This is a genomic window from Paraburkholderia jirisanensis (assembly GCF_054782355.1).
This window is the reverse complement of record NZ_BAAGSQ010000030.1, coordinates 113,859-171,529: the sequence shown is the minus strand read 5'-3', so window position 1 is coordinate 171,529 and position 57,671 is coordinate 113,859. Positions and strand designations below refer to the sequence as shown.

50 protein-coding genes and 1 pseudogene (2 of these 51 cut by a window edge) are annotated in these 57,671 nt (G+C 56.6%); 26 read left to right on the top strand and 25 right to left on the bottom strand.

The annotated features are described in order from the left end of the window. Window positions 1–972: the 5' portion of a hypothetical protein gene (locus ACYVNQ_RS30635; RefSeq protein WP_460908057.1), read on the bottom strand. Its footprint begins 498 nt before the window's first position; 972 of the gene's 1,470 nt are visible here — the first part of the coding sequence; it begins with the start codon at window positions 970–972; its stop codon lies beyond the left edge, outside the window. Window positions 973–1,607: 635 nt separating this feature from the next. Here ACYVNQ_RS30635 and ACYVNQ_RS30630 point away from each other — a divergent pair. Continuing rightward, window positions 1,608–2,258 carry a LysE family translocator gene (locus tag ACYVNQ_RS30630; protein ID WP_460908503.1) on the top strand — a complete coding sequence of 217 codons (651 nt, stop codon included), beginning with the start codon at window positions 1,608–1,610 and terminating at the stop codon, window positions 2,256–2,258. 973 nt (window positions 2,259–3,231) lie between these two features. On the opposite strand, the gene ACYVNQ_RS30625 is transcribed toward ACYVNQ_RS30630, so the two are convergent. Both ACYVNQ_RS30625 and ACYVNQ_RS30620 read right to left on the bottom strand, forming a co-directional pair. Next, window positions 3,232–4,173, bottom strand: coding sequence for a hypothetical protein (locus ACYVNQ_RS30625; protein WP_460908055.1), 942 nt, complete (start codon window positions 4,171–4,173; stop codon window positions 3,232–3,234). A gap of 246 nt (window positions 4,174–4,419) precedes the next feature. Beyond that, a complete protein-coding gene (locus ACYVNQ_RS30620; protein WP_460908053.1) occupies window positions 4,420–5,382 on the bottom strand; it encodes a GlxA family transcriptional regulator in 963 nt (320 codons plus the stop codon). A gap of 110 nt (window positions 5,383–5,492) precedes the next feature. Here ACYVNQ_RS30620 and ACYVNQ_RS30615 point away from each other — a divergent pair, with 110 nt between their 5' ends. Next, complete coding sequence (locus ACYVNQ_RS30615; protein ID WP_042309826.1) at window positions 5,493–5,795, top strand: putative quinol monooxygenase; 303 nt, start codon at window positions 5,493–5,495, stop codon at window positions 5,793–5,795. 163 nt (window positions 5,796–5,958) lie between these two features. Continuing rightward, window positions 5,959–6,258, top strand: coding sequence for a DUF1330 domain-containing protein (locus ACYVNQ_RS30610; protein ID WP_007589537.1), 300 nt, complete (start codon window positions 5,959–5,961; stop codon window positions 6,256–6,258). Window positions 6,259–6,818: 560 nt separating this feature from the next. Here ACYVNQ_RS30610 and ACYVNQ_RS30605 read toward each other — a convergent pair. From ACYVNQ_RS30605 to ACYVNQ_RS30575, 7 genes are all read right to left on the bottom strand, one after another. Next, a complete protein-coding gene (locus ACYVNQ_RS30605) occupies window positions 6,819–7,019 on the bottom strand; it encodes a hypothetical protein (protein ID WP_460908051.1) in 201 nt (66 codons plus the stop codon). 77 nt (window positions 7,020–7,096) lie between these two features. Further along, window positions 7,097–7,840, bottom strand: a complete 744-nt coding sequence (locus tag ACYVNQ_RS30600) for an SGNH/GDSL hydrolase family protein (protein WP_460908049.1) — start codon at window positions 7,838–7,840, stop codon at window positions 7,097–7,099. Between the two features lie 58 nt (window positions 7,841–7,898). Next, window positions 7,899–8,813 (bottom strand): alpha/beta fold hydrolase, encoded by a 915-nt coding sequence (locus tag ACYVNQ_RS30595; protein ID WP_460908047.1) that lies wholly within the window; start codon window positions 8,811–8,813, stop codon window positions 7,899–7,901. A gap of 12 nt (window positions 8,814–8,825) precedes the next feature. After that, window positions 8,826–9,089: an acyl carrier protein gene (acpP, locus tag ACYVNQ_RS30590; RefSeq protein WP_460908045.1), complete on the bottom strand. Its 264-nt coding sequence runs from the start codon at window positions 9,087–9,089 to the stop codon at window positions 8,826–8,828. 20 nt (window positions 9,090–9,109) lie between these two features. Then, window positions 9,110–9,514, bottom strand: coding sequence for an acyl-CoA thioesterase (locus tag ACYVNQ_RS30585; RefSeq protein WP_460908043.1), 405 nt, complete (start codon window positions 9,512–9,514; stop codon window positions 9,110–9,112). A gap of 35 nt (window positions 9,515–9,549) precedes the next feature. After that, on the bottom strand, window positions 9,550–10,422 hold the full coding sequence (locus ACYVNQ_RS30580) for a class I SAM-dependent methyltransferase (RefSeq protein WP_460908041.1): 873 nt from the start codon (window positions 10,420–10,422) through the stop codon (window positions 9,550–9,552). A 12-nt stretch (window positions 10,423–10,434) separates the two neighbouring features. Next, window positions 10,435–11,268 carry a ferritin family protein gene (locus ACYVNQ_RS30575; protein WP_460908039.1) on the bottom strand — a complete coding sequence of 278 codons (834 nt, stop codon included), beginning with the start codon at window positions 11,266–11,268 and terminating at the stop codon, window positions 10,435–10,437. Window positions 11,269–11,973: 705 nt separating this feature from the next. On the opposite strand from ACYVNQ_RS30575, the gene ACYVNQ_RS30570 reads away from it, so the two are divergent. Continuing rightward, window positions 11,974–12,279, top strand: a complete 306-nt coding sequence (locus ACYVNQ_RS30570) for a hypothetical protein (protein WP_460908037.1) — start codon at window positions 11,974–11,976, stop codon at window positions 12,277–12,279. A gap of 371 nt (window positions 12,280–12,650) precedes the next feature. Here ACYVNQ_RS30570 and ACYVNQ_RS30565 read toward each other — a convergent pair whose 3' ends face one another. Further along, a complete protein-coding gene (locus ACYVNQ_RS30565) occupies window positions 12,651–13,910 on the bottom strand; it encodes a helix-turn-helix transcriptional regulator (RefSeq protein WP_460908034.1) in 1,260 nt (419 codons plus the stop codon). 2 nt (window positions 13,911–13,912) lie between these two features. Here ACYVNQ_RS30565 and ACYVNQ_RS30560 point away from each other — a divergent pair, with 2 nt between their 5' ends. Further along, window positions 13,913–15,328 (top strand): hypothetical protein, encoded by a 1,416-nt coding sequence (locus ACYVNQ_RS30560; RefSeq protein ID WP_460908032.1) that lies wholly within the window; start codon window positions 13,913–13,915, stop codon window positions 15,326–15,328. Between the two features lie 147 nt (window positions 15,329–15,475). On the opposite strand, the gene ACYVNQ_RS30555 is transcribed toward ACYVNQ_RS30560, so the two are convergent. Continuing rightward, window positions 15,476–15,778: a hypothetical protein gene (locus tag ACYVNQ_RS30555; RefSeq protein ID WP_460908030.1), complete on the bottom strand. Its 303-nt coding sequence runs from the start codon at window positions 15,776–15,778 to the stop codon at window positions 15,476–15,478. On the opposite strand from ACYVNQ_RS30555, the gene ACYVNQ_RS30550 reads away from it, so the two are divergent. Together ACYVNQ_RS30550 and ACYVNQ_RS30545 are read left to right on the top strand one after the other, a co-directional pair. Beyond that, window positions 15,713–18,604, top strand: a complete 2,892-nt coding sequence (locus ACYVNQ_RS30550) for a hypothetical protein (RefSeq protein WP_460908028.1) — start codon at window positions 15,713–15,715, stop codon at window positions 18,602–18,604. The two genes, ACYVNQ_RS30555 and ACYVNQ_RS30550, sit on opposite strands and share 66 nt — an antisense overlap. A gap of 175 nt (window positions 18,605–18,779) precedes the next feature. Next, window positions 18,780–18,923, top strand: a complete 144-nt coding sequence (locus ACYVNQ_RS30545) for a hypothetical protein (RefSeq protein WP_460908025.1) — start codon at window positions 18,780–18,782, stop codon at window positions 18,921–18,923. A gap of 471 nt (window positions 18,924–19,394) precedes the next feature. On the opposite strand, the gene ACYVNQ_RS30540 is transcribed toward ACYVNQ_RS30545, so the two are convergent. Continuing rightward, entirely contained in the window at window positions 19,395–20,216 is an 822-nt protein-coding gene (locus ACYVNQ_RS30540; protein ID WP_460908022.1) for a MerR family transcriptional regulator, read from the bottom strand. Between the two features lie 129 nt (window positions 20,217–20,345). On the opposite strand from ACYVNQ_RS30540, the gene ACYVNQ_RS30535 reads away from it, so the two are divergent. From ACYVNQ_RS30535 to ACYVNQ_RS30475, 13 genes and pseudogenes are all read left to right on the top strand, one after another. After that, window positions 20,346–20,708: a nuclear transport factor 2 family protein gene (locus ACYVNQ_RS30535; protein ID WP_460908019.1), complete on the top strand. Its 363-nt coding sequence runs from the start codon at window positions 20,346–20,348 to the stop codon at window positions 20,706–20,708. Between the two features lie 86 nt (window positions 20,709–20,794). Next, window positions 20,795–21,331 (top strand): hypothetical protein, encoded by a 537-nt coding sequence (locus ACYVNQ_RS30530; RefSeq protein WP_460908017.1) that lies wholly within the window; start codon window positions 20,795–20,797, stop codon window positions 21,329–21,331. Between the two features lie 81 nt (window positions 21,332–21,412). Continuing rightward, window positions 21,413–22,186: pseudogene (hutG, locus tag ACYVNQ_RS30525) on the top strand (N-formylglutamate deformylase). 358 nt (window positions 22,187–22,544) lie between these two features. Continuing rightward, window positions 22,545–23,291 (top strand): restriction endonuclease, encoded by a 747-nt coding sequence (locus ACYVNQ_RS30520; RefSeq protein WP_460908015.1) that lies wholly within the window; start codon window positions 22,545–22,547, stop codon window positions 23,289–23,291. 256 nt (window positions 23,292–23,547) lie between these two features. Then, window positions 23,548–23,943: a hypothetical protein gene (locus tag ACYVNQ_RS30515; protein WP_460908012.1), complete on the top strand. Its 396-nt coding sequence runs from the start codon at window positions 23,548–23,550 to the stop codon at window positions 23,941–23,943. A 43-nt stretch (window positions 23,944–23,986) separates the two neighbouring features. Continuing rightward, window positions 23,987–24,355 carry a hypothetical protein gene (locus tag ACYVNQ_RS30510; RefSeq protein ID WP_460908010.1) on the top strand — a complete coding sequence of 123 codons (369 nt, stop codon included), beginning with the start codon at window positions 23,987–23,989 and terminating at the stop codon, window positions 24,353–24,355. A gap of 158 nt (window positions 24,356–24,513) precedes the next feature. Further along, complete coding sequence (locus ACYVNQ_RS30505) at window positions 24,514–25,515, top strand: protein NO VEIN domain-containing protein (RefSeq protein WP_460908008.1); 1,002 nt, start codon at window positions 24,514–24,516, stop codon at window positions 25,513–25,515. A 578-nt stretch (window positions 25,516–26,093) separates the two neighbouring features. Continuing rightward, on the top strand, window positions 26,094–26,609 hold the full coding sequence (locus tag ACYVNQ_RS30500) for an SRPBCC domain-containing protein (protein ID WP_460908006.1): 516 nt from the start codon (window positions 26,094–26,096) through the stop codon (window positions 26,607–26,609). A 373-nt stretch (window positions 26,610–26,982) separates the two neighbouring features. Further along, entirely contained in the window at window positions 26,983–28,149 is a 1,167-nt protein-coding gene (locus tag ACYVNQ_RS30495) for an FRG domain-containing protein (RefSeq protein WP_460908004.1), read from the top strand. A gap of 752 nt (window positions 28,150–28,901) precedes the next feature. Continuing rightward, window positions 28,902–29,216, top strand: coding sequence for a helix-turn-helix domain-containing protein (locus ACYVNQ_RS30490; protein ID WP_460908002.1), 315 nt, complete (start codon window positions 28,902–28,904; stop codon window positions 29,214–29,216). A 122-nt stretch (window positions 29,217–29,338) separates the two neighbouring features. Further along, window positions 29,339–30,346 (top strand): AAA family ATPase, encoded by a 1,008-nt coding sequence (locus ACYVNQ_RS30485; protein WP_460908000.1) that lies wholly within the window; start codon window positions 29,339–29,341, stop codon window positions 30,344–30,346. Between the two features lie 3 nt (window positions 30,347–30,349). Next, a complete protein-coding gene (locus tag ACYVNQ_RS30480; RefSeq protein WP_460907997.1) occupies window positions 30,350–33,049 on the top strand; it encodes a S8 family peptidase in 2,700 nt (899 codons plus the stop codon). 33 nt (window positions 33,050–33,082) lie between these two features. Further along, window positions 33,083–35,602, top strand: coding sequence for a DEAD/DEAH box helicase family protein (locus ACYVNQ_RS30475; protein WP_460907995.1), 2,520 nt, complete (start codon window positions 33,083–33,085; stop codon window positions 35,600–35,602). Between the two features lie 345 nt (window positions 35,603–35,947). On the opposite strand, the gene istB is transcribed toward ACYVNQ_RS30475, so the two are convergent. After that, a complete protein-coding gene (gene istB / locus ACYVNQ_RS30470; protein WP_460907993.1) occupies window positions 35,948–36,733 on the bottom strand; it encodes an IS21-like element helper ATPase IstB in 786 nt (261 codons plus the stop codon). Window positions 36,734–36,748: 15 nt separating this feature from the next. Further along, complete coding sequence (gene istA, locus ACYVNQ_RS30465) at window positions 36,749–38,281, bottom strand: IS21 family transposase (RefSeq protein ID WP_460907991.1); 1,533 nt, start codon at window positions 38,279–38,281, stop codon at window positions 36,749–36,751. Window positions 38,282–38,347: 66 nt separating this feature from the next. Here istA and ACYVNQ_RS30460 point away from each other — a divergent pair, with 66 nt between their 5' ends. Continuing rightward, the gene (locus tag ACYVNQ_RS30460; protein WP_460907989.1) at window positions 38,348–38,938 is read left to right on the top strand and encodes an SRPBCC domain-containing protein; all 591 of its coding nucleotides are present in this window, start codon (window positions 38,348–38,350) and stop codon (window positions 38,936–38,938) included. Between the two features lie 314 nt (window positions 38,939–39,252). Here the strand turns inward: ACYVNQ_RS30460 and ACYVNQ_RS30455 are convergent, their stop codons facing one another. From ACYVNQ_RS30455 to ACYVNQ_RS30435, 5 genes are all read right to left on the bottom strand, one after another. Then, a complete protein-coding gene (locus tag ACYVNQ_RS30455; RefSeq protein ID WP_460907987.1) occupies window positions 39,253–40,692 on the bottom strand; it encodes a hypothetical protein in 1,440 nt (479 codons plus the stop codon). A gap of 318 nt (window positions 40,693–41,010) precedes the next feature. Then, window positions 41,011–41,724: a hypothetical protein gene (locus tag ACYVNQ_RS30450; protein ID WP_460907985.1), complete on the bottom strand. Its 714-nt coding sequence runs from the start codon at window positions 41,722–41,724 to the stop codon at window positions 41,011–41,013. 2 nt (window positions 41,725–41,726) lie between these two features. Next, window positions 41,727–42,797 carry a ParA family protein gene (locus tag ACYVNQ_RS30445; RefSeq protein WP_460907983.1) on the bottom strand — a complete coding sequence of 357 codons (1,071 nt, stop codon included), beginning with the start codon at window positions 42,795–42,797 and terminating at the stop codon, window positions 41,727–41,729. A gap of 424 nt (window positions 42,798–43,221) precedes the next feature. Beyond that, window positions 43,222–45,147, bottom strand: a complete 1,926-nt coding sequence (locus ACYVNQ_RS30440; protein WP_460907981.1) for an ATP-dependent nuclease — start codon at window positions 45,145–45,147, stop codon at window positions 43,222–43,224. Window positions 45,148–45,254: 107 nt separating this feature from the next. Beyond that, a complete protein-coding gene (locus ACYVNQ_RS30435) occupies window positions 45,255–46,664 on the bottom strand; it encodes a DUF2130 domain-containing protein (protein ID WP_460907979.1) in 1,410 nt (469 codons plus the stop codon). Between the two features lie 771 nt (window positions 46,665–47,435). On the opposite strand from ACYVNQ_RS30435, the gene ACYVNQ_RS30430 reads away from it, so the two are divergent. Both ACYVNQ_RS30430 and ACYVNQ_RS30425 read left to right on the top strand, forming a co-directional pair. Then, entirely contained in the window at window positions 47,436–48,203 is a 768-nt protein-coding gene (locus ACYVNQ_RS30430) for a Smr/MutS family protein (RefSeq protein WP_460907977.1), read from the top strand. 17 nt (window positions 48,204–48,220) lie between these two features. Further along, on the top strand, window positions 48,221–48,841 hold the full coding sequence (locus tag ACYVNQ_RS30425; RefSeq protein WP_460907975.1) for a trimeric intracellular cation channel family protein: 621 nt from the start codon (window positions 48,221–48,223) through the stop codon (window positions 48,839–48,841). Window positions 48,842–48,889: 48 nt separating this feature from the next. Here ACYVNQ_RS30425 and ACYVNQ_RS30420 read toward each other — a convergent pair whose 3' ends face one another. From ACYVNQ_RS30420 to ACYVNQ_RS30400, 5 genes are all read right to left on the bottom strand, one after another. Next, a complete protein-coding gene (locus ACYVNQ_RS30420; protein ID WP_460907973.1) occupies window positions 48,890–49,237 on the bottom strand; it encodes a hypothetical protein in 348 nt (115 codons plus the stop codon). Window positions 49,238–49,601: 364 nt separating this feature from the next. Further along, window positions 49,602–50,717, bottom strand: a complete 1,116-nt coding sequence (locus tag ACYVNQ_RS30415; RefSeq protein WP_460907971.1) for an ABC transporter ATP-binding protein — start codon at window positions 50,715–50,717, stop codon at window positions 49,602–49,604. A gap of 33 nt (window positions 50,718–50,750) precedes the next feature. Further along, a complete protein-coding gene (locus tag ACYVNQ_RS30410) occupies window positions 50,751–51,608 on the bottom strand; it encodes a carbohydrate ABC transporter permease (RefSeq protein ID WP_460907969.1) in 858 nt (285 codons plus the stop codon). Beyond that, a complete protein-coding gene (locus ACYVNQ_RS30405; protein ID WP_460907967.1) occupies window positions 51,598–52,539 on the bottom strand; it encodes a carbohydrate ABC transporter permease in 942 nt (313 codons plus the stop codon). Before ACYVNQ_RS30405 ends, ACYVNQ_RS30410 begins: the two co-directional genes overlap by 11 nt. Window positions 52,540–52,758: 219 nt before the next feature. Beyond that, window positions 52,759–54,006, bottom strand: coding sequence for an ABC transporter substrate-binding protein (locus ACYVNQ_RS30400; protein ID WP_460907965.1), 1,248 nt, complete (start codon window positions 54,004–54,006; stop codon window positions 52,759–52,761). 528 nt (window positions 54,007–54,534) lie between these two features. Here ACYVNQ_RS30400 and zwf point away from each other — a divergent pair. The 3 genes from zwf to ACYVNQ_RS30385 all read left to right on the top strand — a co-directional run. Then, window positions 54,535–55,995, top strand: a complete 1,461-nt coding sequence (gene zwf / locus ACYVNQ_RS30395; RefSeq protein WP_460908501.1) for a glucose-6-phosphate dehydrogenase — start codon at window positions 54,535–54,537, stop codon at window positions 55,993–55,995. A gap of 101 nt (window positions 55,996–56,096) precedes the next feature. Next, complete coding sequence (gene pgl, locus ACYVNQ_RS30390; RefSeq protein WP_460907964.1) at window positions 56,097–56,801, top strand: 6-phosphogluconolactonase; 705 nt, start codon at window positions 56,097–56,099, stop codon at window positions 56,799–56,801. After that, window positions 56,779–57,671: the 5' portion of a bifunctional transcriptional regulator/glucokinase gene (locus ACYVNQ_RS30385; RefSeq protein ID WP_460907962.1), read on the top strand. It continues 1,024 nt past the right edge of the window; 893 of the gene's 1,917 nt are visible here — the first part of the coding sequence; its start codon is at window positions 56,779–56,781; its stop codon lies beyond the right edge, outside the window. The genes pgl and ACYVNQ_RS30385 overlap by 23 nt, the downstream gene beginning before the upstream one ends.

Here is a 57,671-nt window from a genome sequence, read left to right as displayed (position 1 = left end):
ATCGATAACTGATAGGGTCCCGGTATCGAAATCAACCACTGTTGTTCTCGTTCCTCCAAGCCCGCCACCCGAGACGGTGAACCCATGGAGTAATTGCTTGAACATGTATCCTTCCGGCATCAGAGACGAGGAGCAACTTGCGCCGCACATCTGCTCCGATGCGGGAGACCCGATTTCATGCGTAGCCGCCAGACGTACCACTCGAGGCGGGCGTGCGTCGAGGGAGTGCAGGTAATCTTCCAACGTATCAATCTCCGCCGAGAACTGCTGATTGATGCGGCGCTGCGCAACGAACTGACTGTATCGATCCCGAATATTTAAGGTCAGACCGAGTTGCATTCCAGCATTGTCTTCTGTGGCATTGATCTGATACCGGCGCTGGGAAAATTCACCGTACGTGAGCTTTTGCTGCGAAAGGGCGACAGCAAGCTGGCGTTGCGTCGCTTCGCTTATTCTGACAAACGCCGCCTTTTGCAGGACGATCGCTTGCTCCGTCGGCATCAGATTCGGCGACATCAGATCGATTCGACGCTCCTGCTCTATGCAGGTATCACGGAGTCCAATCCACTTCAGGATAAGTGGTATTTCGGCATTCGTCGGAAACACATCCAGCGACGGGTACGCATTCGGCGTAGGCGTCAATGGCTCATGAAAAACCTCTATCTTGTTGCGAATTGGGTCCAACTCAGGCGTGGACATGGCTACTGCACATTCTTTCAGCCATGCGTTGATTCGCGCGTTTACCTCGCTATACCGGTCACCAATCGTCCGGTTTCGAAGTTGGGCCGCTGGAGTGAACTCCGCCTGTGAAGGATCAGTTGCTCGATGCGTTGTTGCCATCGTATCTGATACGCATGCCGACGTAGCGGGACCGGATAAACAGCCGGAAGAGAGATCGGTCGATAAGGAGCGACTGGTGTTGCAACCACTCAGCAATACCATGGCGGCTAATACGGCAATATGTTTTGTCATTGTGTGACTTGCAGCCAGCCTTCGTTAGGTAGTCTTCGTGCCTCGCTTGTAACCAAGCGTAAGACATCTGCTAGACCCGGCCAGAAAGATTTTTTAGCGACACATTCAAGTGTTTTTTTCCTGTCGATGCCTTAAATGGCAGCGCCGGACGAACGTCTGGTTCGATGCGATCTGGGGATGACAGCATGCCATTATTGTCGACGATCAAGTCTACGATGTCGAACGACCGCAACTGGCCGACAGCGACCCGAACAGGAGATTGGTGATCACTGCTTCGCCGGGTCTATCCATCCCGGGCGAAGTCCGCGAACGTGTTCTTCCCGGACCTGCTTGATCGATTCCGCATCGCCTAGATTAGCCTCAATCTCGCCGACGCAACCCCAGCAGTCGCCGCCACAGTTCATCGACAAGAGATCGTCGGGCTGATCGAGTGCTCGCCCACATATCCAGCATTTCATCGCTCGACTTCCAGGATGTGAAGTTGCCAAATTGTCAACGATTTGGCCGAGGGCGTCGACTGGCTGTTACTGGCTGTTCTCGGCAGGTCGCCATGATGCAAATCGCATGCGGCAAACACAGCGGCGTTTGTGGTCGGCTTTGCGCCTTGTTATGGCGAAGCTGTATCTTTGCAAGCTATGCCTGATCTCCTTCAAGGAAACCATGAGCTTCCACACATACATGCTGTTTGTTGGTGCCAGCCTCATTCTGTGTTTGGTCCCGGGACCCGATATGTTGTTCCTGCTAGGGCGAACAATCGCTCAGGGGCGTGCCGCGGGTCTAAGTGCAGCGTTCGGAATCAATCTCGGCGCATATGTGCACCTCGTCGCGGCAGTAACGGGCCTTCTGCGGTAATCCTGGCGTCCGCAGCGGCGTTCACTGCGGTAAAGTGGGTAGGCGCCTCATATCTCTTCTACCTTGGATTACGAGCGTTGCTCTCCAAGGGAAGCCTGGTTTTTCCCATTGGAGATGCGAGAACGAAAGCTCTACGACTTATTTTTTGGCAAGGCTTTCTCAGTGATGTGCTGAACCCCAAAGTCGCGCTGTTTTATGTCGCGCTGCTTCCCCAGTTCGTGAGCGCACACGATCTAAACGCGGTGATGCATTTGCTCGCACTAGGCTTGTCCTGCAACATGGTTGGAATAGCGACGAGTATCACCTACGTCTTTTTCGCCGCGAGAATGACAACTGCACTTCGCCGCAATCACGCCATTTCCTCCTGGTTATCCAAGGCAATGGGAGCTCTGTTTGTTGGGCTCGGGCTGAAGTTGGCAACAGATAAGATCTGATGCGGCTCGCTCTGCGTCGCGGAAAGCTCACTTGCTCATATGGACCAGTGCAGCAAAAAAAACGTTAGCAGTTGATTAAAGCTTCATCCATTGCTGACGAACTAACCAGTGATGTCGAGTGACCGCTCGTGGCCGAACGGCGTCTTAGCTATACAGCCTGACGACCCACTACTGCGCGCCTTGGCGTTTTGTCGACCGTCTGTAGACGGAACATGCACGGTGCCGCAGATCCTGCGGAAACCTTCGATTTTTGGCGATCGCCAGCAGCAGCTCAACGATGTCATCGTCGACCGGTAGCCCTTGCTCGAGCCAATCGACCGCCAGACTGCACCAATATGGAGTGGGCCAACGTAGCCCCGCAACCACGACTTCTCGAGCACAACCGCCGGTCGATGAAAACTCGGCCAGCGAATGTGCAAGTGGTTGGACAATTGCGGGTGATTTCATCTTGGCGATTCGGCAGTAAGGACGCTAGTTGTCGACGAAAACAAGCTCGTTGATTTTCGGCGATTTGAGCGTCCGTGTCGAACGACCGGTTGTGGCCGACTACCTCCGGACGCCGAGGACCGAGATCTGCAGCCGACCCATAAGGGACCTTCGATTTCCTCTAGAGCGGTGGTTCAGCCGCGGCTATTGCCCTGCATTTTGGCAGCGACTAACTTCAGCGGATACCGCCCCCAGATGGGTAGCCAGGAGCATTGACAATTGAGGTGTCGACGCCCTGCCACCTGAAGTAGTAAACGCCAATGCCAACGCATATCACGCAAATCGCCAACGCTGCTCCGATCATTTTCTTGGTTAGACAACCCATGAATCGAACCCCATAGTTAGCCTTGGTAGCAGTCGCATTGTCGCCACGTCCGGTGCAATGGTCCAGCGCTCGCGATTGATCGCGCTCAGCCGCACAACGACTGGCTCAGTTCGACCCTGAGCGGTCGTATGATGTTACCCGACAGCGGACCTTCGAATCGAATCAGTACCTACACAATCCTTCACAGGTTGATTGCGCTAGATTTTTCGCAATTGTCTCGATGTAACCCTTCAGACTTTCTGGCGCACTATTGCTTGCAGCTTTTGCCCTCAGTTCTAGCTTCTCTCGCTCGTCTTGTTTCATGATCGGAACGAATTGCGAAGCGGTCTCAGCAAGTGCTTTGAGCATGCTGACCCGATAGTGCTCACTCAATGAGATGTCATTCGCCGAGAACAAAGTTCCAAGAAAAAAGCCATCGATTCCCTTCCTGCCCTGCTCGAGACCTCTCAGCCGTACAGGCGTAATTTCCTCTGGCTTCAGACGTTCGATAAACCGCGCAAGTAGTGGTGTTTGCCGCGCCATGCAGCGAATCTCAAACGGTTGCAGTTCAGACAATTCGTCTTGGTAAGTCAGCACGTTCCGCTGCTCAAGTCGGAGCACGGCCTGCTGAAGGGCTTCAGCGGACATGCTCTTGTCAACATGATTACGTAGATCGAACAGCATATAACTCATGACTTTGCGGTTCGCTTTGTCACATACGTCCATCAACGCTGGTAGCTGTGCGTCGTCGAACGTAATGCCGTCGAGAAAGCGCCGATTATCGGATAGCGTCGCGAGCAACGCAGCGGCTCGTTCATCTGTCAGGCGGGGCATGGCGCCGGTTTTCTCGACCCATTCGTCGAACTGCTGGCTCGCCTGAATATAGCCATCAAACTGATCCGCGAGGACGCTGGTAATAAAACCGAAATACAAACAGACAAAAGTAAGCCAAAACTTGGCACGATGCATTCTTCCCCCTTCGCGTAGCGTCCGGCGTGGCAGACATACCGTTTTGGTCGAAACGGATTTAGGCTGATCAACAGCTAGTTTCGATCTTGAGGACGCAATTATCGACGATTTGAGCGCTACCACCGACTGACCGCTCCTGGCCAGCTGCTGTCTCATGAATCGCATGCATCTCGTCGCTTGACCGACCTCGGTCGGCTGGACGCGACCCATCCAGCCGTTCGTTGCTGCACACGACCGATGGCTGTTAGCGGAGTGAAACGATCACTCCGCGCCGCCCTGCATGGCCGGACACAGTAGCTTCCACGTTCGTTTGGTGCCTTGCTCGAGCACCGTGGTCTGGCTGTCACGCATCGCGATGATCTTGCCGCGACGCATCTGCCCATCGCGGCCTCTCCGACCAGGTTAGAGCGTCGTACGCAGATCGCGCACGCTCTTTCCAAGCTTGCGACGAAGTAGCCCTCGCAGAGTCACACCGTCGGCGTAGCCCACTTGCTCGGCCACCCGATCGACGCTTTCGTGACTCGTCTGGAGCAGATGCACCGCGTGCTCGACGCGTAAGTCCTGGAAGAACCCGAGGGGCGTCTTGCCGAGCGTGCTCTGCAGGCGCCGCGCCAGGGTGCGCTCGCTCGTTCCGACCGCAACCGCAGCATCGGCGAGATTAAAGCCCTTCGAAAGATTGCGACGCGCCCATCCCTCGAAGCGCTCGACCAAAGGGTCGGCGTGCGCCAGGTGATCGGGGATAGCGTAAGCGGCCTGCGATGCGCGCGAATCGACCAGCAGGTAGCGAGCCGTGAGCGCTGCAAGTGCGGGGCTTCGACGCCTCACGAGCCCAAGCGCCAGGTCGACGTGCGCCAGGGCTGCTCCGGCCGTGACGAACGGCGCTGAGACGATGAGCATGCGTGAGTCGTCAAGCGACACCTTCGGATAGCGACGGCGAAACAGCGGCGCGAGCCACCACGATGTTGTTGCCGTGTGTCCGTTCAGAAGTCCCGTTTCTGCGAGCAGTAAGGTCGCCGTGCAGGCGGCGCCGATCCACACATCTTCGTTGGCCTTGGCGACCATCGCTGCCTTGATGTCGCGTAGCTCTGGCTGCTCGAGTGCGGCCTCAATGGCATCAGGCGTCACCGGTCCAAGGGCAGGCGTGACGATCGCGTCCGGCCGGGACTGCCGGTCGATGGACTGCACTGGAACAATGAGTCCATTGGCGGTTCGAACGCGCCGTCGGACGCCAACCATCGTGACGTTCAGAGGCGCAGGTGAAGGGTCCAGCATTGGCGCGAGCTGGTTTGCGTAGCTCAACGTGTCCACGATTGCCGAGAGCCCGAAGTCCGCGACGCCGTTGATAGCAATTACATGGATTTCCATGGCAGGAATTATATCAAAAAAGGCAAATTTGCCACTTATTGTGGGCGACCAAGCTCTCTAAAGTACAGGCTTCTTACACATATTCCCGCATACGGGACGAAAGGAAAATCATGATCAAGCTCGCAATCCTCGCGACGATGGAAGCCAAGCCGGGTAAGGAAGAGGCCGTCGCCGAATTCCTGGCTGGCGCTAAGGGGCTCGTGGAAAAGGAGGCGTTCACCGTCACCTGGTTCGCGATCCGCACCGGCAAGTCGACGTTCGCCATCTTCGACGCGTTCGACAACGAAGCCGGCCGCAATGGTCACCTGACCGGTCAAGCCGCCGCGGCTCTGATGGCTTCCGCCAAGGATCTCTTCGTTCGCGATCCGGTCATCGAAAAAGCGGATCTGCTCGCCTTCAAGCTGCCCGCGTAATGAACATGGCAGCGTGACGGAAACGGCAATAGTGCCGATGAAGCATGCTGCCTGGAGTTTAGCTCACTGGAGCGCGCCTCTTCTGGCGCGAAAGCCGGTGATGATTCGCTCGACCAGGCAGTGTGTGCCTCGTTGTGCGATTTCACTTAAAACAGAGGAAACTATGAGTGCTTATCTGATCTTCGTCGTGCACAGTGCTCACGACAAAGCATTGCTCCAGAAATATCGCGATGAAGCGATCCCGGTCGTCAAGAGTCAGGGCGTGAAATTCTTTGCCGGGCCCGTTATCAGCGCCGCGCTGGAAAACGGCCCCGTGGACTCCAGCGTTGTCCTCGAGTTCCCGACCGTCGAAGATGCGCAAGCCTGGTACAAATCCCCTGAGTACGCACCCCTCAAGGCAATGCGTCAGGCCGCGGCCACGAGCACCACATTCATCGTGGAATCGTGGCCCGAGGGGCTCTAACTTCCAGGTCACTCCGACACGGCGTCGTCATGCCCCAGCTCGAGGGTTAGTTGATCGGCAGCATCGCTACGGCGCTCGCATGTGGGGCGCCGTAGCGCTTCGCCTAGAACGTGGTACAAGGCCGGAGTTAAGGATGCCGGCGTTCCTGCACGGACTCTCGCGCTTGATGCCGATCCTTGCGGGTATGTGTTCCGTGCAGGTCGTGAGATCGTGTTGAGTCAGGATGGCGGGTTTTATCGGGCCAGCCGGGTTATGTCTTAGGCTTCGTCGTGCGTCGTTGGATGGTGACCGAAACCTTTAGCTCACGAGCGCCACTATGCGAGTCGCAGCGCCAGCACGAAAGCGTTCGCCAGAGCATGCGTGAGGTAGGTAATCACAACAGGCCGGCCGTGCCGTCGCGCCTCTATTACGAACACAGCGGCGAGCACGGTCGCGCCGAAGAAAATACTCAGTGCGGCACGATCGGTATAGCCATGCAGGCCAGTAAATGCAACAGCTGAAACAAGCCCAGCAAGCCACCACGGCTGACCAAGAGCGCCACGTATCAATCGAATTGGCAATCATTGTCCAATCAGCGTTTCGATATACGGCATCGCAACGACAATGACGAACAGTTGAAGCCCGATCGAGCGATCAGAGAAGGGCTTTTCATGCTCGGGCACGGCTCCCCATAGCCAAGTCCCAATCAGAATCAGCACGATCTGGTCGAAAAACATCAGGGTGGCTCCGCCAATTGCCAATCCCCATCCAGGAATGGCCATCCGGTGAATCTTCGCGACGATCTTAAGGATAGGCCACAACTTTCTTGGTTCCTCGTGGAGTTAAATGCGATGCATGTCTACGTCGATACAGCGTCCGTTGAAGCTTCGAGCATCGTGTAAATCTCGTCGGTTACGAGCTCAGCCCATCGACGATATTGTGTCGGCCCAGGATGAAATCTGTCTCGTGCCATATCTTCAGGGCAAGCGGCCCACTCCAGTGAAACGTAGCATGTCATCCGTTCTTGCTCAACCCAATCGCGTAACGCCCGGTCTAACCGAATTGCGTAGCGGCCCAGATACCAGCGCAGCGGATGGGATGCAGCAGGAAGGATTCGCAACGGCGGCAGCCCGGTCACGACCAGGCCGATCGCACCTGTTCGTCTGCGAAGCGTGTCGGCAAGCAAAGCGTAGTCGCGCAGGAACTGATTCGGCCGGCGTTGCGACGTGACGTCGTTCGTGCCGAGCGCCGTTATCAGGTAGTCCGCGGGATCGAGTTGGCTGCGCGCCAATAGCTCAAGCGCCTCGCTAGTGTTGACTCCCGACCGGGCGACCAGTTGCCAAGCCACGCATCGGCCCGTCATCCTTGCCAATCGCTTTGCCACCGGCTGAGCCAACGCTTTGGCTTGGGTACTGACTCCGACGCCCGCGGCCGACGAGTCTCCGACAACCAGGATGCGCAATGGCGTTGTCCCGGGACCGCAGTTCCCCTCAATGCCGCTGCGAGGGCCAGCAGCTTCCGGCAAACGCAACGCAGTTCGCCGGAGCCACCACGCCTGCACCAAGAGAACTGGGCCCAGTGCAGCCTTATACAGGTTCAACATTGGACAGCACCGCGAGCGAGATTAGACTGGTTCAACACGGACGACAGATCAAAATACGCTACGCCGTATCGGCAAGAAATGTGATGGCAGCAGCAATGCCTCTCTTGTCGCGGAGTATTTTGCGATGCCCCTGATTTTCCGTGAAGAACATCTGCGCATTCGGATTGTTCGATTGAAGAAGTTGTGCGTGTTGGACAGGTACTTCGTCGTCTTGCATGTCGTGAATCAACAGGATTGGATTTCGGTAAGTGCGAATGAGTTGCGTCGGTGAGATGCGCTCCCAGCTCCACGCATTTCGATATTTACGTTCGAGCCGCAAGCGCATGTCGTGAACAGCCGCCTTACCGATCCGGAGGAAGCGCGCGAACGACTCTGTAATGAAGACAGCCTCAGCAAAGCAACTGATCAAGATCAGTTTCTCCGCTTTCAATCCAAAACGGTCAATCGACAACAATGTACAGGCGGCGCCAAACGAATGCCCGACCACCACGTCGATGGGCCCGACATGCTGAGCCACGATCGCAATAGCTTGGGCGAACTCCATCATGTCGGTGCACTTGCCTGTCGAGTGACCATGCGCCGGGCCATCAACGCTACAAACCCGATATCCAGCCTGCACGAGGGATTCCGCGTAGCTTCCAAGATGTGTACTTCGGCTGCCCCATCCATGCACCAGCAACGCCGTCTTGTCGCCCGCGCCATGAGTCAGGACGCGCAACTGTTTGTCACCGACCGTCACGAACTGCCGTGTTCCCAAGCCCTCAAACCTGCGTTCCCAGCGACTCGCTGTGGTGCGAGGCGGAGTGAGAAAAACTTTGAGCGCCAGAGACGACGCGAGGCGAAGACTGACGAACGACAGTATGCGAAATAGACACCGTAGCACTTGAACGTAGAGGCGAACGGCGAGTGGACTGCGGGCAAGCGAGACTTCGTTGATCACGTCTGCAAACTCCGATTTAGCAATTTCCAGCACGGCTTAACGCCTTTAAGCCGGCGCGTCACATTTTTGCGCCAGCGCGTTCTCGATTGCCGTTACCAGGTCGCCGACAGTATCAATCTGCGCCGCGGTGTCCTCGCCGAACTCCACGCCGAATTCATCTTCGATGCCCATGATGATCTCTACACTATCGAGAGAATCTGCCTTGAGGTCATTGCGAAAGGATTGCTCCGGCAGTATCTGTGCCGCGTTGAGGTCGAGGGCTTCCGCGATCAAGGCTTGTGTGCGTTCCAGGGTCGTTTGCTTTGACATGTTCTGCTCTGTTAGATATTTCAGGGAAATGCGAAAGACGTGAGGCTCCGCCTGATCGCAGCCGGTATGCGAATGGGCGCAAAAGTTCGCGCACTAATGAAAGCACCCGTCTGCTCGCCACGGAGCACCTCTTCTCCACTGCCATCGCGTTTGAACGCAAACACGACAATCCAGCGAGAGAGTGAAGCCGAGGCAATCCAGGCTCGACCATGGATCAAATCGCCATAACGTATAGGCTTCACGTACTTGACTCGCGTTTCAGCGATAACCGACAAGTGCTCGGGAGCACCGTTATCGAAATGCGGAAAATGCTCGTCCATCAGGCAGACACGTAACGCCTCCATCCATCGAGGCGCAACTGTATTGCTGACGAAACCGGTGAAGTCAACTTCGTAGGGCAACGGACGAAACGTCAGTTCCGACATAAGCCCCGATGGTGCAGTTGACGGCGAGCCGTGAGTCATCGGGAGAACGACAAGGCGTGTCGTACCGGGTTTAGACTCAACTGCAGCAGACCGACAATGCCCGCGCTAAAGCTGCTCTCCGCCGCGAGGAAGTATTTCTCATAGTGCGCGTAAAGTTCTTCGCCATAGCTGCGTTCTATTTCTCCGCGGTGGTGCGTCAGGCGCGCCCGCCACTGGGCTAAGGTCCGGGCATAGTCAGGGCCGATCTGCTTTGCTTCACTGATTTCGTACCGGTCTTGAATACCCGCCTGAACGTCGCCAATACTGGGCAATGCTGAGCCGGGAAAAACACGCTCGAGTAGATAGCGCGTATCGCGTACTTCTCTCAAGCTTTCCGGCATGCGCAAGGTTACGATGGTCTGCAACCCCAACCGCGCACGATTGGTAGACACGGAGCGGCACCAATCGAAAAAGTCACCGTACACCCGACGATGTCGCCCCTCATCGCGATCCTCTAATGAGGCAAAGTGCTCAAAAGCGCCGATGGAGACAAGGGCGTCAAACCGCCCGTCCGGCGTGAAATCTCTCCATGAACTGAGCCGTACGTTGATCTGCGCGTGCTGTAGGTCGCTAGCGAAGCGATATTGATCTTCGCTCAATGTGATGCCAGTTGCTGTTGCCGCTCCCGCGTAGTCGATTGCGTACTTGAGCATGCCTCCCCACCCGCAACCCACGTCAATGACCGAGTTTCCGGGTTCAATTCCCGCAAACCGGCTTAGCCGGGCAAGCTTTTGTTGTTGCGCTTCTTCTAGAGATGCCGCACCGTCCCATACAGCACAGCTATACGCACGGTGCTGTCGATCGAGAAACAGCCCAAAGAAGCGGTTGTCCACGTCGTAGTGGTACGCGATGTCTGCCTTGGTTGCCATATTTTTCTTGCATTAAATTTCGTCTTGAACTGCCAACGATTTCTGATATTTTCGTAGCGCATGTGGCGTATCGAAAGACTCGCCCAGCAGCCCAGATAGATTGCCCAGTATGGCCCGCTCGACTTTCGACTCCCAATCCGCAGTGAAGCGGATTTCGCTATCTAGCCATTTGCCGAGCCATTCTGGATCGGGCAGCCTGCCATTTACCGTGTCGTTGGGGAACAGTGCTTTGTTGACATGCAAATTTGTCGGATGCATTGCGCGATTCATACGCGCATTGGTCATCAAGACACCGATCTTTGAAAAAGCCAATCTCGCGTCCGCAGGCGTGCTGTCTACCGCTTGCTGCATGTAGGAATAGTACGCACGAGCGTGGCGTGCCTCATCGTTCGCCAGTAGCTGATAGATCGCTCGAATCACCGGCTCAGAATGGTAGTCCCTCGCGCACCGATACCAGTTATTCAGACGTATTTCGCCACAGAAGTGTAGTGCCAGACTGTCCAGCGCTGGAGCAGGATCAAAAGAGAACCGAACGGATGCAAGTTCTGCTTCTGTCGGAAGAAACTCCGGCGCAAATCGCCGCAGATACTCCATCAACGCAAGGCTGTGCTTCTGCTCTTCGAAAAACCAGACGGAAATAAAGGCCGAGAAGTCAACATCATGCTGGTTGTCCCTCAGAAACATCTCAGCAGTCGGCATGGACGACCACTCAAGAATGGCGTTCATTTTTATGCCATGCAAGTGGCGGTCATCTATCTTCGTTTTATCGAACTCATTCCATGGAACGTCGGCATGCATGTTCCAGCGGGCGCGCTCGAAGCTATCAAATAAGGCGGGATAAAGCATAGTTTCACCTTAACCATTGTCGTGCATGTGCACGTCTTTACACTCAAGCCGTTCCATAATGAGAGGAATGCACGACCCGCACCCTGATAAACAGGACGTGTAGCATTCGAGCATTTTCGTGAATGGTAACGGCATGTCTTTCTGCGCGGCGACGATTTGATCGATCGACTTGTTGGAACAAATGCAAAACATAGCGGGCCATTGCAAATGGTGTTCTTTGGTAAGCACAGACTGCAACAATAAGCGGATAGCCAATAGGACCTTGCCGCGCGAAGCGTCGCGTCGGCGACTAGGCGAAATCACAGTACTGGCATGCGAAGTTAAAATCCCATCAATTGATTTTCAATTAATCTGAAATTATTCATTTGATAAATCATTTTCTTCTTTCAATTTTTACAAGTCAAGTTATGACATGTGAAGATTTGTCATAACCATAAAATAGCCAATTCGCATATATCAAATTTATCCTTTTTCAAGATTAGACAAAGGGAGTTTTATCGGATTCTTTCTTGCGGAATGCTGCGATGCAGATGTCTTATATCGTCTCCTTCCACCAGTCGAAACAGATTCTTCGATCACCCTTCGTTAAATGGAGCGTTTCTGACGCCACCGTCCGACTATGTCTAAACAGTCGTCGGCGCAGGCTGTGCTGACTGCGTGCTTGCCGCGCGGCTGAGCGAAGACCCGCACGTTTGGGGCGCGCTGATGGAGGCAGGCGGAACCGATTCGGCCGGCGCGTTGCAGTGCTGCAACGGCTTACCTGCATCCAGCGATCCACCGACACCGACCGCCTGTTCCAAGGCGCGCATGCGGGCGGCGCACGCGCGACCGGGCGCGCGGACGGACTGGATCGTGCTCGATCCCGACCATCCCGATCTCGCCGGGCAGACCGGTGCGACGTGGCTGTCGTCCGTCGTCTTCTGCGGGCACGGCCAAACGCCCGTGCGCGATGTTGAGACATCCAATTTCTTGCTGGCGCGGGTGAACGCCATGCGGTATTGCAAGCGATAACCCATCCGAACCCGTGTGTGCGAAGCGTTGGCGCAGTGTTCCAGCGCCTCACGCCGTTTTTTTGCGATTCGGCGGCGGATTACTGATTGAAGTAGACGACCGAATGTCTAAGTAACGGTTTGGGTCAAGGGGCTGTTCGCGCCACACCGCAGCAAAAACATTTACGACGTGTGGTCCCGGGCGCTTGGCATCCCCGCGCTGGCCCGAAATTCCCAACGCTGGATTACACCGATGGCGCGCCTCGACTCGAACTCGAACACAGCCGTCGCCCTCAACGCGAATCGCCCGAAGACCGGCATCTGTCTGCCGACCGGCCTCTGCCTCGCCATGCCGAGGGCGTCCCCGACTGAAGCACCGAGCGCCCGGCGGCCTTATTCGGCCGCCTGTGCCGGCATCACGGCGGCGCCTTCGTATCGCCGCGCCGCCGCGCTCAACTCGGCGGCGATCCGCGCGCGCAAATGCTCGGGCGCCAGCAGTTCCACCGTCGCGGCATGTCCGAGCAGCAAGTTTCGCAGCGCCAGCGAAGGCGTCAGCGTCGCGCTCAGCACGAAGCCGCCGGGCTCTTCGGTAATGCGCTGATCGTCGGCCAACCGTGCGGCGCGAAACGGACTGCGCACGCCGTTCGGCTCGATCACGCGCAGTACCACCGGCTCGGGCGGCTCCGGAAACCATTCGAAGATCTTTTCGCCGCGAATGAAAGCGGCCAGATCGAAGCTTGCATCGCGCTGCATGATGACGCCGCGCGACTGGACCGTGGCGATGCGGTCCATGCGCAGCAGGAACGGGGCGCCCTGCGCGCCGCTCGAACGGCGCAGGCTCACCACCAGATACCAGAACGGCGCCTTTTCCACGATCGCGTAAGGCAGCACCAGGTAATCGCGCAGCCCGCCCTCCGGCACATCGGTAGCGCGATAAGTGATGGCCAGCGATTCGTCGCGATATAGCGCCGCGCACACCGCATCGAACGCCGCGTCGTCGACCTCGGGCGCCAGCATCGGATAGCCGGGCTCGACCCGCGCGGTCTTGCCGATCCAAGCCTGCGCGCTGCGAACGCGCGAATCCGACGGCGACGTGCCCAATACGCGATTGGCACCCTCAAGATATTCCTGAAAATCGCCGATAACGCCGGGAGGAACATGGTGTCTCGCCAATTGGCGCAATTTCAGCAAGGCCAGTGAAAGATCAACCGGCGGCCGAATGGAATCACGCGGACCGCGCGCCAACAACGTCCATTGGGTATTGCGGCCATCGCCATCGCGTTGAATCAAACGGGCGTCCTGCAATTTCACAAACAGGCGCCGCACGGTCTTTTCACCCAATTGCGGCAAACGCGCCAACACCGCGCTTTTGAGTTCGCCTGAGGGCCAGGCGCGTTGCGACTGCGACGCCATGACGTCGAGTACGGTTTTTTCTTCCAGTGTGAGCATGAATGGAGCGGATATCTTGGTTCGAACACGCGTGAATCCCGAGCATGCTGCCATATTAGGCCGCGAATCGGACATGCCATGTCCAGATCCCGATTCACAATGCCCCGACTCGAACGCGACACACTCGTCGGCGCGAAACCGCCGCCGTCCTTCGATTATCGCAGCGCCTAATATCGGCTCAGCCACGGCTTCAGTCAGGATCAACAATGAATAACGAATACCAGAAAACCCTAGCCCAGTCCGTCAGCGTATGTCCGATCTGGCCGGCCGAGGCCACGCGGAAAATCGGCCAGATGATCGGCGAGATCAATCAGGCCAATACCATCACGGGCAATATTTCGGCCACCGCGCAAAACGCTGCGATAAAAGGGGGGTTCGCGGCCGAAACCTTTCACGCCGAATCCTTCAATCTCGATGCGATCCTGAAGGACAAGGACGTGCGCGCCTTCACTGACAGCTTCAGGCAAACCCCGCTGATGCGCAACGATCAGACCCACGACATCGTGGTGATGAAGGACGGCGAGCAGGTGCTCGGCGCGCAATTAAAGTATTTCAAGGACGCCGACGCCACCCAGAAGGCCTTCCGTTCGACCCGCGACGGCGTTCACGATTACGAGCGGGCCGACCGCTTCATCGGCCCGTCCGATCAGATCGAGGGCATCCAGGCGTCCGCGCACAAGACCGTGCTGAAGAATCAGCAGACCCGCCCCGAGGTGGCGCGCGCGGCCGAGAAGGTGCGCGACAACACGGCCGGCCAGATCGAGGTGGACGGCGTGCAATCCACCCCGCTCAGCAAGACCGAGGCCGAGCAGATCGGCGCCGGCACGCAGCAAGGCAAGGACACGCACCAGCGCATGCAGGACGGCTATCTGAACAAGGCCACGGTCCAGCAGAGCCTGCGCGCGGCCGGCTCGGCTGCCGTCATCACGGCGGTGACGGCCGGTTGCATCAACACCTTCCAGAGCATCAAGCTGGTGCGCGACGGCGAATTGAGCGCCGAGCAGGCGGCGCTGCGCATCTTGCGCGACACCGCAATCGCGGCCGGCGACAGCGCCCTGAAGGCCGGCGCGGCCACCGCTAGTGTCAGCCTCGCGGCGCGCTCGCTGCCGTCGCTGTTCTCGGGTTCGGCGTTCCAGACCAGCCTGGCCAGCGGCGCGATCGCCGGCGCGACGGTCTGCGCTGTGGATCTGGTGCAATGCCTAGTGCTGTTCGCGGCCGGCAAGATGACGCGCGATGAGCTGGAAACGCGCACCGGCAAGAACATCTTCCAGACCGGCGCCGCTGTGGTGGGTGCCTCGGTGGGTGGCTCGATCGGCGCGCTGGGCGGCCCGGTGGGCATACTGATTGGCAGCCTGGTGGGCGGCATGATCACCTCGCTGGCGATGAATATCGCGCTCGATAATCACCTCGATAAGCCGTTCCAGCTGACCCTGGTGGCTACAGAACAAGTGGTGGCGAACGGCCTGGACGCGCATGGCGCCTTGCAGTACCTGCAACACTCGCAGGTGTATTTCGCGGAGTTTCATCAGGGGCTCGTGCTGTCCGAGCACCATTTCGAGCAGCAAATCAAAACCATGCAAGCGCAGGGCACGCGCCTGAAAAACAAGATCAACAATCTCTGAGATATCACGATGAATCAAGCCAGCCTGAGCGAACCCGCGCAGATTTTCGGGGTACCGCTCGACAGTTCGGAACTCGCGGCGATCAACGGGCTCGTCGAAAAACACCGGGCCAATGCCACCGTCACGCAGCAATTGGCGATGGACGCTTCAAGGCTCGTCACGGCCAGCCAGGAGCGCCTGGCGCACCAGTCGGAAGCTGGTTTCTTCAAGCGCCTGGCGCATGCAGTGAGCGGTAAGACCAGCGAAAACCAGGCGCTGAACCAGGCGGACATGCTGCAAATGCAGCGCTTTGCCTGGCATTACCTGCAGCAATTGCAGCAGCAGAACCTGATCACGGCGCAAAGCATCGCGGTGATCCGCAACAACCTCGGCACGATGAACGAAGTGATCATCGAAACCCGGGATTTTCTCGAACAGGCGATCGACCGGATCGATCAGCGCCTGCGCCATGTCGAGAACAACACGAATTTCAGCAGTTGGGCGCTCAATATCGAGGCCAACAAGCGGCGCTTCGCGCCGATCCCCAAGAACCTGCTGATTCTGCGGCTTGCCTATGATTTCGTGCGTCAGCATCCGGGTGCGATGCTGACCGGCCGCGACGTCGGCAATTACCTCGTCACCACGCTGGAAAAGCTCGGCGTGAATTGCGACGAAACCGTGCGCCTGCTCGATTTCATCAATGATTTGATCGATCAGATTGGCTTGGTGGGCCTCGATCAATACCGCGCCACCGTCGCGCTGTCGACCGATGCGCACGACATCGATTCGGCCTATATCCAGAAGTCGATTTCCGGCGTCGGTTTCAATGCGCTGTATTTCCTGGTCGATCACTACGAGAAGATCGCCGACCTGATCGGCGATCCAGAGCTGTGCGCCAGCGACGCGGCGCGCGAGAAAATCATCGCCAAATTCTTCGGCCAAGAGCTGAACGGCTTGGCCGCGACCTACAGCATTCGCGATCTGATCTGCGAAATCATCGGCGGCAGCCAGCTGGCGATCTCGGTGTATCGCGATCAGCACGGACTCGACGTGCCGCCCGAGGCACCCGCTCTGGACGCGGAAGCCGCGCCGGAGCAGATCGCGCTGGTGTCGTCGCTGCCGGACATCACCGCGCACAGCTTCCTCGACGCCTGCGGCAGCCAACAAGCCAAGCGCGATTACCTGCTGCTGCTGGCCTTATGCGTGGACAACGCGGCCGCGCTGAACCGCCCGGCGCGCGAATTCATCGCGCTGCTGGCCGACCATGCCGGTGCGCCCGAGCTGCTCCAGGAGGTGCTCGCGCTGGCCGACGATCCGCGTAAGGCGTTGCACTGCCAGCCGATCATGCAGGCCCTGCTCGACGACGAGAACAAGAAAGCCACTTGGCTGCTCGACGCCTTCTTCCTGCTGACGCTCGCGCAAAAGCCGATCGAAAGCCCGGCGATCAAGATCGTGCTCGGCCTGCTCAAGCCGGCGAATCTGAAAGGCAGTCTGCCTAACCTGCTGCTAATGGTGAACGGCGAGGACCCCGCCGCCGTGCTCGACGCGGCCCAGCAGTTGAACGCGAGCACTCAGGGCTGGAAGAACCTGGTGCGCTACCGTGCGGTGCGTTTCGAGGCCTGCTATTCCGAGGTGCTCAAGCCGTTGAGCATGAGCAGCTGGGCCAATATGCGAATCACGCTCGAAGTCGGCAGCGTGTCCATGAAGGCCATGGAATATGCGTACTACATGCCCTCGTCCGACGGCGGTTTCCTGAGCGGCCTGGTGGACAAGGCCGGCTCCGCCGCGTACAGCCTCGGGCGACGTTCGGCGCTGTCGAGCCTGAACGAACTCCGGAAGAAGGCACGCGATTTCTTGTCGGAGCACCAATCGGCGCTGTACGCGGCGAACAGCCGGATTGTGCGCTGGAACCTGCCCAAATTCGAATTCTCGGACGACATTGCCTATTCCGATTACGTGCTGGACGACTCCACCGACAACGAAGACTGGGGCGACCAGTTCCAGCGCTACTGCAACCAGATCGATCACACGCTCAATGCATTTTCCAGCGTGTGCACCGAAGCCGCCGAGCAGCTCGAGTTTTTCGTCAAGGGCGATTTCGATTCCTCGGTCATCGCGATCAAGGAACGCAAACGCGCGGAATGGCAGCAGAAGCAGGCGTTGGAACAGCTGGAGAAGCGGTCGGTGGCCGTCGTGAAGGATGGCGAACCCTGCCTGCTCGGCCTCGAATGGCAGCAAGTGGCGCAGCCGCCGTGCGAAGCGGAGAAGATTACTCACATCCGCACCGACGGCAAGATCTGGCTGGTGGTGGCCAGCATCGATTCCAAGGACCGCTTCTATCGCAGCGAAGACGGTTTGCAATGGCAGGAGGTGCGGCTTGATGCGCCCGAATGCGAGGTCAGCCTGAACAAGCTCGAGATCGTCAACGGCGTCTGGATCGTGTGGAACCGCTCGTGGTCGCGCGGTCCGCGCCCCGAGGGCTTTTACTACTCGCGCGACGCATTGAACTGGCAACACAGTGCCGGCCCCGCGCCCGCGAACAACAGCAAACTGTCGCTCAATGACGGGCGCTTGTCTTATCACGACATCGTGTATTTCAACGGCGTGTGGCTGTGGACCGCGACGAAATACCAGCGTTACAGCTATGTCGAAAAAGGCTTCTTTTCCGATACCACCAAGTCGGGCTCGTATGCGCAAACCCTTGTGTTCCGCGGGGCCGATCTAGCCGGCCCTTGGGAGCCCTGGGATCAGACGCCGCGCACCGACGAGGGCGTGGAGATCGAAAGGATCTGCGCCCTGCCCGGCCGCAATGGCTTGCTGGCGTTCTGCAAATACGACTGGTCGTACATGCGCGACAAGAAGAAGCCCGAGCAGCCACCGTTCGTCATGTACTACGGCGCGGCCAAAGCGTGGCAAAAATGCGACTGGGACAGCAGCTCGCGCTACACCGCGTCCAGCACGACCTCAGTTCACCTAGGCTCGGGTGGCGGCCTCATGTGCGTCGCGTCGGAACTGTTCACCTCCGACAAGGGCTATGCGTGGACGCATCGCGACACACCGATCCACATCGGCCAATGCTTCGCGCTGCAAGACCTGAGCTTGATTACCTCGAGCAGCGGCGGAACGATCCTGGTGAGCCAGGACGACGGGCTCAGCTTCAAGGAACTACGCATGGAGGACGGCCAATGGAACCACTTGACCGCCAACAACACGAACCTGCTGGCTGTGTACTACGAGAATCGGCACGAGGAAACCGTGCTGCGCATCGGACGCTATCGCTATCTGCCGCAGTCCTGATCCGCTGAATCCTGCTGAACCACGCGGCCGCCACGAGCGGCCGCGTTTCATTTCATTGCCGTGATTTCAGCGGATTCGCAGCGCTTCCGGACAGGGCGCGTCCAGCTCCGCACCTAGCATGGAATCAGTCACGCACTCAGGCGTTGACGCCATCTCACCACCGGAGTCGAACACCATGCCTTACAACAACTCAGCACTCGAAACGCTCGCCGCCTTTGCCATCACGTTCGCGGCAGGCCTGCTCTCCAGCATCGCGGTCGGGAAATACGTCGACAAGGTGCGCCGCGATGCGATCGATTCGGTGTCGCGCCCGGCCTGAACGCGGCGCGCTCAAGCCGCCCGGAGCCGTGCGTCGATCGCCTGCAAGGCCGCCAGCGCGCCCCACTGGTTGATGTTCCGCTGTCGCTCACGAGACGTAGGCGTGGCGTCTTTTGAGGAGGTCGATTAGCTTCGTATGCTGCTGCGCTGATTGTTAGCGATCTGCGCACCCTTGTCGACTGTCTGCTTCTGGTCGCCAGTCGCCGACTGCATCAGCCGCAAGTGACCCGCACATTGATCCACCCACCCGTTGTCATACTGGTCAATTGCAGCGCCGCACGCCTTCGAGAAATGTGTAGTCGTCAATCAAGTTGTCGTTACGGTTCGAGTGGTCGCAATTGGCGGGTGACTGCCGGATGCGATCAGCATCAATCGACCTTTTGCGGACCGACTAGCTGTCGCGGCATCTGCGTCGGCTTTCGGCCTTCTTTCAATCATTCGACCACGTCTCGCGCGCGCCTGGGAACGGTATTCAGGCAGCCGTTGGAAAAATGGGCCATCCGATCTCGGTTCGCCAGGCCGTCGTGTCGAAAGTCTCGTGCGGCCCGACCAGATAGTACTCACGGATCGGCCCCGCGATTGCCAGCGCATGCTGTGCCACATACGAGGCCAATGCCCCATAAGCGAGGTCAATATCGGTATGCGGCCCAACATGCGTAATAGTGGCCAAGTCGATTTGAGGAACCACGAGCGGCAGCACTCGACCCATCGGGCGCACCGTAGCTTCGCACGGTACGAAGATGGTTGCTTCTCCGCGTGCATCCGAGAACAAGGCGTTCGAGAAGATACCGCCCGCCGGTCCAGCGGACGGAACGTGTTGCGTGGCGAGCGTGGCATAAAGCTCCGCAACGGCACCTTGATACCAGGACAATGCGTCCTTGACATCGACGACCTGTGTAATTGCGGCTGCCAGGGTGGCGCCGACGCTGCGCTGTTCGATGCGAGCGGCCGCTCGCGCTGAATGCTGTAACAAATCACGCAAGGACGCGACCGCGCTCTGAGTGCGGGCAAGACTGATCTCCAGACGCTGCAGATGTGCGGAGATCAGCGCGTTGCGGCTCTCGAGATCTCGAGCGGCGAGAACCGCACGGATTTCCTCCAGCGGCATATCAAGGGCGCGGAAACGGCGTATGACTTGAGCTATCGGAATCTGATCGGTCGCATAACGGCGGTAGCCCGTTTGTGCATTGACCTCCACTGGCGTGAGGAGGCCCGTCTCATGATAGTGGCGCAGCGTCTTGACGCTCAAATGCGTCGCGCGCGCGAAATCGCCAATCGTCAAGGATGGTTTCATGCGGGGATTGTGCACTCTCCCCTTGGGGGAGAGTCAAGCCCCTTGGGGACTGTTGACTCTCCCGTTGCGGGAGCAATCACGATAAGCGCTCCGGGCCACAACGCCCACATATCAATGGAGCAATGGAACATGACACCTGCACTTACTGGCGTTCTTGCTGAGCACATCAAGGCCGTCAATGCTTTCGACACCGAGGCGATCGTCGCGACCTTCGCGCCGGACGCCTATGTGAACGACAACCGTCGGGAGATTAGAGGGATCAACGCGATCCGGCGATGGGTCGAGAAGGAAATGGTCGGCGACCGGGTGACCCTCGACGTACGCGAAGTTGTCGATCACTACGGCGACGTCATTATCAGAGCCGCGTATGACGGCGAATATGATAAATCTGCCCTCCCGCCCGGGGAATTGGTCATGTCGAACTACTTCAGTGTACGAGGCGATAAAATTGTCAGCCTTGCTGTCATTCGTAACCAGCCCTCGCCGTATTGACCTCCGCGGTATTGACTACCCGGGCAGGCACTCCAGCAATCGGGTAACCGGCAAATGCAGGTGATATCGCAAGCGTGGCGAGCAACATGAATCGATACATCTACGAGCACCCGCATGACGCGCAAGGGCGCGTCTCAGCTCATCCGCGACTGAACGGCGGCCTGCTCAATCGCCGGCGAGCTGAGTCCGGCACCGTTTCAGGCGGCACCATGAGGCGTGGCGTGTTGGCAGTGTGCATATTCGCTGCAGCGGCCGGCGCGAACGCGACCTCAGAGCCCTTCAGCTTTTATGGCACATGGAAAGTCGACAAGCTCGTTGGCTATAGTGAAATCTCTGTCGGCGAAGATCAACTGCGTGGGCTGATCGGCAAGCAGATCGTGATCGGCAAGAACAGCTTGAAAGTGGGCGACGACGATTGCAAGGCAGACAACATGCGTGCCGCAACGCGCGCGACTGCGCCGATTCTGTTGCGCGAGTACAAGGCCGGCGTTAAGGATGCCGGCGTTCCTGCACGGACTCTCGTGCTTGATGCCGATCCTTGCGGGTATGTGTTCCGTGCAGGTCGTGAGATCGTGTTGAGTCAGGATGGCGGGTTTTATCGGGCCAGCCGGGTTAAACCTTAGGCTTCGTCGTGCGTCGTTGGAGGGTGACCGAAACCTTCAGCTCACGATCTCTTCTCGCTCGAACGCGGCGATGCGCCGCTGATGATCTCCATTCCCCATCTCGGCACGCACATTCCAGATGCCCTGCGCGACCCGTACACGGATATCGCGCTGACGCTCGCGGATACCGACTGGCATCTCGAGCGCCTCTACGGATTCGCCCGCGCGCTCGGCGCGACGATCCTCGGTGCGCGCGTGTCGCGCGACGTGATCGACTTGAACCGGCCGTCGAACGACGAGAGCCTGTCTCCCGGGCTGACCACCACGTCGCTGTGCCCGACCGAAACGTTTCGCGGCGCGCCGCTGTATCGCGAGGGCTGCGCGCCCGACGCCGCCGAGCGCAAGCGCCGCGTGGCCACTTACTGGCAGCCGTATCACGACGCCCTGCATGAACACGTGCCGCGCCTGCGCCGCCAGCATCGCAACGTGCTGCTGTGGCAAACGCACTCGATCTCAAGCGTGCTGCCACGGCTTTTCGAAGGGACGCTGCCGGATTTGAACATCGGCACACAGGATGGCCGCACCGCCGCGCCCTCGGTGCAGGATGCGGTGCTGCGCGCCGCCGCGGCAAGTCCGTTCACGTGGATTGCGAACGGACGCTTCAAGCGCGGCTTTATCACGCGGCACTGCGGTGCGCCGGAGGACGGTGTGCATGCGATGCAGATGGAGATGGGGCAGTCCATCTATATGAGCGAGGGCGCGCCGTTCGACTAGCTGCCGGAGGTGGTGCAGAAAGTGGAGTTGGTGGTGCGCGGGATGGTGAGAGGGCTTAATGCGATCGGTGGGTTGAATGCGGGCGATGTGCGGGAAAAGTGAGCGCGGTGCTTCCTTGCCGGGAGTTCTTGGGGATTCATTTCTGACGCAGAGGGCTGTAGCCGACCCGTCTGAGCCGTTCGACCCAGCGCGACCTCAATGACCGTTTCCTTGATACAACGGCCGCCGGACTAGAGGTACCCACGCGCCACGATCCGGCGACGACGCATGAACGGAGCGGCGTTATACTCAGCATGTTGCAGTCGTCGGAAAGTGGGCGTCGAAGATGGATCGCGTGCTTTGCCGGTGCGACAACTGCCTAAAAATCCAAAATACGCCGCGAACGGGGTGCGGTTATCGGATTCACACGATAAGCGTAGATGATAAAACAGCGCGATGAGCGGCAAGGGAAAAATTGGCTATGTTTCGACTGGAGAGCGACCTTCCGTTTAAGTGCGAGCTTTGCGGCACGCAACAGATTCTTTTGAGTGCTTCCACGCGTTTTCAGGAAACGGGGTATCACACGGAAAGACACGAACTATTTCCTTGCTTGGGATGCCAGCAGTTCCTATCACTCGGCTATAAAATCATCGCCGACGATGACACACACCCTGGTTTTTCCAGTACAGTATTTCTGACGCATCCAAATAATATCGCATTTCTCAACGATAACCCGAAGATCATCCGCGATCCTGTCTTTGAGTCCGATATCGAAGGACTATCGCCGTTGGACTACCACCGAACATTGCTCGCGCTTGACGAACTCAAACGGAATATCGCTGGGCTGGCGACGTTGGATAGGCGCATGTTCGAACAGGTCGTCGCTGAACTATTCCGTGCGAAAGGATTCAAGGTTGAAGTTACGAAGAAGACGAGGGACGGGGGCACCGACATCATCGGCGTGATCAATAACGACGGCGTGCCGTTCAAGATTTTCGTTCAATGTAAGCGCAACGACCCTGGTAATCCAACCGGCGTCGATGTCATCCGTTCGGCATACGGTGTCCATCAAGCCTCAAATGGCCCAAATAAGACTATTATTGTCAGTGCAACTTATTTCACGAAAGACGCAATTACTTTTCAAGAAACGCTAGCCCAAAGCAGTTGGCACCTAGACTTGCGTGACTACGACGATATCGTTCGGTGGGTCGAAAACCACCCTTTGTAACGATCAGTGACTACAACAAGGCCAAGCTTTCGCAATCACCCAGCGAACGCGACATCAGCACCGAACAGTTCACCAACTGCTCCCGTCGTAAAGTCTTGGTTCAATAAAGCAGGCGACCAACTGGAATTTTCAATTGAAGATTCAGCCGACCACTGCGAAGAACTGTCCGGCGCAGCGTTTATTGATGTAGACCGGTGCTGGCGAAGAGTTACCTGAGACCTTGTATCGATAAAGCAAGCTTTTCCCCGAGGACTGTATGGACGATTTGCGAGAATTGGCACTACTAGGCTCGTTGGATAAACTCAACGCCGCTGGAAAGGGGCACTATGGCGATGCTCTTATCACACTGGGCAACCGGTTGCTAAATCGCCCACCGAGAAAGTACATTGACGCGCTGGTTGGCATATTGCCTGCGAAGCTCCCTCGAAAGCCTCCCGAGTGGATTCGAATATACGTCATCACCTCGACAGGCTCCGACTACGCGGCTGTCCGAGGTGTCGAGGAGGCGCTCGCTAGGTACTATGAAGATACTGGAATACTTGCCGTCGTCGATCCCATGCGACGACGCAAGGAGCTAAGTCTGAAGGAGCAGTTTCCGTACGCCGTACGCACTATTTCAGAAAGAGGGGCCGTCATCTATGCCAACAAGTAAAGATTATCAAATAGTCGCGAAACGGTCTCTCCAGGCAGCCGCAATGTTGAAGTCGAAAATCCACGAGAAGAAGGCTTTCCTTGCTTATCACGCGTTGGAGTCAACTGGTTCGGCGCTAGCGATCTTGAAAGGACTGCCGGTTGGAGCATCGATCTCACACCCGAAGAAGTTGCAGAACTTCGTGAAGGCAGCTAAGCAGCATGGAGACAAGAAGCTAGAGATCGAGGTCGTCAAACTCGTAACGAATGTGTCCGCGCTACGGAACCGTCTACTGTATCCCGAAGACCATTCGGGCGGAATTCACACACACTTGCCGCAGCATCGAATAACGATTAAAGAAGCCGAAGAGCTGTATCGACGAGTCGAAGGCGTAGTGACCTCAGTCGAAAAAATCGCCCTGTCAATTCCATGATGTTGGCTGCACCTGATTCCAATCGGATTCAGGTGACCTTTCTCCTCGGAAGTATCCCACGGTAAAATCAATGGCAAGGCCCCAAGAGGAACTTCACCGGCTAGCCCCATCAGTAGTCCAACGATCGCCACAGAAATAGTGATCCTTGATAAAGCAAAATGAGAAAAATCCTTTGGGTGAAATTTGGGTGGTCTGAGTATTATCGCGGCGGACCGGTTGACGGCAACTTTGCGTGGCTGGTCGAAAACGGCGAAAAAAACGGTAACCGCGGCCATGAAGCATTCAACTTTAAGCCGTTTCCGGACGGAACGTACTATTGCTACGTTCCCCCGCAAGGCAAGGGTTATGCACCGTCTAGCGATGAACCGACAGGATGGACCGTGATTTGTCTCGCTAAAAATCCGAAGCACCCGGGTATCCATGTTGTTGGATGGTATGAAAATGCCACCTTGCATGGAGACTGGTTTGACCCACCGGAGGCGCACGTGAAAAAACGCGGCGATACGGATCGTGCCGGATATGATTGGTCATACTGCATCACCAGCAGAAGTGCTTACTTCGTCCCACCAGCGTTTCGGACATTACCTTTTTCTGACGCTTCCGTTCGACAGGCAAAGTACTCGTATCTTGAAGGTCCGCACGTTAAGGCCGATGAGTCGAAGAAACGAATACTTAAGCTGCTTGAGGATCGGATGACAGCCCTGCGTCCGTTCGCGGTAAAGGACCCGAGCGAAGAAAATTTACCCGATCCTGAACTTGATGCATCCGACCCGTTGAAAGGATTTGGGACGCCAGAAGACCGTAAACGTGTTGAGCAAGCAGCTGAACGGGCTGTCATTGCTCATTTTCGAAATGAAGGGTTTGAGTATGAACGAGTGACTCATTTGCCGTGCGGATTCGATTTCGTGTTCTCGAAAGGCAAGACAACGCTGAATGTCGAAGTGAAAGGCACTTCGGGCATCGTCCCCCAGTTTTTCCTAACTAGGAATGAACATGAAAAGGGATTCTCGACAAACCCATTCTGGCGCTTGGCGATGGTGACCGCCGCTTTAGATGAGCCAAAGATCTGCGTTTATGACTCAAAGCAACTCAAGGAAGCGTTCGATCTCCACCCGTATGTTTATACCGGGAGATTCATTTCCAAAGCAGATTTAGATTGAATGATCCATAACGACCAGTATTTTTGAAGAGATAGCTTCTGCTACCGGAAAGTTAAAAGGCCATGATGGGTCGAAATCCCATTCGCTGGAACGGCGGCTGCCGTTCGCCATTGCCTTCGCAGAACGACGGACTGCTGCCGTGGCGGGCGATTCAGCACGCGATGCTTGAACATCGGCAAGACCGACTTCAGCGCGCCGAGCATCGGACCGGTTTCGGAATGAAAGCAGTTGTTTGATGAGAGCTATATGGCTCTCATCAAACAACTGGAAGTGGCCCGACTGTCGTCGGACGCCAAAGGTTGTGGACAGACCATCGCGCGCTACTGGGGTGCTAGGTCAAGGTCGACACTCCGGGCACCCTCCCAGGTCGTATCGCGCCCGGCAGCTCGATGGCCGGCAACACGTTCACGAACTCCGTCACCGTGCATGTCAGCGTATCGATGGTGTCATCTTCCGGTTCCGCGGTAACAACATCGAAGCCGGGTGTTATCTCGGCGAAGATGACCGCCAGGTATAGGCTGCGCGTTTCGACTCGATGGACACCGTCGTCGAGGCGCTCAAACCTAGGGAGGAACGTGATGGTCGAACGAAGCGAAAATAAGCCAGCCCGCCCGAGCAACCCGACGATTTCGCAACGCACGTCCGAGCGCGAGATGCTCACAACACGAACCTTCGACTCCCCGTCGCGGCTCGTGTTCGAAGCGTGGACCACGCCCGCACTCTTCAGCCAGTGGTGGGTGCCCTGCTCGAGCGGCGCGACCCTGCTTTCCTGCGAGCAGGATGTCCGTGTCGGCGGCCGCTACCGCCTGGTGTTCGAACACCCTAACGCCACCGCGCCTATGGCGTTCTTCGGCACGTATCTCGAGGTGGTGCCCCATGCCCGCCTCGTCTGGACCAACGAAGAAATCCCTGACGGCGCCATCACAACGGTGACCTTCGAGCACAACGAGGGCAAAACCAAGCTGGTGATGCGTGAGCTCTATCCATCAAAACAAGCTCTCGACATCGCCATCGACTCAATGGGCGAGGCCATGACCGAGATATTCCTGCAGTTGGATGAATTTCTGCTTGCGCGCAGCAAGGAGCACTCTTGAACTCGACGAATCTGCGGTGAGGAGTTAATTGGTAGGTGAGCCGGAGCGAGCCACGTAACGGGCGTAGCGAGCCTGACTGCCGTGGACGTGTACGGTCGACCGGATCGAAGCGAATCGCATGGTTGGTGACTGGTGCCGGCACTACAGCGAAGTACGGCCCCATTCGAAGCTGAGCAGTGGCCTTATTGCTAGAGCCAAGTGGTGTTATAAAACCAGGCAGCTCACACCTGCTTACCCTTCAGACTAGAAAAACAACGCCGTTATATAGGAAATTTTGACGTCACCAGAATTCCGTACGCTTGGATCCTGGACGCTTCGGCAACGGCCAAAAGCAAACTGTAAATTTAAATCGCTTGAGATCGGGGAAGAATAGATGACTTGTTACTGGGACTACTACAGCAATAACTTCGATTGGAATGATGACGCTGAGCTCATACGAAAAAACGTCGGCGACAAACCGTGTGACTTCACACGACTTGGCTTTGATGAAGCGGAAGCGGTGGCTTTTTCAAACTCTGGTTATGTTGTGCTAGAAAGTCACAATATTGTGATTGATCGCTATTACGGTGGTCTTCTAGCCTCAATCGACGGACGCTGCCGTTTCCCGCTGGACGGCTTCAAAAGGATGCATGCAAATGGCCGCAATGGGGTAATGGTTTTGAAGGCAACATCTTCCTCGGACATCTCAGCGCACCTTGAGAGCCTTGCTGAGACCCACAGACGGCCGCTTCTTTTAAGAGGTCAAATCCACAATCATGTGCTCGACAGAGTTCAACCAAATCCTCACTTTGTTGTGAATGGCATTGGTGAATTATCACTGATGCCAACGCTATGGCGTGAAGCACAAAAGGCTAATCCGAAAAGCAAGCGTAACTTCCAGAGCCTCTCTCTTGTTGAATGGTCTAAGGTAATTTACTCCCAGTTTGATTTAGCAGAGATTCATCGCCGTGAGCAAATACTGGGTAATAGACTGCCCATGTCATACAGCGACATGGAAGATAGCTACGACCCATTATTGCAACAATTCGGGTGTATAGCGCAGGACCTGAGTATGGGACATGATATTAATCTCGCAGATCTTCTAACAACATTACTACAGCATTACGGGTTGCGCACGCCCTATCTTGACCTGACGGCCGATCTCGATATCGCACTCTTTTTTGCGACTCATAAGTACGATCGATTGACTGACGGATACGATTTCGTGGGGAATAATGATGGCAAATCCGTCCTCTACGTGTTTTCGCAAAATAACACTGAAATGGCTCCCCACGTCAATAATCGTGTTCTTGGAAATTTGGAGCCACTTCGACCGATTCGACAGTCGTGTGTTATTTGTCGAAGCGACCCGTTCGCAATGAATTTAGCTGCTGATTTTCTAGTGGCAGTTATTTCTCTTGATTTTGAATTGAAACCTGGAGCGAAGAATTCGGACTATCTATTCCCCTCTCAGAAAGAGGATGCTTTTCTAGCTGCTTTGCGGCAAGGATTGCGTTATCCAGAGCACGTTGCAGGTTTTCGCGGCAACCTTGGACCGTAGTTGCTATAGAGCGCTGATGACAATCCGAGTCAAGTGCCCTCGATACTGTAAGCGCCGGGCAACCCCGCCTTGAGATGCGCTAAAGATCTCGAGAGCATCGTGCTCGCTTATCGATGAGCTAACCCCAGGAAGTTCTGCTCACCATATTGCGATCACTCGTCGCCCGCTACGCTACGCAGCACCGCAGGATTCGGAGAGCATCAATTCGCTGGACACGGCGGGCTCATTGTGCCTGTAAACTCGAAGACACAACTTTCCTACAAGCTTCAGAAGTTCAATAAGCCTAGCCGCAGTCCGCTATATATTTTGGGTTCGCTATGGAACGATGGTCGAAATAGCGCTTCGAACATTTCATCATGATTTTTAGTGAAAATGCGAAGCAGCGTATCGTGAGCCTATAAAAAACCATTGTCCTCAGAAGAGCGGCGGCGCCGAGATATTTACCATGGATAACCCTTGTAGAAGTCAGACAAGTCACCCACGAACAATGCCGAATGCATCGACATCTGCGATTACGCGCTGATCGGAATGCGGTGCTCGCGCATCAGGTCAATCTTGCGAGCGATACGCACAATTGTTCACCGCGACATTTTGGAAAGCTCGCTCGTAAAATTCAGGCTGACCGCTGCCCAGTTTTTGTACGGTAAGGGTGTAGAGTTCGCTGCAAGGAGGGGCGATCCGATTCATAGCACCGAGTGCTACAATTTGACGTGTCGGGTTTTATTTGGTGGCGTTCTAATAGGTGGATCTCGATGCACAAGACAAGGTCTCCCATCATCGGGGCCACGCGTAACACGACCAAAGGCGTGCAGAAGGCAGGCGTGCTCGATCAGGTCACGCTGCGTGAATTCAACCCGCTCTGGTTGCCACCAATCGAGCCCTTGGAGCCGGTCGAAATCAAGCGCATCCGTGAAGATGCGCATGTCAGCCAAGCGGTTTTCGCGCGCCTGCTTAACACAAGCCTATCGACCGTTCAGAAGTGGGAGATCGGCCAGAAAAAACCAGCGGGCACAGCACTCAAGTTGCTGCATTTAGTTAAGAGACGCGGCCTAGAGGTCGTCACATGACTGCGGTGTTCCGGCAAAACCCGGTCAGCGCGCAAACGCACAAACCTGCCTGCGGCCATCGAGTCCGGCATGTTGGCGAGTTAACACTTGTCCGACAGCTCGCCAAGAAAAGGTGAAATCGCATGAATGCCGATATTTTGAAGAGAGTGGTACGAGCCATTGCGGATGGCTCACAAACGGACTTGGACCGGTTGGCCGGCAAGATCGTCGAAGCGGAGCGCAAGACCGGGCACGTTCGGCTTGCCGAACAACTTGAAGCGATCCTGAAGCAGCCCAAGCCCAAGCGGCCGGCCACGTCGCCGTCGACTCCCGACACTGACAGGACGCTCAAAGAGCTTCCGCTGAGCCGACGCCATGGCGAAACGCTGGCCACGCTGATACCGCACGATCAGCTTGAACACCATATGGTGCTGCCTAGTGTCGTCGAGCAGCGCTTCGCGAGGATCGAAGCAGAGTACGCTGCGCGCGATCGGCTCCGCACTTTCGGACTCAAACCTCGCAAGACTGTATTGCTCTACGGGCCGCCGGGTTGCGGCAAATCCCTAGGGGCCAAGCGGCTCGCCTGGAACACGGGTTTACCGCTGATGAAGGTGCGCTTTGATGTTCTGATCTCCTCGTTCTTTGGGGAGTCGGCTCAGAACCTCCGATCGATCTTCAGCAGTGCCCGAGAAAAGCCATGCGTGCTACTGCTCGACGAATGCGACTTCATTGCACGATCGCGCACAGCCTCCAAGGACATCGGCGAGGTTTCTCGCATTGTTAATTCGCTGCTTCAGTTGATGGAGGAGTACGACGCGCCTGGCCTGCTCGTGGCGACAACGAACCTAGAGTCCTCTTTGGACCCTGCGCTTTTCAGACGCTTCGACGATGTCTTCTCCATTCCGTTGCCAGGTGTAGCCGAAATTGAAGAGCTGCTGAAGCTGACCCTATCCAGTGTGTCGATGGACAGGTCCATCGACTGGCAACCATTGGTGGCAAAGCTCGAAGGTTCATCGGCCGCGATGGTCGTGAAAGCGGCACAGGACGCTGCGAAAGCGGTTGTGCTGGCCGGCCATTACTTCTTGTCGCAAGACAAGCTCTTGAAGGCCATTGAAGAGCTCCAACGGCATGATACGACGCGGAGAGCGTAAGCCATGGCGGGAACGCATAACTTTGAACACCTTCCCCTGCTCCTTCGCTACCAAGGCAGGGCTCGCCTGCGCGGGGGCGGGGACGCGTCGCCGCAAACGCTAGCCAACAGGGGCATACAACGCCAGGCGCACAGCGTCGCGCTTGACACGGCGGCCCAGGCGCTCAGCACGAGTTGGCAGGCGCGCAAGGCACAACGTCAGGCAGCCGGACAAGCCTTGCCGGAAATCCCGGCGGGTGTTCCCATCATGCTGCAGGTCGACACGGGCCTCGACCTAGACGCTCTGAGGGACAAGTTCGAATTCGAGATCGTCGCGGAGCAGGAGGATGGCTACGTGATAGTGGCGTCTGAAGACATTCAGCTCACCGCGTTCCGTGCCATGGCTCAAGGCTTCGCTGCCACCGTACATGGCTCGGCAACAATCGCTCTGGTCCACACGCTGTTCGATGACCCAGATCAAACGGATCGGCTGGGACGCATCCTATCTGAACACCTCATGGCTTCATGGGGAAACATCGACGAAAATCAGATTTACGTTGTAGACATAGGAATCTCCTGCGCCGGGACGCAGGAGATTCCACCTCGCCCGGTCCGAGGCAAGCGCGCGACTGACGCGCAATGGGCAGCCAAAGAGTTCGAATGGTCAGAACAACGTGCCAAAGCCTACAACGAGTGGGACGACATTAAGATGGAGCGCGAAACTTCAATCCAGAAGTTCGCCGCGTTCTATCACGCGGAGATCCTGCATCTCACGGATGGTGCAGACTTTGAAGCGGGTGTCCTTCCAGACAGCTTCACCGTTAGGCTGAAAATCTCGGGAAAGGGGCTCAAGGACTTCATTCTCAACTATCCCTTCATCTTCGAAGTCGTCGAGCCGGAAGACATCGCCCTAACACAGCACCTCACCCAAGGCGCCGCTCAAACGCTGCCCGCAGTGACGCCAGTGGCGCCTGATGCGGACGCGCCCGCCGTCTGCGTCATTGATAGCGGAATTCAGGAAGGCCACGTCCTACTCCAGCCAGGCGTTGACCTAGCCACATCCCACTGTTTTCTACCGACCTCGCCCGCGACAGCGGTCGCGGACGAGGTCGCGCCAGGCGGGCACGGAACGCGCGTGGCGGGCGCCGTGCTGTATGGCGAGAACGTACCGACAGAAGGTGCACCTCAACTCCCGTTCTGGATTCAGAACGCCCGCGTTCTCGACGCGCAAAACGCGATGCCCGTCGAATCTTTCCCACCGGAAGCGCTACGCAAAGCAGTCGAGCGCTTCAACGAAGGCCCTCGCCAGACACGTATCTTCAATCACTCGATCAATGCGCGCGGGTACTGCCGCACGCGCTATATGTCTGCTTGGGCAGCAGAGATCGACCAGTTGTGCAACGAGCGCGACGTTCTCGTCGTGCAAAGCGCCGGAAATTTGCCCCTGCAAGGAACACCTCCGTTTTTGGGAATCGCCGACCACCTGAAAGCTGGCAGAAACTATCCCGCGTATCTTGAGGAGAATGCGGCTCGCATTGCGAACCCCGGACAGAGCCTGCAAGCACTGACAGTAGGCTCAATCGCCTACGATGCCGCAGAGCTTGGCACATGGCGAACCTTCGCTACGCACGCGTCAGCCCCTTCAGCGTTTTCGCGGTCAGGACCCGGCATCTGGAACGTCATCAAGCCCGAGGTTGTAGAGTACGGCGGCGACGCCGTTCGAACGAACAACGTGCCACCTGATATTCAAGGTGGCGGCCGCATCCCGGCTGCTTGCCCAAACCTCATCCGGTCAACCCTCCATGGCCCCGGACCAGCGGTAGATCGCGACACTGCAGGCACGTCCTACGCAACGCCCAAAGTGGCTCGCATTGCAGCTCAGGTACAGCGCATCTTGCCCGCAGAGCCAACGCTCCTCTATCGCGCCTTGGTTGTGCAATCGGCGCAATGGCCGGCTTGGGCCGAAGACATTCTGTCGCGCCTGCGCAATCCGCTGCCGGACATGACTCCTGGGGAAAAACAGGCGCTGTTCGCCGCATCGTCAAACGCCCTCCGATGCTTAGGCTTCGGCCTTCCAGATGAGGCACGAGCCACCACGAACACGGATCATCGAACGACGCTCATCACGAACGGTGACGCCAAGATTCACGCTAGCGAATGTCACATCTATCAGATACCAATTCCAGCCGAGCTCCGCCAGCAAGCCGACGAATTCGACATCCGCATCGACGTGACGCTCTCCTATGTAGCTCAGCCGCGGCGCACGAGACGCTATCTGCGTCGCTATCTCTCGACGTGGGTAGACTGGAAGGCTAGCAAGCTGGGCGAGGGGCTACACGATTTTCGGGTGCGCGCTATGAAGGACGCGACAAACGAGGCGGCACCGCTGCCCGGATCGACATTGCCCTGGGTACTGCACGACAAGCCGCAAGACGGACTGATTCGGGACTTCAAGCGTAACAGCGGGACGGTGCAGAAGGACTGGGCTGTCGTCAGCTCGAACAGCTTGCCTAACCACTTTTGCATCGCCGTGGTAGGCCATCAAGGCTGGAGCCACGACCCGGACTCGACTGCGCGCTATGTGCTCGCCGTGACCTTTGAAATACTGGGGGGCGAAATCACGATCTATGAACCGTTGCGTGCGGCGATCGCCGAACTTCAAGCTCAAACGGAAGCCGAGATCGACGCCGACGAGGTCGAGGTGGAAATCGAAGCGAACGAATGATGTAAAGACACAACATCAAAATGGGAGGCAGAGTTGGTTGACTTCAAGAAACGGCTGTCCGGTAAGAAGGCTGAGCGCCCGACCGACCCTGTGAAGCTCTACGACACCTTGGACCGCGCGCACGACAAGGGGCCGTTACGTCCCGCGCAAGCCGCGGTGCTCAAGGACTGGTTTTCCGGCCATCGCGCCCAGAAAGACGTGATCGTCAAGCTTCACACGGGTCAAGGAAAGACGCTGATCGGATTGCTGATGCTTCAGTCACAGCTCAACAGCGGCAAAGGACCAGCCCTGTACTTGTGTCCGGACAACTTTTTGATCGAGCAAACGATCGAACAGGCCAGGCAATTCGGCATTGCTACCTGCCAGGCCGACCCTGAACTTCCCGATGACTTCCTGAATAGCGAAAAGATTCTGATCACTTCGGTGCAGAAGCTGTTCAACGGTCTCACCAAGTTCGGGCTGAACCACAGATCAGTCGCAGTGGGTACACTGCTCATGGACGACGCGCACGCCTGCGCGGACACGATTCGCGAAGCCTGCCGGATTCGCATTCCGAAGGATGAACCTGCCTATGACGCCATCAAGACGCTCTTTGCAGGCGACCTAGAACAACAGGGCGTCGGAACTTTCGCGGATGTCAATAATGGCAAACGCGACGCTCTCCTTCAGGTTCCTTACTGGGCGTGGATTGAGCGGGCGAGTGATGTTGCCAACATCCTCGCCGCCCACACAGAGCGCAAGTCGGTCAAGTTTTCTTGGCCGCTCCTCAAGAACACCCTCGAATCCTGCCAGTGTATCGCTTCCGGTATGGCAATCGAGATCGAGCCGCGCATTCCGCCGCTGGCAGCCTTTGGCAGCTACGCGAATGCAGATCACCGCATCTTCATGTCCGCCACGGTGACCGATGATGCATTCCTGATCAAGGGGCTTCAACTTGAGCCGGACACCATTCTTCATCCCCTAACCTACGCCAAGGAGAGCTGGTCTGGAGAGAAGATGGTTCTACTGCCCTCGCTGATCCACGAAGACCTTGGCCGCGAACTGATGGTGAAGGGCTACGCAGCCCCCAAGCCCAAGCGTCAGCACGGTGTGGTCGCACTTGCGACGGCGTTTGCCAGAGTGAAGGACTGGGAGGGTTACGGTGCCACGGTCGCGGATAAGGATTCCGTTGGTGAGGTTATTGAAAGCCTGCGCGAAGGTAAGTATGAAAAAGCCGTCGTCCTCGTCAATCGCTACGACGGAATCGATCTGCCCGATGATACCTGCCGCATCTTAATCTTCGACGGCAAGCCGTATTCCGAAAGTCTGGTCGATCTCTATGAAGAGGCTTGTCGACCGGACAGCGTGGCAACGCTGATGCGCACGGTGCGCACTGTTGAACAGGGCATGGGTCGTAGCGTGCGCGGTGAGAAGGACTATTCGGTCGTCGTCATCATTGGCGCCGATTTGACGCGACTCGTTCGCGACACGGCGTCGCGGAGCTTCCTGTCGCCGCAGATGTCTAGGCAGATCGAGATCGGGCTGGAAATCGCTGAAATGGCGAAGCAGGACATCGAAGGCGGAGACACACCGGCCACCGCTTTCAACGGTTTGGTCCGCCAATGCCTTCAGCGCGACGAAGACTGGAAAGCGTTCTATGTTGAACAAATGGCAACGGTCAAACCTTCCGGCGCTAATGAGCGGGTTCTGCGCTTGTACGCGACGGAACTGGCCGCAGAGGAGGCTTATCTGAATGGAGACTACGCTAGCGCAGCGGACATGCTACAGAAGATCCTCGACAAGAAGCTCGTCGATATGCAGGATCAAGGTTGGTATCTGCAAGAGATCGCGCGCTACCAGTATCGAGGCAACCGCACCGAATCCCGCCGCCTTCAACTGGCCGCCCATAAGTCCAATCGTCTGTTGTTGAAGCCGTCGGAGGGCGTCACCGTCGCCAAGTTGACCGTGGTAAGTCAAGGCCGAGTTGAACGAATTGCAGCTTGGGTTGGAGAATTCGACAACTACGAGCAGCTTGACATCGCCGTCTCAGAAATCCTTAGCCGGCTGGCTTTCGGCGTCAAGGCTGATAAGTTTGAGCAAGCCTTAGATGAGATCAGCAGGGCAATAGGCTTCGCGGGTGAACGGCCGGACAAGGAATGGAAGGAAGGACCCGACAACCTTTGGGCCCTAGATGACTCTCAATACATCCTATGGGAGTGCAAGGACGAGGTCGAAATCAACCGCTCGGAAATCAACAAGCGTGAGGCGGAACAAATGAATCGATCAAGCGCTTGGTTCACCAAGCACTATCCCGGCATGCAGGTGAAACGCATCATCATCCACCCAGCCAACACCGTGGCCAGCGCCGCGTCGTTCACTCACGACGTTGAGGCTATGCGTCCGACGGAGCTGAGGCAACTGGTCAAGAGACTGCGTGATTTTTTCAAAAGCTTCGAAGCTCTGAATTTCCGCGATCTATCGATTGCGCACATCCAGAAGCTCGTGAATCAGCATGGTCTTGATGTGCAGACGCTACTTTCCCAGTCAACGAAGAAGCTTCGGAATCTCATGTAGGCCACGTCGCATTTCATCAGCCCGGTATCTGCAAAGAATATGACAGATTGTTCATGCAACTGTCTGTCGCTCGATCTCACCCGACCGCTGGCAGTTAAAGCTGTCGCTTAGGCAGAATCTTTCGATAGCGTCTCTTGGCCGAACAGCAGTAAGCGTTTAGCCAGTGACGTCTTGACGCGACGTTGCAGCTACTGACGTGCGCGGAGCTGGTCAGCAACGGACCATGGCCTGAGTTCGTCGACGCGGTTGACAGGGCGCTCAGTGTCACCTTCCGGCATAAAGGAGCCGGGTATTTCCGGCATATAGGCGCCAGCAGAAGTGATCAGAAACGGACTTCGTGGTGGTTCAAGAATGAGTCGTCTGGCCGCCGTTTGCAAGGTTAAGAGTATGCCCGGGCAGGTGTCGTGGACTGCGATACGACTGCCCGTCGAGCACGAGGCAATACGCGTTGTGACGCATCCGGTCCAGGGTGGCTGAAGCGAGCAGACGGTTGGAAGGAAACGCCTGATCCCACTCGGTCAGATCAAGGTTGCTGGTGACGATGGTGGAAGCCGTCTCGTAGCGCTCCGCGATCAGCTCGTGCAGATCCTCGTCGGCTGGCGGACGAAGCGGCTTGAGCCCGAAGTCATCGATGATCAGCAGCTCGACGCGCACGAGACTCGCAAGCCGGCGCTCATAGGCGCCCGTGGCACGTGCAGCATTCAGGCTCGCCGTGAGCTGCGTGCAGGTCGTGAACAGCACATCCGCCCCCTGGCGCACCGCGCAGTGGCCCAGCGCCTGCGCCAGATGGCTCTTGCCGGTGCCACAGGGCCCGACGATCAGCACGGGCGCGTGTTCGCCGAGATACCGGCCACCCGCGAGATCGTGCACGAGTGCGCGGTTCAGCTGCGGCAGCCGCTCGAAGTCGAACTGCTCAAGGGTCTTGCTGGTACGGAACGCCGCGCGACGCATGCGCAGTGCGAACTTCTTCTGCTCGCGACGCGCCACTTCGTCCTCGATGAGCAACGCGAGGAAGTCGACATACGAGAGCTTCGCATCGATGGCCTGACGGTTGCGCGCCTCGAGCGAATCGAGGATGCCGGACAGGCGCAGCTGCTTCAGGTGCGGGGTAAGGGCAGGCATGGGCTGCATGATGGACTCCTTGGATCAGTGACGCGCGTCGGCGTCGGGAGCGAACAGCGATTGCGCGTTGCGGGCGAAACGCGCGCCGGGAACATGGACGGGCTCGCCCGCGGCACCCGTATCGTTCAGCGGATGCCGGTCGAAGCCGCCGGCGAGGATGGACTTCACCGTGCGATAGAACGGACTGCCATGGGCAAGCGCACGCGCGCAGGCCGCTTCAAGGCGAGGTGTGCCGTAGGTGTGCTGCAGACGCATGACGCCCTGCGCGGCACGCAGGCGCTCGAGGATGTGATCGGACAGCAACAGGTCGATGAGTCCGGTGCACGCGGGGCCAACGCGGATGGCCTGTTCAAGACACCACTGCCGGTCGTGTGCAAGAAACGCGCGGGCCTCGGGCGGCAGGTGGTCGCGCACGGTCAGACGCTCGCCGGGGCGGCGGCCCCGCACATGGCAGGCAACCAGCCGGTAGTCATCATAAAGGCTGACCGAGGCATCGGTCGCGCGCAGCCACAGCGTCTTGCCGACCAGTATGAACGGCGCCGAATACAGCACGCGCTGATGGGCGACGTGACAGTCGCGATGCACCGAGACCTTGTACCAGGTGCCCAGATCGGGCGCGATCGGTGGCAGTGCACGCATGAGTGGCCGCTCAAGCTCGAACAGCACCAGCGGCGCCTTGCGCGTCGTGCCGTGAATGCGGCGCCCCGCTTCCTGCATGACCCAGTGGCGTGCCTGCGCATTGAGATCGGCGAAGTCGCGGAACTGGCGCAGCGGCACGAAGTTGCCCTTCACGTACTTGACGCCGGCTTCCACGATGCCCTTCTTCTGCGGGTCATGCGGCGGACACGGGTCGATGCGGAAGCCGTACCCCTCGGCGCATTCCGCGTACGCGCGCTGCACGACCGGGTCCCACGTGCACGCGCGCGTGATCGCGCATCTGGGGTTGTCGATGATCACGCGCGCGGGCACGGCGCCGAACCATTCGAAGGCACGGCGGTGGCAGCCGAGCCAGGTGGCCACCGTCTGGTCCCAGACGAACTCGACGTACTGGTGGCGCGAGAACGCGAGCGTCATCACGAACGCCCACGTGCGTGCGAGCACACCGTCTGCGTCCGGCAGCATCGGACCGGCGCCGAAGTCGACCTGGGCGGCCTCGCCGGGCGCGAAGTCCAGCGGCACGGTGGCTTCGGGCGGCTGGTCGGCGTTGATCGACACGATCATGCGATAAACCGACGAATAGCTGCCGGTGTAGCCGTACTCGCGTCGCAGGGCGGCCAGCATCGCGGTGCCGGGCACGCGCTGTTCGAGCCATGAGGCGATCAGGGCACGGCGTGCCTCGAGGCTGGAGATGGTGGAGAGGGCCTTCTGTGGCGGCCCCAGTGCGGCCGCGATGGCGGCGTCGTCCGGTAACGGCGCATCGGGATTGAGCCAGCCGTGCTGTTCGGCCAGCGTGCGCAGCGCGGCAAGCCTGTGCCGGCCCATATAGCGCGAGCGTGCCAGTTCTCGATCGGAATCCCCGTGACGCATGCGCACGAGAACCTGCCGGTATTGGTGCATTTCGATTCTCCGTCGGCCCATCGCTGCCTCCCATGGGGGATCACGCTCCCGCAAGTTAAACAGGCAATGGGCATCAAGGTCCGAGATGCCCGTTTCCTCTCTGTGCTGGCTCCTATATGCCGTAAACCGGCTGGCTCCTATATGCCGGAAACGACGTGGCTCCTTTATGCCGAAAACGCCCCGGCTCCTTTATGCCGGAAGGTGATTGGCTCCTATGTGCCGGAAGATGACACGTGGACCACGCCGGGGCTCTTCAGGCAGTGGTGGGTGCCCCGCTCGAGCGGCGCGGCCCTGCTTTCCTGCGAGCAGGATGTCCGTGTCGGCGGCTGCTACCGCCTGGTGTTCGAACACCCCAACGCCACCGCGCCTACGGCGTTCTTCGGCACGTATCTCGAGGTGGTGCCCCATACCCACCTCGTCTGGACCAACGAGGAAAGCGCCGACGGCCATGTCACGACGCTGATCTTCGAGCACAACAAGGGTAAGACTGAGCTGGTTATGCGTGAGCTCTATCCATCAAACGAAGCTCTCGACATCGCCATCGGCTCAATGGACCAGGCCATGACCGAGATATTCATGCAATCGGACGAGTTTCTGCTTGCGCGGCAGGGAGCACACTTGAAGAGCGGAATCCGCGGTTCCGCGGTGAGGGGTTAATCGGTAGGTGAGCCGCAGCGCGACATCTTCTTCGAATTTTCGCGCGTGGACCAGCGAGTCCGCACCGTTTGGAATAGCCCAATGAAGCGTGGTCTGCTAGCAGTGTGCGTAGTCTTTTTGGCGGCCAGCGCGAACGCAACGTCGGAGCCCTTCATCTTTTATGGCACCTGGAAAGTGACGCGATCAAATCGTCGCAAATAAATTTTTGCGGAACCTGGTCACTCAAAGAGGCGCATACGACGCACAACAGCATGATGCGTTTCGTCACCGCACCGGCATGAGCCGCGCTGCTTCCCGAAACGTCGTTTTACCACTTAAACATCCACCTTTATATCCATCTTCGCAACATCGTTGCGATCTTTAGAAGACGGTGCCACCGGAAAAATTACACGTCCGATCGAAGATAAGATTGCTTGTCGACAAGCTTGCGCATAATTCAAATCAGGGGATGCGACAAGATACTGCACTGGAGGAAATAGGTCGGGGGTAAATACTAAGGCCGTGCATGAAGATGCGGCAGCGCTGTGGCACTTTTCCGTGAACGGATCTTCTCGATCACCTAGCGACTGAAGTCGATATCCGTTTCCGAATAGGACCGGCTTGGCGGGCATCGTAACCTCATCTCGCCGTAAATCTTCATGAATATTCATAGACAGTTGACGGAGCTTATCTATGTTCACCGCTTTACTGTCTTTTCCTTCTGCTTCACCGATAAGCCGTCCTTCGTGACACTCGAATACGACGTCGAATTCTGATTCCGAATTCTTGAAAGGTTCAGCCCGGAAGCCCAGCAGTCGAAGTGCGTCGATTATTGCAATTTCCAACGGTTTGCCTTTTTCGTACAACAACGCCCTCAGTGCGCCCGCCGCCTCCAAGGCTTCTGCCAACCCTTCCTTGACTTTTTGCGCTTCTTCGACCACTCGTTCCGCATCGAGCAATTGCATGCGTAGATTCGACTCTGGCGGCAATATAAATCGATTCTCGCTTGCCCACGCGGGTTCTGGCGTCACCTCAAGCGCGCTCCTTAATCCCTTATCAAGGGAGATGATAGCGCCAACCAATCGATGAGCGAACTTCTCGGCCGCTTGCGTCCATTTATGACTGCCGTCCTTTTCTCTTAAAAATTCGTCCGCATAAAAATCGATATCCGGAAAACAAACAAGCGATCCAGACGAAGTTTTATTGCGCACTATTGTCCCTACAGCCTTCCCTCCTGAGCGTGTTATTAAGCAGGCCGTTACATTCTCGTTTGCAAGCAACACTTGATACTTCGAGAGATCTTCAAATTCATGCCAGTATGGAGCCAAAAACTCGAAACCTCGATCTGCGAGTTTCATTGCGGTTCCGGTCGTGGGGATCGGCGATAACGAAATAGGTAACGAACGATAGTTGCTGTAGAGCTCTATATGCCGTGTTGTTTTTTGATTCTTACCGGTTCCAGAGTAGCTACGTTGGCCTGTATCAACGTACACCTCTGACACAGAAGGTAGGTACACAATTACTGTCTTGCCTGTCTCGACCGCTTGCTTTAACTCACGACGCCAGTGTTCACAGCACTCTTTAAGCCGGAACGATGCGCTATCGTTCAAACTTGGTTTCCCTTGAAAGTAATCTGAATATGAAATAATATTATTGATCTGAGGTTTGAACAAAACAATGTCCCAATCTAATAAAGACATTTTTGATCCAAATTCAGCATAAGTAACATCGGCTAACGCAAGTTCGAAACCTACTGTCAGTATTTTCTTACTCATAATAGGCTACCCCTCACACAAGGCTTTACTATTTCGTCAAAATGGAGATAAAAAATTATAATGAGACGGCGATTAAATTGACATCCGGTATACGCCACCACTAGGTTAGCGCAGATTAAACAAATCAGAATCCCGCAGTGCGCCCTCCGGAGGTGTCAGTACATCGTGGCCAATTGCCCCTCCCCTCACATAACTTAATCAGCGTTGCAGTTGCTTCTCTCGGTGGGAGTCGTAGAGAATCAATCTTCTCGACGACTACCTAATCATGTCACCGGCCAACGCTGCTAATCACTTATTGGGCGTTAAGTTGTGAGCCAATTACTGACTTATCTCAAATCCCCGGACCCTGCGTCCAGAAAAGCGCGGCTGACTGTGTGTTGTCCCCAGAATGGCATCGGAATACGCGGCGAGCCATTGCCCCTTTTCACGGACAGATGAATTTTCGCTTTTAGAAAGGCGGTGAACAATATCCGAAATTGACTCAGATAGTGTTCGCGATCGCTTTCTGGCGGTGAGACCAATATAATCAACAAAAAACAATCCGTCGTCTTCCTTAATTAAAAATGGCGGCACAACCCGCATATCCGGGTAAATCAAAGATAACACCTCCGGTGAAATGACAACCCTAGGATACCTAGCAGTTTTACTTTCTACGCGATACGCTTGGATCAAACCTGCGCTAAAAGTAAAAGTGCCATTTGAAAAATGTTTATTAACCGCAATACCACCGCGACACAACAACCGCTCATCCAGCAACAGCCGCTGGTATTCTGCAACGCGACTAACAAACCATTGAAAGTGCGCCGCGTCGTATGGCATTGCTACTACGATTGAATCAGAAAATTGGGTTATTGAACAATTTGCGTTATCTCGAAAAATTACTGCTGCGCTTTGATGACATCGGAATAGTTTTGATAAAAAAATCTGATTCTCCGTTCTCGCATCAGACTCGACCATATCGGAAAATCCCAGAACATCCAGAAATGCAACAAAGTGCGGCTTCAAGTCCATCGACAAAGGTTCGTTAGCCATTTTTAGAAACCGTCGGCAATTCCTGCCAGTTTCGAAAATAATTTCCTGTATCCATCCATTCGATCCTCTGCCTGAGTCCAGTTATTCCCGGACCAAGGCGTTCCGCTTTCAGTAATTCGTGCAGTATCTTGCCGGTCGATATTGAAGACCGCCTTTCCCATTTCCTGCATCAACGGAGCAAGCTGATTAAAATCGGGTATTTCTACAGCAATTGGTTTTGTAGTGCTGGGCAGATATAATTCATTTTCGACGCCGTGCCTTTTCATGACACGCTTGAGAGAACCTCCAATCTCCTTTGGCAAACGACTCATCCATAGCTTATATCCCGGCTTAGCTCTGCCAGCATATATTTTGAATGCTTGAACGATTGCACCTAGAAATGCAGGTGTGCCCGGTCGAATCGGAAGTCCCAAATCTTCATATTGACGCTTTACCTGCGCATGCTCTGTCATCCATCGATCAATAATTGTCGAGAGCGTTCCGATGGCTTGAACATTAAAGCGATCAGGCGCTACCGGGATGAAAAACGCGTCACAAACAAGAAAAAACGCTCGTGTTAGCGCTCCGGAGCTTGGCCCAACATCGATAAATATGTAGTCGTATTGCTCCTTCTGCGCCATCCTAGTTAAAAAATCGCCAATTGCAACATATGTGCGCATTAGATTCGTACGCATGCTATTCCGCTGTAGATGCGCCTCTGCCAGATCGTCCTCGATTGAACTGAGATCAACCGATCCTCGCAATAAATATAGATTATTATCCACCTGATGAACCTTTACCTTCGAAAGGTCGATGAATGCAACATCACCTTTAATGCGCTGATTCAGAGCATCTAGAACACTAGTACCTGGTAACTCCGGAATAGCCGCGCTCATGGCAACTTTCGAACTTGCCGCCTTTTCGTCGAGTTCCGCAATCACTGGCGCCAGCGCTATTTCGGTCAAATTACATTGCGGATCGGCATCAACCATCAGGACTTTTTTCCCAGAATCAGCCAGAAAAGTCGCGAAATTGAAGGTGGACGTTGTTTTTGAAACTCCACCCTTGTGATTATAGAGAGTTATGATTTTCACTTGAAAATTCGCCCAATTATTCGATGTTGCCAGTAATGGAAAATTTATTTCTTATAGTGCATTAAAGCGACTATGCGCGAAGGACATAATGCGCCTAGATTCGGTCGAAACGTTGACGTGTCGTGCCTCCAAATCAACCCGGGCCCTCGCAGTGGGTTAGCCAACCGTTTTTCGAAGCCGGATACTTGCGATACGTCGCGTCTAGATTATCAGTACTCAGCCAGTTAGCCTATCATCTGCGGCTATCGCGGCATCGTCCATCTCGTAGTTTTCGCATATGTGACAGAAGACGCTAATTCCGTTATGTAACGATTCTCTTGACCTTGGGGAGGACCGAAGTTGCATACCTTTGAAGGTCTTACACTTCATCGACTCAGTTGCAGGGTGCTCGCTTCGATTTCTTCAGTTGCATCGACACCGGACATCAGTGCCGCCGAGCATGTTCCAAAATCACTTCACAGAGGTGCTGCAACGTCGCAGAAGTCTGCCCTCTCCGAGCGCCTGCATCTAGCCAGTCCGCAATGAACATCTCATGTTTCTCGAGACCGCCTTCATTCGCGTAGTTCGCTCGAGCAGTATTGGCTAGCTGCTCAAAGCTCTCCCCGAAGTCCGCTTTGACTGCATCTCCCATATTTGCTTGCCACACGACACAATTCGTTCCGAAAAAATGCTCCCGTGGGAACAGATCACATTCGTGCGCCACAAGCGCAATGAGCGCACGATTGTCGCCTTCGTGCTTGATGCGATGATCATTTCGAGTAATGTTGCCATCTGCATCAAATATCGTGAACACCGGCAAGCCAAGTTCGTTCGCGATTGCCAGCGGCTGAATGAGCTTGTCCTTGCCGTTGACTGGAATGAGATGACATCCAAGGCGGCGGAATTCGTCCCACATGCCTGACAGGTGCAGATGACTAGTGATGTATGAGACGTCTTCCTGACCTTCGACCAGAACAGGAATCCGCGAGAAGAACATCTCCCCGATACCCGGCTGAAGGGCCTGATGAATCTTTGCGATAAGTCCCTGCAACGGACGAGCGACATCCTCACCGCGAACCTCTCGAATCCGCGTACACAGGCTCTGAAAATTCACGCCACTTATGGTCGAGGTGGTGCCACTATGTGGTCTTCTTACGAGGCGGACATTTTCAAAACCTTCCCCGCTAACAAACAGCGGAGAATGTGTAGTAACCAGTATTTGATTATTGCTAGCCGGCTGAGTTAGCCTAGAAAATACTTCCGCAAGATGCCGCGCCTGGGGAGGGTGCTGATAAAGCTCCGGCTCTTCACACCCGAGGAGAAGCGTCGGCGCGTTCGGAGCATCGGCGCCTGCCAGCTCCTGCAGTAGGGCAAGCAAATACGACCGCTGGAGACCGTGTCCCATGCGAGCCAGACTGCCAACGAATTCCCCATCGCCCGTGGAAATTCCGGCAAGCGGCTGTTGCACGGTCACAGACTTAGCGGGATCAGATAGCCACGCAACACTGAGTTGAACATTGGGATGAGCCCACGCCTCCAATCGACGCTGAAGTGCGCCCGCAATCTCGATAAGTTGCTCTCGGTTTCCATCGAGAAGCTCTCGATATCGCTGCAAAGTCTCCGTCTTGAGGATTTCAAGCTGCTCGTCAAAATTTGTTCGAGTTCGGACGGCTCGAGCAATGAGCTTCCCTAGCGCGGTGTTCTTCGCCTCTTGGCCTTCTTCATACGCATCCTTAACCGCCGGAACGTATACCCATTGCACATAAGCAGAGAGTTTTCCCGTGCTGTTCACCCCATAGAAATCATCAGCACTCGGAATCAGCACGCAATCCTGCGGGCGCTGCGCTTCGAATTCTCTAAGTGCGCTGATCTTCTCATCCTTCGATCGGGCAGCACGAAGCTCCTCATATTGAGCTTGGAATTCGGCATAAATATCGTTTAGCACTGGAGCTTTAGCACCTTCCTTTTCGGCTTCAAAAAACCGCCGAAACGCTTCGATCCCGAGCCGATGTCCGTAATGTCGCACCGTAGCAAATCCCAGCACTTGATCGTAAACAGCCTCAGCTGTTACTGTCAGATCGCCTCCTCTCACATATGCTGCTAACGACTGCTGCGCGGCATCGCTAAGCCCATCAAACGTGACCGTAATGCTCACCGGATCGGCAACGTTACGACGGTGAAAATCTTCATCAGTCAGCTTTGTGACGTCAGTACCGCCCGTGGCGCGCTCCTGGAAGAAGACGTTCAGAGCTGCAAGTACCGTTGATTTGCCAGCACCGTTTGGTCCGACAAAACATGTGTACTGGTTTAAATCAATACTTTGATTCTGAATTGCGCGAAAATTCTCAATTCTTATCCGTTTGATTTTCATGACAGTATGTCAATAATTTAGTGTTATCGCAGGCTGGCCGTCGCGTTGCGCGTGGCAAAATTGGTTCTGCCCCTTTTGTTATGTAAGTCACGCAAAGTTGAAGCAACTCACTCGGCGCCGGAGGGATCACGACTATTGAGCTCGGCGAATTTATCCGCCATCGTCGGGTTGCCCCGAGTCAGCCTTTTGATCGTCACATCCTGAGCCTTGTCGTTCGCAAGACGAAGGTTGCGATCCGTGCCTAGCAAGGCTTCCTTCGTCTTCTGCAAATGGTCGATCGACTTGTCGATCTCATCGATCGCCAATTGAAAACGTCTAGAAGCCAGATCGTAGTTCTTCGCGAACGCCGTCTTGAACGTCTCAAGTTCCGTTTCGAAATTCGTGATATCTATGTTTTGCGCCTTAACAAGTGCCAGTTCCGACTTGTACTTAAGCGAATTCATCGCCGCGTTCCGCAGAAGCGTGATGATTGGAATAAAGAACTGCGGTCGCACCACGTACATCTTCGAGTAGCGATGGAACACGTCGACAATCCCTGTGTTGTAGAGTTCACTGTCCGGTTCCAGCATAGATACCAGTACCGCATATTCGCACCCCTTCTCGGTGCGGTCTTTGTCGAGTTCCTTCAGGAAGTCCTCGTTTTTATTCTTTGTCGAGGTGCGGTCGCTCTCGTTCTTCATTTCAAACATGATCGAGACGATCTCGGTGCCAGCCTCATCCGTGTCCCGAAAAATGTAGTCACCTTTGCTGCCAGTACGCGCGTTGTTATCTTTCTCGAAATATGCCCTCGGAAATGCCGTCGCTCGAATACGATTGAACTCGGTTTCGCAATGTTGCTCGAGGGTTTCGCCGACCATCTTTGTCGACAAGCGAGCCTTCATATCTCGGAGGCGTTCGATCGTATCGTCGCGATCCTTAATCTGCGTCTCATACTTATCCTTGAGCGACTTCTCTGCGAGTTGCTTCTCGAGTTCCGCCCGCTCGAGACCGCTCTTCAGTTCGTCCCGCTCCTTCTCGACCACACTGATCGCTTCATTCAACACGAGCTTTTGTGTGACCTCGATGGCTTCGAGCCGGGCCTTCAGGCCATGGACCTCCGCGTCCTTCGTGGCGGCGGCCTTCTGCAACTCGTGTACTAGCTTGGCCTCGGCCAGTTGTGAAGCCGCTTGCCTATCGTGCTTCGCTTGTTCAAGTTCGTTTGCGAGCAGGTCACGCTCTTTTTCCACAGCGCTCCGAGCCTCGTTTACAGCAAGTTTCCGCTCAACCTCACCAGCATCCAGCCTAGACTTAAGTTGTTGAATCTCAGCATCCTTGGCCGCGGCGGCTTTCTGCAATTCGCTCGCTACCTTTGTTTCGGCAAGCTCGACGGCGTTTCGCTTGTCCTGTTCGGCCAACTCAAGCCGTTCGTGCAACTGCTTCTCGAACTCACGGTCGCGAACCTGCTTCAGGATGTCCGCGTACCCGGCTTCGTCGATCTTAAATGCCTTCCTGCAGTGCGGGCAGATGATTTCATGCATGATTATTTAGTCAGAAATCTCAAAATGGAGGCGTCACATATTCCAGCACGAAAAAATCTTTATAATTCTGGTTATTCGATGATTTACTGTAGAATTTTCATTTATTTCCATAGACTAGCGAATCTTTTCGGCATAACCTTTTCGAACGACCCGGCCGATATAGCTATTCAGCCCTTGGCCGGCCATTGCCAGTCGATGCATCTCAGCGATGTTCGTTGGGCTAGTGCTGTTCGTGTTGTATAAATATATTGAGCCATCGCCGAACTGCACCGTGATTGAATTTTGATCAAATTCATAAGCGGTGACATTTGAATTGCCACTGTGGTTTGCGTAACTAATCATATAGCCGCCCCCGGTAATCGTATTTGAATTTTGACTAATTAAATTAAAGCAAGGTGTCTCGCGCTCACTCTTGCTGTCGCTGCATTGGCAATTGACTCAGGCCAGTATTGGTGTTTTTGCTTCAGACAGCGAACGGTAAATGCTCAATGTCCGCATCCATCTCCGCTCAATTCCGCGTCGAAATTTTTGCTTTCATGTCTTCGCTGTGACCAATATGCGCCGAGCATTCCCCGCGCGGCAGCTTATATCGCAGGTAAGATTTATACACCAAAGATCCTGCATAGCGTCAACTTTTACCGCCAATGGAATATAATTATGCGGACCGCATTGATCGAAATCGGTGAGCGATCAAAGCGACTGCGTAACAGGTACAGTTATTCGGCTCGACTTCTCCGACGGCGGCCCCTGCCACCTTCAGATCCTGACTACATGCCAAAGAACCGCCCTCATCCCAATGAGCCCAAGAACGCTAGAGCAGCAGCAAGCGTACAGAAAGGTGTATCGCACGCTCTGCCTTCGCAAGCTAAGCCGGACATCGAGCTAGGCTCGGGTCTGTCTGGGCTAGCGGCCTTGCGCGACGCACTCAAGCGTGACGCGATCCGTAGTGAGCGCCAGCGAGCCGTCGCAAGAGAAACTAAGCGGACGGCGGACGTTGATGCCGCGCTGTTTCGGCAGCAGCTGGGCGAAGTTACGCCTCTAGCTTCAAAGACGAGGGCAACGCTAACTCGCACGCCTCCCGCCCCACTACCGCTTCAAACGCGGCTGGATGAAGAGGCGGTCTTAAACGAAGCCATCTCCGATGAATTCGATCCAGAAATGCTCCTCGACACCGATGAGTCGCTTTTCTATTGCAGACCCGGCGTGAACGAGGAAGTAGTGCGCAAGTTGCGGCGCGGTGCCTGGATTGTTCAGGCGCAACTCGATATGCATGGGATGCGCCGTGAGGAGGCGCGAGAGGCCCTTGCAGAATTCATACGGGAATCCAGCAAGCGTGGCTTAAGATGCCTTCGAGTTATTCATGGAAAGGGGCTTGGTTCGATCGGAAAGGAGCCTGTCCTGAAGGGAAAAGTGCGAGCGTGGCTCGTGCAAAAAGAAGAGGTAATCGCCTTCTGCCAAGCGAGATCCAACGACGGCGGCGCAGGTGCAGTTCTCGTTTTATTGCAACCTAGTTCTCTTATAACGCAACCGAAACCGTAGCAACTAGCCGCCCATCCATGCATCCTCGACTTACCTTCGCGCTCGCGGTAATGGAGGCAATCGCTATTCTTGCGTATGCCATCTCCGGATTCATCGAGTCGCGCGCTAGACGTCTAGACCCAATTGGAACATTTCTTGTGGCAATGGCGACCGCTTTCGGTGGCGGCACCGTTCGCGACATTTTGCTCGAGCGCCGGCCATTCTACTGGGTTCAGCACCAGACATATGTCATCGCTTTGTTCGTCCTGTCATTCTTTGCGCCGATGCTGCTGAAAGCGACGTCTGGCCTATTTTCGGAGCGAGTGCTTCTTGTGGCTGATGCAATTGGCCTTGGCCTATTCAGCGTATCCGGAACATCACTCGCGTTGGACGCGCAGATGCCATGGTTCACCGCGGCAATGATGGGAGTAACAACAGGCGTCTTCGGAGGGGTTATCCGGGACGTGATGTGCAATGAAGTCCCGCTGATACTGCGTGATTCGCGCCCGTACGCAACATGCGCTTTTGTCGGCTGCCTACTCTACGTATTTCTCGACTACATCAACTTCGATACTGTCTACAGCGTGCTCATCGCAACGATGTTCATTCTGATCGCCCGCCTCGTCACCTTCAAGTACAACATCCGTCTCCCACACTAACGGCCGTGCCCAAAGAAAGAATGGTGGCCTTAAGCCACCATCCCTCGTTCAATGTCTCGTAGCGTTAGCCGGCACAACAAACACATCCTCCCGCTGATGCGCCTCCTGCTGCTTCTGCCGCTTCATCATCCGCCCGCCAAGCAGACTCTGGAACATATCAACATCCAGCTGAGCCTGTCCCTCAGCCTCCGTCGCGATATCCTGCAGTAGCGTAATGAACCGCGCCCGATCTAGCTGCGGCGTATCCAGACTAGCAATAGCCCGAGCCAACGCTGCGAGCTGCGAGAATTGCTGGAGCTGTCGCCGTCCGGTCAGCAGCGCCTCTTGAAGCAGCGCGCCCAGCATATCCGACTGCTTCTGCGAAAGAGGCTTCGTGGACGAAGTTTTTGACGTCATGGTGCGATCTCCAGAATTACAGATAAATCGCCCGACACACTGACTCGGGTGAGCGGGCACATGACAAGGTTGGAAGACCGGACCACTACCATTACCGGCGAGCCTTTCGGCTCCCTCGCCACGGCCCGCCCGTAGGCGTGCAGAGACATGCGCACAAGACCCGCTTTCGCGGGTCTGTGCTGGTAGTGGATATCGGGCTTCCAAACCCGTCCATCACTGTTTCGATGGCAATCCGAAGTATAGGGTAGCCAGCGGTACAGCTGATCAACTGAACAGGCGAAGATACGACAACACCCCTGCCTCAACAAAAAGGCCCTGACGCATCACACGCTCAGGGCCTCATAGCATGCATTCCGAATCAACCTCAGGCGATCCGCTCTTCCGTAGCCGGATCAAACAACACCGCTTTAGAAACATCAAACAGCAGGTTCATATTCTGCTCAGGCTTCGGATTCGCACCCGGGTGCACCCGGCTAACGATGCGCTTCCCATTAACCTTAGCAAACACCAACGTATCCGGCCCGGTCGGCTCGATCACATCGACCTTCACCTCAACCTGCTGAATCTTCCCTTCCTCGGCGTTATGAGCATGCCGCGGATCGGTGATCCGTTCCGGCCGCAGCCCAAGGATCAACTCCTTGCCAACGTGTGACCGAACCTTCCCATCAAACGGCAGATTAAGAACCGTGCGAGTCACGCCCGTATCAAGCTCCAACCCCACACCAGAACCCTGCTCCACCACCTTCCCTTGAATGAAGTTCATCGGCGGCGCGCCAATAAACCCAGCCACGAAGAGATTAGCGGGCGAATCATAAATATCCTGCGGCGCCCCAAACTGCTGAACGATCCCATCCTTCATAACCGCGATGCGATCGCCGAGCGTCATAGCCTCGATCTGATCATGCGTCACATAAACAATGGTGGTGCCAAGACGCTGATGCAGCAGCTTGATCTCAGACCGCATCTCAATCCGCAACTTAGCATCGAGATTAGACAGCGGCTCATCAAACAAGAACATGACAGGATCCCGCGCCAGCGCCCGACCCATCGCCACGCGCTGCCGCTGTCCACCAGACAACTGCCCCGGCTTCCGATCCAGCAAATGCTGAATCTGCAGCATATTAGAAACCCGCTCAACAATCTGAGCCTGCTCATTCTTAGGCACCTTCCGAATGTTCAGCCCGAACGAAATATTGTCCCGAACAGTCATCGACGGATAAAGCGCATACGACTGAAACACCATCGCAATATCGCGATCCTTCGGCGAAAGATTATTCACCGTCTTCCCGTCGATCTGAATCTCGCCCTTCGTCACCGTCTCGAGGCCGGCGATCATATTGAGCAGCGTCGACTTCCCGCAGCCCGAGCCGCCGACGAGAATCAGGAACTGACCGTCTTCGATGTCGATGTTGACACCCTTCAAGACCGGCACCCCGTTCGGGTAGGTCTTGTACACGTCACGGATGGAAAGGCTTGCCATGCTGTGAATCCTCTAGTCTCTGAACCTGCTCAATTAACCCTTCACCGCGCCCGCCGTCAGGCCGCGCACGAAATAGCGGCCGGCGATCACATAGACCAGCAGCGTCGGCAGCGCGGCGATAATCGCCGCCGCCATGTCGACGTTGTATTCCTTCACCCCGGTCGACGTGTTCACGAGGTTGTTCAGCGCCACCGTAATCGGCATCGAATCCACGCCCGAAAACACGATGCCGAACAGGAAGTCATTCCAGATCTGCGTGAACTGCCAGATCAGACACACCATGAAAATCGGCAGCGATACCGGCATCAGGATCTTCGTGAAGATCGTGAAGAACCCGGCGCCGTCGATGCGCGCGGCCTTCACCAGTTCCGCCGGGATGCTCACGTAGAAGTTGCGGAAGAACATCGTCGTGAACGCAATGCCGTAGATCACGTGCACCACCACCAGGCCGGTCGTCGTGTTCGACAGGCCGAAGAAACCTTCAACGCGCGCCATCGGCAGCAGAATCGCCTGGAACGGAATGAAGCAGCCCACCAGCAGCATCGTGAACAGTGCGTCCGCGCCGCGGAAGCGCCAGTGCGTCAGCACGTAGCCGTTGAACGCGCCGATGATCGACGAAATCAGCACCGCCGGAATCACCATGCGCACCGAATTCATAAAGAACGGCTGCATGCCGTCGCAACGCACGCCCGTACACGCCTCGCTCCACGCCTTGATCCAGGGCGCAAAGGTCCAGGTCGTCGGCGGCGTCAGCAGGTTGCCGTGGCGCAGCTGATCGATGTCCTTGAACGACGTCGACAGCATCACGTACAGCGGGAACAGAAAGTAAAGCGCAAACAGGATCAGAGCCGCGTAAATGACAGCCCGGCTGATCGTCATCTTAGGCTGCATTGCGGGTACCTCGCGATTCCAGATACATCAGCGGCACCAGCACCGCCACCACCGTCGCAAGCATCATGATCGACGACGCCGCGCCGACGCCCAGCTGCCCGCGGTTGAACGAAAACGTGTACATGAAGATCGCCGGCAACGACGACGACGTGCCCGGCCCGCCCGCGGTCAACGCGATCACCAGGTCGAACGTCTTGATCGTGATGTGCGACAGGATCAGCAGCACCGAGAAAAACACCGGACGCATGCTCGGAATCACGATCTTGCGGTAGATGGTCGGCAAGGTGGCGCCGTCCACTTGCGCCGCCTTGAAAATCTCCGCGTCCACGCCGCGCAGGCCCGCGAGGAACAGCGCCATCACGAAGCCGGTGGATTGCCACACGGCCGCGATCACGATACAGAAAATCGCCTTGTCCGGGTCGCCCAGCCAGCCGAACGAGAAGCTCGTCCAACCCCAGTCGTGCAACACCTTCTGGAAGCCGAGGTCGGGGTTCAGGATCCACTGCCATGCGGTGCCCGTCACGATGAACGACAGCGCCATCGGGTACAGGAACACCGCGCGCAACGCGCCTTCGTTGCGGATCTGCTGGTCGAGCAGAATCGCGAGGAACAGGCCAAGACCAATGCAGATCGCGATGAACGGAATGCCGAACCAGCCGAGGTTCGCCGCGGACGTCCACCAGACGTCGTTGTCGAACAGCTCGCGGTAGCGCGCTAAACCGACGAAATCGTAACGCGGCAACAGTCGCGAATTCGACAGCGACAGGTAGCCGGTGATCAGAATAAAACCATAGACGAAGACCAGACTGATCACGATGCTGGGCGACAACACCAGCTTCGGAATCCAGCGGTCGGCGAGCGCCGCCATCGGCGACGTGCGGCGCGCAACGGAACCCTTGCGCTTTGCGTTTCCGCTAAGAGAAGCAGTCACAACTCGACTCCTGGAACTTTGCACCGTCACGGCACGCGCTTTCTGTGCGAAAACGCGCCGCGCCGTGCGGCCGAGGGCGCGACTGTCGTCGTACCGTCTTCGCCCGGAGCGTTGCCGTTGTGCGGCGCCGCCCCGGGTGTCGTGCTACTGCATGGCCGCAGCTGTGCGTCGCGATGGGTTGCGGTTGCATGGCTGCGGCTATGCCTGGGTGCTGCTGTGTTACTTCGTCTTCGCTGCCTTCGCGAGCGCTTCAACCGCGCTCTTCGAATCTTGCTGCGAGTTCATGAACTTCGTCACGACGTCGCTGATCGCGCCTGCCGCTGCGTCCGGTTGAGCCATGCCGTGCGCGAGCGAAGGCACATAGCCGCCCGATTTGATCGCCGTTTGCTCATCCGCGTACGACTTCTTCGCGCAATCGTCGAACTTGTCCATCGACACGCCCAGACGCACCGGAATCGAACCCTTGTACAGGCTGAACTGCTCCTGGAACGCCGGGCTCATGATGGTCTTTGCGAGTGCCAGCTGGCCCGGCGTCGCGGCCGTTTGGCCCTTCTGCTGGAAGAACACGAACGAGTCGACGTTGAACGTGTAGGCCTTTTCCGTGCCCGGCACCGCAGCGCAGATGTAGTCGGAACCCGACTTCTTGTTCGCTGCCGCGAATTCGCCCTTCGCCCAGTCGCCCATGAACTGCATGCCGGCCTTGCCGTTGATCACCATCGCCGTCGCCAGGTTCCAGTCGCGGCCCGTGCGGCCCGCGTCGAAGTAGCCCTGGATCTTGCGAACCGTGTCGAACACGCCAACCATCTGTTGCGACGTCAGCGTCTTCTGGTCGAGGTCGACAATCGCCTTCTTGTAGAAGTCCGCGCCTTGCGACAGCACCACGTCTTCCCACAGCGTCAGGTCTTGCCACGGCTGGCCGCCCATCGCGATCGGCTGGATGCCGGCGGCTTTCATCTTGTCGGCTACCGCGAAGAACTCAGGCCACGTGGTCGGCACCTTGCCGCCTGCCTTGTCCAGCGCTGCCTTGTTGATGTACAGCCAGTTCACGCGGTGCACCGAGAACGGCGCGCCAACGTAGTGACCGTCTGCATGCATGATCTTGTCGATTTCCGGCGGAAGCTCTTTCTTCCAGTCCGTTGCTGCGGAGTCGATGTTGACGAGCACGCCTTGCGAGGCCCAGTCTTGAATCAGCGGACCCTTGATCTGTGCGGCGGTCGGTGCGTTGCCGGCGATCACCTGGGTCTTCAGTGCCGTCATGGCCGCAGCGCCCGCGCCGCCTGCCACTGCAAAGTCCTTCCACGTGTAGCCCTGCTTCTGCATGTCGTCCTTCAACACGCTGATAGCCTTCGATTCGCCACCCGACGTCCACCAGTGCAGCACTTCGACGGACTCAGCCGCTTGCACTGCAGCCGCGCCGCTCAACAAACCTGCGGCACACAGGGCGCCCATGATCGCTCGAATTTTCATTCTTTATCTCCTCCAGACACCTGAACTTACAGACGTTATGCCCCTGCCGGACAGGAAGCGGTTTTTGGTCGAATCAAACAGGCAACACTACTGGACGGCAAGCATCTGCGCGCTTCGGGTGCGGACCTTCTGGCCGCCGAGGGAAGCTGTTGCGCCGATGTCCGGCCGCGGATGCTCAAGAGATGATCGGCTCGAAAGCCAATGGACTGTCTCCTCTTTTGCTTTTGTGCCTGCCCGCGTCGCGCGTTGCAGACTCGAGGCGCACTCGGCACGCCATTCGTTAGCGTTTGCCCTGATATGCCGCACCGCTCAGTGCATGCGACGCATCAAAACGCATTGTTCGATACCATGCCGGGAAGCTTCGTCAACCCGCTGAACACGCGCTCTCTGACTGGCCCCGCACGCTTTTTTCATCGAATTAACGTTACCTCTTGATTTGGATTGTAGTTAAACTACAATTCAGTGTCAAAAAAAATTTTATCGGACTACGGCCTGCTTACAAGGCCTTCCATGGCATCGCGGAGACTCATGCATACCGATTCAAGCTTCACTTTCGTGCTCTTCGGCGGCACCGGCGATCTGTCGATGCGCAAGATTCTTCCCGCGTTGTATGAGGCGCATCGGGCTGGGTCGTTGGCGGCAAGTGGGAAGATCTTTGCGGTCGCAAGGCATATCGATGGCCGCGCGCAGTATCTGCAGTGGGTCGATCAGCATGTGAAGGCGCACATCGGCAAAGAGAGCTTTTCCGATGACGCTTGGAAGTCGTTTCTTGAGCGCATCGACTTCGTTGCGATCGATCTTGGCAAAGCGGAAGATTTCGTTTTGCTTCGAGATGCCATTAGTAGTTTGCCTGGCATCCGTGTGTTTTATCTCGCGACCGGGCCTTCGTTGTTTGTGCCTATTTGTCGCGCGCTCGCGTCTGTGGGGCTTAATGAAAACTCGAGAATCGTGCTCGAGAAGCCCTTAGGGTATGACCTGAACTCGTCCAATGCGATTAACGATGCAGTCGGTGAAATGTTCACCGAAGAGCAGATCTATCGTATTGACCACTATCTGGGTAAGGAACCGGTTCAGAACCTGTTGGCGTTGCGGTTTGGCAATGCGCTGTTCGAACCGCTGTGGCGGCGTGACTGGGTAGAGAGCATTCAGATCACGATTGCTGAAGAGCTTGGTGTCGAAGCACGTGGCGATTTCTACGACAACACCGGCGCGCTGCGCGATATGGTGCAGAACCATTTGCTGCAGCTGCTTTCGATTGTCGCGATGGAACCGCCGCTTTCGATGGATTCGGATTCGGTGCGTGATGAAAAGCTGCGCGTGCTGCGCGCGTTGAAGCCGATCGATCCGCGTGACATCAGCCGTGTTGCGGTGCGCGGGCAGTATCACTCCGGTGTGATTCGTGGCGCTGCGGTGCCGGCTTATGCGACCGAATCCGGTGTGCGTCCCGACAGCACCACTGAAACCTTCGTCGCAGTCAAAGTCGAAATCGAAAACTGGCGTTGGGCCGGCGTGCCGTTCTTCCTGCGCACCGGAAAGAGGCTTGCCGATCGCATTGCGGAGATCGTCATCAACTTCCGCCCGGTGCCGCATTCGGCGCTGGGTGCATCCGCGCTGCGCGCCGGCGCCAATCGGCTGGTGATCCGCCTGCAGCCGAACGAAACTATTCGCCTCTACTGCCTCGCCAAGAAGCCCGGCGAAGGTATGAACCTTTCCAGCGTTCACCTCGACCTCGCGTTCGATCAGTTCTTCCGCGAAGGTCAGATGGAAGCCTATCAGCGCCTGTTGCTCGATGTGATCAACGGACGCCTCGCGTTGTTCGTGCGTCGCGACGAGCAGGAAGCCGCCTGGCGTTGGGTCGAGCCGATTCTCAACGAATGGGCCAGCTCGGGTAACAAGCCGAAGCCTTACGCAGCAGGCACATGGGGCCCCGCTGCCTCGAGCGCGATGCTCGCGCAACACAACACCTGTTGGCTCGAGGAAGAGAATTGATGCGCGGCTTGGCCACGCTTTAGCTTCGATATGTGGTTCGGCAATGTCATTTATGCTGCGCATTCCCGACCAAGAAAAGATGTAGCACGGAGGAGAAGTCCATGATCCAGCTTCACGCTTTCGAAGACCCGCGCGCGCATTCCGATGCGCTGGCAAAAGCCGTTGGCGAAGCGCTACAAGCTTCGCTAACCGCTCAGGTCGCAGCGACCGACGCGGGCGCGTTTCGTACGACGCTTGCCGTATCCGGCGGCTCGAGCCCCCGGCCGTTTCTGCAAACGTTGTCCACGCACGCGTTCGATTGGTCGCATATCGACGTGACCCTGGTCGACGATCGCTGGGTGCCGGAAACCGATAGCGCCAGCAATTCGAAGCTCGCGCATGAGACCTTGCTGCAAAATGCCGCAGCCAAGGCACGGTATCTGCCGTTGGTGGATACGTCGCAGACGCTTGAAGCCCAGGTTGCCGCGTTGAATAGCGATCCTCAGCGCGTGGTGCCGCATGTCGCTGTGCTCGGCATGGGCGAAGATGGCCACACCGCTTCGATTTTCGCCGACGCGCCCGAGTGGGACTTCGCTATCTCCACTAACGATCATTTCGTCGCGGTGCATCCGGTGGCCGCGCCGCATGCGCGGATCAGCTGGTCGCTGTCCGCGCTGAAGAAAGTCGAACACCTGTTCCTGTTTATCGCCGGCCAAAGCAAAATGGATGTGCTTAAGGCCGCTTCCGCCACCCTACAAAAAAATGCCATCTCGCAGCTCGCAAACGACAAGGGGGTACGACTCGATGTCTACTGGTGTGCAAAATAAAGCTGCCCCCACCGCGGGCCAGCACGCCGATGGACCGAGGCTTCTCGCCGATGTCGGTGGGACCAATGCGCGCTTCGCGCTTGAAACGAGACCGGGCGAAATCAGCCAGGTGCATGTTTATCCATGCGCCGAGTACCCCGGGATCGCGGAGGTCATCAAGAAGTATCTGAAAGATACGAAGATCGGTCGTGTGAATCACGCGGCGATTGCGATTGCGAATCCGGTCGATGGTGATCAGGTTCGCATGACGAATCACGATTGGACGTTTTCGATTGAGGCTACGCGCCGCACGCTTGGGTTCGATACGCTGCTGGTGGTGAACGATTTCACCGCGCTGGCGATGGCGTTGCCGGGGCTGACTGATGCGCAGCGGGTGCAGGTGGGCGGCGGGTCGCGGCGGCAGAATAGCGTGATTGGTTTGCTTGGGCCGGGCACCGGGATGGGCGTGTCGGGGCTGATTCCCGCTGATGACCGGTGGATTGCGCTCGGCAGTGAAGGCGGTCACGCTTCGTTTGCGCCTTCGGATGAGCGTGAAGACCTCGTGCTGCAGTACGCGCGCAAGAAGTGGTCGCATGTGTCGTTCGAACGTGTAGCGGCGGGCCCGGGTATCGAAGTGATCTACCGTGCGCTCGCAGCACGCGACAAGAAGCGCGTACCCGCAACCATCGAACCCTCCGACATTTCAAATCGCGCGCTCGAAGGCGATCCGCTTGCCGCGGAAACGCTCGATTGCTTCTGCGGCATTCTCGGTACGTTCGCCGGCAATATCGCGGTGACGCTCGGCGCGCTGGGTGGCATTTACATCGGTGGCGGCGTGGTGCCGCGTCTCGGTGAGTTCTTCGCGCGTTCGTCGTTCCGTCAGCGCTTCGA

Coding starts and splice junctions, on each gene's coding strand:
- ACYVNQ_RS30630 (WP_460908503.1), top strand. CDS start 1,608: ATGCCTGATCTCCTTCAAGGAAACCATGAGCTTCCACACATACATGCT.
- ACYVNQ_RS30625 (WP_460908055.1), bottom strand. CDS start 4,173: ATGAGACAGCAGCTGGCCAGGAGCGGTCAGTCGGTGGTAGCGCTCAAA.
- ACYVNQ_RS30620 (WP_460908053.1), bottom strand. CDS start 5,382: ATGGAAATCCATGTAATTGCTATCAACGGCGTCGCGGACTTCGGGCTC.
- ACYVNQ_RS30615 (WP_042309826.1), top strand. CDS start 5,493: ATGATCAAGCTCGCAATCCTCGCGACGATGGAAGCCAAGCCGGGTAAG.
- ACYVNQ_RS30610 (WP_007589537.1), top strand. CDS start 5,959: ATGAGTGCTTATCTGATCTTCGTCGTGCACAGTGCTCACGACAAAGCA.
- ACYVNQ_RS30605 (WP_460908051.1), bottom strand. CDS start 7,019: ATGGCCATTCCTGGATGGGGATTGGCAATTGGCGGAGCCACCCTGATG.
- ACYVNQ_RS30600 (WP_460908049.1), bottom strand. CDS start 7,840: ATGTTGAACCTGTATAAGGCTGCACTGGGCCCAGTTCTCTTGGTGCAG.
- acpP (WP_460908045.1), bottom strand. CDS start 9,089: ATGTCAAAGCAAACGACCCTGGAACGCACACAAGCCTTGATCGCGGAA.
- ACYVNQ_RS30585 (WP_460908043.1), bottom strand. CDS start 9,514: ATGTCGGAACTGACGTTTCGTCCGTTGCCCTACGAAGTTGACTTCACC.
- ACYVNQ_RS30580 (WP_460908041.1), bottom strand. CDS start 10,422: ATGGCAACCAAGGCAGACATCGCGTACCACTACGACGTGGACAACCGC.
- ACYVNQ_RS30575 (WP_460908039.1), bottom strand. CDS start 11,268: ATGCTTTATCCCGCCTTATTTGATAGCTTCGAGCGCGCCCGCTGGAAC.
- ACYVNQ_RS30570 (WP_460908037.1), top strand. CDS start 11,974: ATGGAGGCAGGCGGAACCGATTCGGCCGGCGCGTTGCAGTGCTGCAAC.
- ACYVNQ_RS30560 (WP_460908032.1), top strand. CDS start 13,913: ATGAATAACGAATACCAGAAAACCCTAGCCCAGTCCGTCAGCGTATGT.
- ACYVNQ_RS30555 (WP_460908030.1), bottom strand. CDS start 15,778: ATGGCGCAGGCGCTGATCGATCCGGTCGATCGCCTGTTCGAGAAAATC.
- ACYVNQ_RS30545 (WP_460908025.1), top strand. CDS start 18,780: ATGCCTTACAACAACTCAGCACTCGAAACGCTCGCCGCCTTTGCCATC.
- ACYVNQ_RS30540 (WP_460908022.1), bottom strand. CDS start 20,216: ATGAAACCATCCTTGACGATTGGCGATTTCGCGCGCGCGACGCATTTG.
- ACYVNQ_RS30535 (WP_460908019.1), top strand. CDS start 20,346: ATGACACCTGCACTTACTGGCGTTCTTGCTGAGCACATCAAGGCCGTC.
- ACYVNQ_RS30530 (WP_460908017.1), top strand. CDS start 20,795: ATGAATCGATACATCTACGAGCACCCGCATGACGCGCAAGGGCGCGTC.
- ACYVNQ_RS30520 (WP_460908015.1), top strand. CDS start 22,545: ATGTTTCGACTGGAGAGCGACCTTCCGTTTAAGTGCGAGCTTTGCGGC.
- ACYVNQ_RS30515 (WP_460908012.1), top strand. CDS start 23,548: ATGGACGATTTGCGAGAATTGGCACTACTAGGCTCGTTGGATAAACTC.
- ACYVNQ_RS30510 (WP_460908010.1), top strand. CDS start 23,987: ATGTTGAAGTCGAAAATCCACGAGAAGAAGGCTTTCCTTGCTTATCAC.
- ACYVNQ_RS30505 (WP_460908008.1), top strand. CDS start 24,514: ATGAGAAAAATCCTTTGGGTGAAATTTGGGTGGTCTGAGTATTATCGC.
- ACYVNQ_RS30500 (WP_460908006.1), top strand. CDS start 26,094: ATGGTCGAACGAAGCGAAAATAAGCCAGCCCGCCCGAGCAACCCGACG.
- ACYVNQ_RS30495 (WP_460908004.1), top strand. CDS start 26,983: ATGACTTGTTACTGGGACTACTACAGCAATAACTTCGATTGGAATGAT.
- ACYVNQ_RS30490 (WP_460908002.1), top strand. CDS start 28,902: ATGCACAAGACAAGGTCTCCCATCATCGGGGCCACGCGTAACACGACC.
- ACYVNQ_RS30485 (WP_460908000.1), top strand. CDS start 29,339: ATGAATGCCGATATTTTGAAGAGAGTGGTACGAGCCATTGCGGATGGC.
- ACYVNQ_RS30480 (WP_460907997.1), top strand. CDS start 30,350: ATGGCGGGAACGCATAACTTTGAACACCTTCCCCTGCTCCTTCGCTAC.
- istB (WP_460907993.1), bottom strand. CDS start 36,733: ATGCAGCCCATGCCTGCCCTTACCCCGCACCTGAAGCAGCTGCGCCTG.
- istA (WP_460907991.1), bottom strand. CDS start 38,281: ATGCACCAATACCGGCAGGTTCTCGTGCGCATGCGTCACGGGGATTCC.
- ACYVNQ_RS30460 (WP_460907989.1), top strand. CDS start 38,348: ATGGGCATCAAGGTCCGAGATGCCCGTTTCCTCTCTGTGCTGGCTCCT.
- ACYVNQ_RS30455 (WP_460907987.1), bottom strand. CDS start 40,692: ATGAGTAAGAAAATACTGACAGTAGGTTTCGAACTTGCGTTAGCCGAT.
- ACYVNQ_RS30450 (WP_460907985.1), bottom strand. CDS start 41,724: ATGGCTAACGAACCTTTGTCGATGGACTTGAAGCCGCACTTTGTTGCA.
- ACYVNQ_RS30440 (WP_460907981.1), bottom strand. CDS start 45,147: ATGAAAATCAAACGGATAAGAATTGAGAATTTTCGCGCAATTCAGAAT.
- ACYVNQ_RS30435 (WP_460907979.1), bottom strand. CDS start 46,664: ATGCATGAAATCATCTGCCCGCACTGCAGGAAGGCATTTAAGATCGAC.
- ACYVNQ_RS30430 (WP_460907977.1), top strand. CDS start 47,436: ATGCCAAAGAACCGCCCTCATCCCAATGAGCCCAAGAACGCTAGAGCA.
- ACYVNQ_RS30425 (WP_460907975.1), top strand. CDS start 48,221: ATGCATCCTCGACTTACCTTCGCGCTCGCGGTAATGGAGGCAATCGCT.
- ACYVNQ_RS30420 (WP_460907973.1), bottom strand. CDS start 49,237: ATGACGTCAAAAACTTCGTCCACGAAGCCTCTTTCGCAGAAGCAGTCG.
- ACYVNQ_RS30415 (WP_460907971.1), bottom strand. CDS start 50,717: ATGGCAAGCCTTTCCATCCGTGACGTGTACAAGACCTACCCGAACGGG.
- ACYVNQ_RS30410 (WP_460907969.1), bottom strand. CDS start 51,608: ATGCAGCCTAAGATGACGATCAGCCGGGCTGTCATTTACGCGGCTCTG.
- ACYVNQ_RS30400 (WP_460907965.1), bottom strand. CDS start 54,006: ATGAAAATTCGAGCGATCATGGGCGCCCTGTGTGCCGCAGGTTTGTTG.
- zwf (WP_460908501.1), top strand. CDS start 54,535: ATGCATACCGATTCAAGCTTCACTTTCGTGCTCTTCGGCGGCACCGGC.
- pgl (WP_460907964.1), top strand. CDS start 56,097: ATGATCCAGCTTCACGCTTTCGAAGACCCGCGCGCGCATTCCGATGCG.